The sequence below is a fragment of the Bradyrhizobium sp. UFLA03-84 genome (assembly GCF_002289535.1).
Classification (GTDB): domain Bacteria; phylum Pseudomonadota; class Alphaproteobacteria; order Rhizobiales; family Xanthobacteraceae; genus Bradyrhizobium; species Bradyrhizobium viridifuturi.
In genome coordinates this window covers 1144201-1198774 of sequence record NZ_NSJY01000014.1, presented here as the reverse complement: position 1 = coordinate 1198774, position 54574 = coordinate 1144201, and the positions used below count along the sequence as shown (strand labels likewise).

The following is a 54574-nucleotide window of genomic DNA, read 5'->3' as shown; positions in this document are numbered from 1 at the left end:
TCAGGACCTGCGCGACGCCCGGCAGCTGCGACAGCGCCTGCCCGATCGTGATGTCGCCGTATTCGTTGACCGCCGACAGCGGCAGCGTCGCCGACCCCAGCGAGACGAACAGCACCGGGAAATCCGCCGGGTTCACCTTCCGGAAGCTCGGCGGGATCGTCATCTCGATCGGCAGCCGGCGCTGCGCGATCGTTAGCGCCGTCTGCACGTCGAGCGCGGCGGCATCGATGTTGCGGTTGAGGTCGAACTGGATGGTGATGACGCTCGTTCCCTGCGAGGAGTTCGAGTTCATCGACGAGATGCCGGCTATGGTCGAGAGCTGGCGCTCGATGATCCCGGCGACCGAGGCCGCCATCGTGTCGGCGCTGGCGCCCGGCAGGGTCGCGGTGACCGCGATGGTCGGGAAGTCGACCTTGGGCAGCGCCGAGACCGGCAGCAGGCGGAAGCCGAACACGCCGAAGGCGATGATCGACGCCGTAATCAGCGTCGTCATGACCGGGCGGCGGATACAGAGCTCGGACAGCGTCATCGGTCAGGCTCCGGCCTTGCGTGCCCGCAGCTCGACCCGCGATCCCTCCGACAGCAACAGCTGGCCGTCAACGACGACGCTTTCATCGCCCGCCAGACCGTCCGAGATCACCGATGAGCCCTGGAAGGTGCGATCGACCTTGACCGGCTGGACCTTGGCGACGCCGTCCTTGACGACGAAAACGAAATTGCCGTTCTGGCTGCGCTGGACCGCGACCGTCGGCACCACCACGGCGTCCTCGCTGCGGATGATCAGCTTGGTCTGCACGATGGTGCCGGGCCACAGCGTCTCGCTCGCATTGTTCATGATGCCGCGCACGGTCACCATGCCGGTGGTCGCATCGACGGCATTCTCGACCATCGCGACCTTGCCGCTCTCGGAGCGCTGGTGGCCGGGAATGGTCGCGATCACCTTCGGATCGGCCTTCCCCATAGCGTCGCGCAGATCGACCAGCGCCCGCTGCGGAATTGCGAAAGTGACGTAGACCGGCGCCATCTGGTTGATGACGGCGAGCGGCTGGGTGTCGGCGGGGCGGACGAAGTTCCCGACCTTGACATTGGCTGCGCTAATCCGCCCGGCGAATGGTGCGCGGATCACGGTGTAGCTCTTCTGGACGCGGAGATTTTCCAGCGCGAACTGGTCGGCCTTGATGGTGCCGATCAGGACATCGGACTGGGTCTTGGCGTTGTCGAGGTTGACCTGGGTGGTCGCGCCCTTGCCGACCAGCTCGGTGTAGCGGCGGAGGTCGCGCTGCGCACCCTCGAGCTGGGCCTGGTCTCGCGCCAGCACGCCCTCAGCCTGCTCGATCTGGGCATCGATCTGCCGCGCGTCGAGCATGAACAGCAAGTCGCCCTCGTTGACCTTGGCGCCGTCCTCGAAATGGACCGAGACGATGGTGGTCTCCAGCCGCGACTTCAGCGCGACGCTCGAGATCGGCGTGACCTGTCCGATTGCATCGACGTCGACCGGAACCGATTTGCGTTCCGCCTTGGCGAGGTCCACCGAGATCACGCGAGGCCGCGGGGTCTGCACGGTGGCGGCACCGCCACCCATCCATGAAGCGCGGGTCATGTAAGCCGCCCCGGCCGCAATGCCGAGAACAGCGACAGTCAGAACCAAATTACGTTTTTTCATACGCTTTGCACGTGCGCCGCCCGCTTCCCTTGAAGGTCGGACGCTTCGCAACTCCCCCGTCGGCAATTGTTACGCCTTGTTTCTAGAGAGGGTTACCACAGCGGGGCTGCACATGGTATGCCACCACAGTGAAAAACTGCGCCTCGTCGGGCGCTACGATCGCCGCCTATGTCCACCTCCGTCCTTATCTGCAGCTGGGAAGACGCCCGCGAACGCGCCGGCGCCATCCGCTACAATGTCTTTGTCGAAGAACAGGGCGTGCCGGTCGAACAGGAATGGGACGACATGGACGCGCCGAGCTGGCACGCGCTGGCATTTGTCGAGGACGGCACCGCCGTGGCGACGGGCCGTTTGCTCCCCGACGGCCATATCGGCCGCATGGCCGTGCTCAAAATGGCACGCGGCACAGGCGTCGGTGCCCGAGTGCTGGACGCGCTGATGGCCAAGGCGGCCGAACTCGGCTATCCCGAACTGATCCTCAACGCGCAGACGCACGCGGAGCCGTTCTATGCGCGGGCCGGGTTCGAACGGTGCGGCGACGAGTTCGAGGAAGCCGGCATCCCACACATCGAGATGCGGAAACGCTTGGGCTGAGCCGGGCGCTTGCCAACGCGCCGCGTCAAATAGAGGACTTCCGATGACAGTTCGCATCGCCACCTGGAACGTCAACTCGGTCCGGCAACGGATCGAGCTTCTGGTCGCCTGGCTGAAGGAGTGCTCCCCCGACATCGTCTGCCTGCAGGAGATCAAATGCGTCGACGACGCATTCCCGCGGCTCGAGGTCGAGGCGCTCGGGTATAATGTCGTCACCCACGGGCAGAAGACCTTCAACGGCGTCGCGCTGCTCTCCAAGCTGCCGTTCGACGAGACCAAATCGGGCCTCGCCGGCGACGACGAGGACGCCCACGCCCGCTTCCTCGAAGGCGTCGTCACGCTGAAACAGGGCGTGGTACGGGTCGCGTGCCTCTATCTGCCCAACGGCAACCCCGCAAATACCGACAAATATCCCTACAAGCTCAAATGGATGTCGCGGCTTCTTGAATACGCGAAGGAACGGCTTAAGGCCGAGGAGCCGCTGATCCTCGCCGGCGACTACAATGTCATCCCGGCAGCCCGCGACGTCTACAATCCGGCCGCCTGGGCCGACGACGCCCTGTTCCGCCCGGCGACCCGGGAGGCCTTCCAGTCCCTGCTCGGCCTAGGCCTTACCGATGCACTGCGGGCGGTCAATGACGAGCCCGGCCAGTACACCTTCTGGGATTACCAGGCTGGCGCCTGGCAGAAGAACTGGGGTCTGCGGATCGACCATCTCCTGATGTCGCCGCAAGCGAGCGATCGGCTGATCGATGTCGGTATCGATAGCTATGTCCGCGCCTGGGAGAAACCGTCCGACCATGTCCCGGTCTGGGCCGATCTCGATTTTGAGACCGCCTGAGGCTTGAGTGCGCCCCAAGGGCCGCCTGGGATATCAGTCCCGGCGGCCTTGCACCCAGTGCTCGAGCATCTGTAGCGCCATCGCGCGGTCGTCTTCGGAAGCCTTGGCGATCGCCCGGTTGTAGCTTTCCTTGATCCAGGCCTCGTCGGGCGTGGCGCTGTCACGCGCCAGCGTTAGCCACATCAGGCCGCGTGCCCGCTGCGGCGGCAGCCGGTCGCCGTTGAACAGCATCTGGCCAAGCAGCGCCTGCGCCTGATGCTGGCCCTTCTGGGCGGCAAGGCCCAGCCAACGCGCGCCATAGCGGAAATCATCCCGCGAGGCGTCCGGCGTCTTCAAATACAGCCGGGCAAGGTCGTACTGGGCATCGGCGTTGCCGAAATAGGACGCCGCATAGGAGAACATCTCCCGCGCCCGCTCGGTGTCCGCCTTCACCTTGGAATTGGGAATGCCGCTCAGATAATAGCGGCCGAGCGCCACGAAGGCGTTGGCCACGATCGAGGCCTGCGGCGCCGACGGGGAATCCTCGGCATGCGCATTGGCGATCCGGCTGAAATACTCGAAGGCGCGCATGTCGTCCTGGATGACGCCATCGCCCTCGGCGTACATCTTGCCGAGCTTCCACTGCGCCACGGGGTGGCCGCCCTCGGCCTGGTACTGCAAGGTGCTGAAGGAGGAGGTCGGCGCGGTCGCTGTCGGGGCAACCGGCGTGGCGGCCCGCTTCAACGCAGCGGCTGAACCCGGCTGCGGCGCGACCACCGGAAGAACGGTATCCTGGGGGTTGACCGGCGCGCCGTCGAATCCGAATCCGGGGCCCGCCACCGGAATGGCCCCTAACGCAAACGCAAAAATCGTACGCCTAAACGTCCGCATAACACTGTTTCTCGTGCGCGCCACCCGGATGGGTGACTGCGCCATCCACCGCCGGCCCCACTTGCTCGGCGTACTTCCACAGCGCACCAGTTGTGTGGTTAGTCGCCCGAGGGGCCCATTTGGTCTTACGATTTGCGAGCTCGGCGTCGCTCAATTTTACGTTAAGAGTGCCGACGTCAGCATCGATCTCGATGATGTCGCCGTCCTGCAATAACCCGATCGGCCCGCCGACGGCCGCTTCAGGTCCAATATGTCCGATGCAGAAGCCACGGGTAGCGCCGGAGAACCGGCCATCGGTGATCAGGGCAACTTTGCCCCCCATCCCCTGCCCGGTCAGCGCCGCCGTGGTCGCCAGCATCTCCCGCATCCCGGGACCGCCCTTCGGTCCCTCGTAGCGGATCACGATGACCTCGCCTTCCTTGTAGGTGCGCTTCTGCACCGCCTCGAAGGCGTCTTCTTCGCGGTCGAAGCACCGGGCCGGACCGGTGAACTTCAGGTTAGACATTCCCGCGACCTTCACGATCGCACCCTCCGGAGCGAGATTACCCTTCAGCCCGACAACGCCACCTGTCACGGTGATCGGATTGTCGGCGGGCCGCACCACGTCCTGGTGCGGATTCCATTTCACGCTTTTGAGGTTTTCGGCGATCGTTCGGCCAGTGACGGTCAGGCAATTCCCGTGCAGGTGGCCATTGTCGAGCAGCGTCTTCATCAGCAGCGGAATGCCACCTACTTCAAACATGTCTTTGGCAACATAACGGCCGCCCGGCTTCAAATCCGCGACGTAAGGAGTCTTTTTGAAGATTTCGGCAACGTCGAACAAATTGAATTTAATGCCGCACTCGTGGGCGATCGCCGGCAGGTGCAGCGCAGCATTGGTCGAGCCGCCCGAGGCTGCGACCACAGCCGCAGCATTCTCAAGGGCTTCGCGGGTGACGATGTCGCGCGGCCGGATGTTTTTCTCGATCAGCTCCATCACCTTCTCGCCGGCGGCGGCGCAGAAGGAGTCACGGATCTCATAGGGTGCCGGGGCCCCGGCCGAATACGGTAGCGCGAGCCCAATCGCCTCGGAGACGGTCGCCATGGTGTTGGCGGTGAACTGGGCGCCGCAGGCGCCAGCCGACGGGCACGCCACGCGCTCGATCTCGTCGAGGTCCTCGTCCGACATGGCGCCGACCGAATGCTTACCAACCGCCTCGAACATGTCCTGCACGGTAACAGGCTGCCCGCGGAAGTTGCCTGGCAGGATCGAACCGCCATAGATGAAGATCGAGGGCACGTTGAGACGCACCATCGCCATCATCATGCCTGGCAGCGACTTGTCGCAGCCGGCGAGCCCGACCAGGGCGTCATAGGAGTGGCCGCGGACGGTCAGCTCGACCGAATCGGCGATGCATTCGCGCGACGGCAGCGACGAGCGCATGCCGTCATGGCCCATCGCGATACCGTCGGTGACGGTGATGGTGCAGAATTCGCGCGGCGTGCCGCCGGCCGAGGCTACGCCCTTCTTCACCGCCTGCGCCTGGCGCATCAGCGAAATGTTGCAGGGGGCAGCTTCATTCCAACATGAAGCAACGCCGACAAAGGGTTGATGAATCTGGGCTGTCGTCAGCCCCATCGCATAGAGGTAGGACCGATGCGGCGCGCGCTGGGGCCCCTCCGTCACATGACGGCTGGGCAGCCTGCTCTTGATGTTCGTCTTGGCGTCCATCGCGACCCTGTTCCGACGCTCTTTCCTCCATTAACGCCGGAACCCGCAAAAATGTCCCGTCGTCGGAGCGCTAGCTATTCAGCTACGTGAATATCCTTTCATGTCAGGGTGTGGCCAAAAAGCGGCGCGACTACGGATGGGCTGCTTTTAGGGTTAAATGTTCAGGTATCGTTGCAATAGCGCAACAATCGTGGCCTTCGCGCAACCATGTATTATCAGTCCTTATGGGAACCTGACAGGTGCCTAACGGAATAGACAAGAGATTGCTGTCTGGAGGTAAAGCTCGCCTGAGTTGTGAGTCTGAAGGACCGACGGAGGATGAGGCTTCGCAGCCTTCTCACCGCGTCATTCCGGGGCGCGCCTCTTGGCGCGAGCCCGGAATCCATTGGACCGCATGACCGATGGATCGATGAATTCCGGGCTCTCGCTTCGCGAGCCCCGGAATGACGAGTCTGTGAGATGAGCTGGGCGCTGCGCTACCCATCAGGGGCGGCGCTTCCATCCTCCAACTTACTCCGCTGCCAGCTTCGGTGGCGCCGGAGGCATCCAGCACAGCGTACGATTTCGGCCACTCTCCTTGGCCTGGTAGAGCGCTGTGTCGGCGGCCTTCATCAACGCTTCGATCCCGGGCATGCTTGTGAGGGCCTCGGCAACGCCGATGCTCACCGTGAGCGACACCGCGCGGTCATCCGCTCCCAAGCGCAACGCCTCCACTCGCTTGCGGATGCGCTCGGCAACCGTTCGGGCGCGCGACAATGTGGTTTCCGGCAACAGGACGGCGAACTCCTCGCCTCCGACGCGGCCGACGACGTCGGACTTGCGTTTGCCGCGCGTGCAGATTTCGGCGACGGCCCTGATGGCCTCGTCACCGACCGCGTGACCGAACCGGTCGTTGATGCTCTTGAAGTGATCGATATCGACCATCAGCACGGACACGGATCGATAGTAGCGCTGGAACCTACTCCACTCTGCATCCAACGTCGTCAGGAAGTGCCGGCGGTTGAACAGGCCAGTGAGCGGATCGGTGGTAGCCAGCACCTCAAGCTGTTGCGCGTTACGGACAAGGTCGGTGACGTCGACAAAGGTCAGCATCCGGCCCCCGTTTGCCATCGTCGAGCAATGGACCCTGATGTTGCGGCCGTCCGGCGTCTGCACGTCGCGCTTGTGATCTCCGGCCTTGATCTCCGCGATCCGCTTCGCCGGAAAGGCCTTGATCTGCTCCGCCGTCGCGCCGGCCGGGACCGCGCGGCGGTTGCGTGTGATCAGCGTGGCGTAGGGCGGATGCCGCGCGACCTCCTCCTCGCTCACCTCCCAGAATTCCCGCATTCTGCGATTGAGGAAAACCGCATTGAGATCGCGATCGAGCAGCACGACGCCGTCCTCGACATTCTCGAGCGCGCCGGTCAGCACCTTCAGCTTGTCCGATGCACGCACGATGTCGGTCACCGGCGTATAGCTCACCATCCGTCCGCCGTCGGGCAACGGCGTGCACTGACAGCGAACTACATCGCCGTTGCTGCGCCTGAGATCGATCGGGTTTGCATCCCCGACGCTGACGAGGCGGACGCGCTCGGCAACATAGGCTTGAAGCTGCTCAGCCGGCAGCTCATAGGCCATCGTCTTGCAGCCGTGATGCATCAGATCGGTGAAGCTGGGGTTGCGCTCGGCAACCGCATCCGGAAGCACCCACATGTTCCGGAACGCACGGTTGATGAACAGGGCTTTCAGCTCCGCGTCCAGCAGCAGAATTCCGACCGGGATCTGATCGAGCGCCGCGCGCAGCGCCAGCATGTGCCCGCGCAGGATATCGCCGCTGCGCCGCTCGGGAATGGCGGCAGGCGGGGGAGCGGAAGGAGCGGCGGGCGCCGCAGGCGCGGCGCTTGCCCGCTGCTCCTCAAAGGCAAGGCCGAGCTGCCGGTCCGATTGCCACAGCCGTTTGCATGGCCTCACCTGGTTGGTGCCGACAAGCAGCAGCTGGACTTGGTCGGGAATGCCGATCGTGGTTTCGAGTTCGACCGTCGCGCCGGCATCGGTGAGCTGCCGGACCGTGCAATCGAAGGCAGAGCGGCCGAAGTTGAAGACGATCTTTCCGGCCAGGAACGTTCGGCCGCGCGAAGCTGACACCTGTCCGGACATGGCGAGCCACCTGGAGCAATTGCGAGCCCCCTCACCTCAACACCTTTGAGTCACCAAGCCATGAACGGTTTTGCCGGATTTTGAATCGGGAACCGGGGACGATCGCTGTGTGCGCTGCACAAACAGGTCCATCCCGTGACCAGCACAGCCACACAGGGGAAACCTCGCTCCACGATCTCGCCGCCGCAGCGGAGCGCGGGATCACGACCGATCGGATCAGCCGCCTCCCCGGTCAGCGCAATCACGATCAATCGGTCAAGGTCGCTGTCGGGAAGAATTTGGTTCTAGCCGGTAATTGTGCTGGCGCTAGATGCAGTCGAAGGAGTAGCGTCCCAACGCCCTAAAGTAACAGTCAGGGAAACACCCGCCATGTCTGCTCTTCAAGCAAAGCTGGAACGATTTGAGATCCTCGCCAACGAATGCGCGCTGATCGCGAGCAGGACGCTGGATGGGACCAATCGCGAACTGTACGAGCGGCTGGGCGGGCACTATCGCGAACTGGCGACCGATATGAGGACCATGATCGCGACCATCGACGCGTCGACATCGTAAGAAAAAGGGCCGCTCGAAACAACAAGCGGCCCAAGTCTAGGGAGGAAACGCCCTCAAGAGGGCGGCGACAGCGCGAAGCGCTGCCGCACAAGACGGATATGGGTTGAGAATTCGGCTTCGGCAGCCCTGATTGCGCAAGCCAGGGGCGCGACTTGAGCGCCTTGAATCTACGCCTTGCAGCGCATAGCTCGAAGCGCGACCGCCACTTTGCCGCGGCCCATTCGCAGCGCTCACTCACCCACAACTACAAACCGCTGAGCCGCTTCCGCTTCGCGTTCAGCGCCGATGCGACGCGGCTCACCGGCGGACGGCCGAGCAGACCGGCAACCTCGTTCGTTGCGGCCAGCAGCTTCTCCATATCGACACCGGTATTCACGCCCATGCCTTCGAGCATGTAGACGACGTCCTCGGTCGCGACGTTGCCGGTGGCGCCGGGGGCGTAGGGACAGCCGCCGAGGCCGCCGGCGGCGGAATCGATGACACGGACGCCCTCCTCCATGCCTGCATAGAGATTGGCGAGCGCCTGGCCATAGGTGTCGTGGAAATGCATCGCAAGATTGGCCACCGGAAGCTCGGCGCCGACCGCGCGCAGCATCTCTCTGGCCTTGAGCGGCGTGCCGACGCCGATGGTGTCGCCGAGCGAGATTTCGTAGCAGCCGAGATCCCACAAGGTCACCGCGAGATCGGCGACCGCCTTGGGCTTGATCTCGCCGTCGAACGGGCAGCCGAGCACGCAGGAGATATAGCCGCGCACCTTGACGCCATCGGCCTTGGCGCGCGCCAGCACCGGCTTGAAACGCTCGATCGACTCCGCGATCGAGCAATTGATGTTGGCGCGCGAAAAACCTTCGGAGGCCGCTGCGAACACCGAGACGACCTGGGCGCCGGCCGCACGCGCGGCGTCATAGCCCTTCTCGTTCGGCACCAGCACGTGGAATTCGGCGTCCTTGATATGGCCGACGCCGCGCAGCACTGCGTCGGAGCTTGCCATCTGCGGGATCGCCTTCGGCGAGACGAAGGCGCCGACTTCGACAGTGTTGAGCCCTGCCGCAACCAGCGCCTCGACGAAGGCGATGCGCGCCTCGACGCTGACCGGCGTCTTCTCGTTCTGCAGGCCGTCGCGCGGCCCCATCTCGACGATATGGACCTGATTGCTCATGACGCAGCCTGCGGCTCCACCTCGGCAAGCTCGACGCCCTCGCCAACGATGTCGCCGACCTTGCATTTGAGCTTCTTCAGCACGCCGGCGTAGGGCGCGCGCAGGGTCTGCTCCATCTTCATCACTTCGAGCGTGAGGATCGGTGCGCCCTTCTCCAGCGTCGCGCCCTCCTCGGCCAGCAGCGCGACCACGGTGCCGGGCAAGGGAGCGACGATCTTGTCCTCGCCAACCAGCTCCTCGCTTTCACCGCCGAACGGATCGACCCAGTGCAGGTCGAAGCGGCCGTTGCGGGTGCGCAGGTAAAGCTCGTGGCCCTCGATGACCGACGCGACGCGCGACTTGAGGCCGTTGAGCGTCAGGTCGAAGCCATCCTCGCCGGCAGACGAGATCGCGAAGGCAAGCTCGCGCCCGCCGATCGACAGCGTCGACGGGCCGTTGCCATAGTGCAGCGTGATGGTTTGCGGCGGCTCGTGGCCCTGACGGAACGAGAACACCCGTTGGCGTCGGCCGACCGGCATCCAGCCGAACGCCTGCCACGGAGAGTTCGCCTCGCCTCGCGCCGCCTTCTGCTCATCATTGACGATCGCAGCCACCGCCGCGCACAGCTCGAACTCGCCTGCGGCACCGGTGCCGGCCGTCAGGTTCTTCAGCTCGCGCTCGATGAAGCCGGTGTCGATCGCATTGGCCCTCGTCGCCGGATGCGTCACCAGTGCCGACAGGAACGGGATGTTGGTGACGATGCCGCGGACGTCGGTCTGCTCCAGGCCGCGATTGAGCTTCTCGATCGCGGCCTCGCGGGTCGGCGCCCAGGCGATCACCTTGGCGAGCATCGCGTCATAGTATGGCGAGACGTTATCGCCGCTGCGATAGCCGGCATCGATCCGCAGGCCGTCGCCCTCTGGCGGCGTCCGCCAGGTCCTGATGCGGCCGACCGAAGGCATGAAGTTCTTCTGCGGATTCTCGGCGTAGACACGCGCTTCGATGGCGTGGCCGTTCAGCTTGATCTCGTTCTGCTTCAGCGGCAACGCTTCGCCGAACGCGACGCGCAGCTGCCATTCCACGAGATCGACACCGGTGATCAGCTCGGTGACGGGATGCTCGACCTGCAAGCGGGTGTTCATCTCGATGAAGAACACGTCCCTGCCGTCGGAGACGAACTCGATGGTGCCGGCGCCGACATAGTTGACTGCGCCGGCAGCCTTGCGGGCGGCCTCGCAGACGGTGTCTCGCTGCGCGGCGTCCAGGGTCGGCGACGGCGCCTCCTCGATCACCTTCTGGTGGCGGCGTTGCAGCGTGCATTCGCGCTCCCACAGCGAGAGCAGATTGCCATGGCTGTCGCCGATGATCTGCACTTCGATGTGGCGCGGGTTCTGCACGTATTTCTCGATCAGCATGCGGTCGTCGCCGAATGCCGCCTTGGCCTCGCGCTTGGCGCTGGTGATCGCGGCCGCGAGCTCAGCCGCTGAATTGACCACGCGCATGCCGCGGCCGCCGCCGCCGGCCGACGCTTTCACCAGCACCGGGAAGCCGATCCGGTTGGCGGCCTCCGCCAAAATCGCCTCGTCCTGGGCCTCACCGTGATAGCCGGGCACCAAGGGCACGCCGGCCTTCTCCATCAGCGCCTTGGAGCCGGACTTCGAGCCCATCGCCGTCATCATCTCGGCGGTCGGGCCGACGAACACCAAACCGGCGTCAAGGCAGGCCTGCGCGAATTCCGCGTTCTCAGACAGGAAGCCGTAGCCGGGATGCACAGCCTCCGCGCCGGTCTCCTTCGCCGCGGCGATCACGCGCTCGATGTTAAGATAACTGTCACGCGCCCGCGCCGGGCCGAGCAGCACGGCCTCGTCGGCGAGCGCGACATGCATGGCGTCGCGGTCGGCCTCGGAATAGACCGCGACGGTGCGCAGCCCCATGGCGCGCGCCGAGCGGATGACGCGGCAGGCGATCTCGCCGCGGTTGGCGATCAGCAGCGTGCGGAAACGCCGGTAGAGTCTTGAGCGGTCCATGATCAGATCCCTGGCTCACATCCTGAACAGGCCGAATTTGGTCGGCTCGATCGGCGCATTGGCGGCGGCCGACAGCCCGAGCCCGAGCACGAGGCGAGTGTCGGCGGGATCGATCACGCCATCGTCCCAGAGCCGCGCGGTGGCGTAATAGGGATTGCCCTGCTTCTCATATTGGGCGCGGATCGGCTCGCGGAACTTGTCTTCCTCTTCCGCCGACCAGCTTTCACCCTTGGCCTCGATGCCGTCGCGCCGAACCTGGCTCAGCACCATCGAGGCCTGCTCGCCGCCCATCACCGAGATGCGGGCGTTCGGCCACAGCCAGAGGAAGCGCGGGCTGTAGGCGCGGCCGCACATGCCGTAATTGCCGGCGCCGTAGGAGCCGCCGATCACGACGGTGAATTTCGGCACGCCTGCGGTCGCAACCGCCGTCACCAGCTTGGCGCCGTCGCGCGCGATGCCGCCGGCCTCGTATTTCTTGCCGACCATGAAGCCAGTGATGTTCTGCAGGAAAACCAGCGGGATGCCGCGCTGGCAGCACAGCTCGATGAAATGCGCGCCCTTCAGCGAACTCTCGCTGAACAGGATGCCGTTGTTGGCGATGATGCCGACCGGATAGCCCCAGATATGGGCGAAGCCGCAGATCAAGGTGGTGCCGTAGAGCTTCTTGAACTCGTCGAATTCGGAGCCGTCGACGATCCGCGCGATGATGTCGTGGACATCGAACGGCTTGCGGCCGTCAGCGGAGACCACGCCGTAGATCTCCTCGGCCGGAAACAGCGGCTCCTGGACGGCGCGCATGTTGAGCGGTGCCTTCGCCGGCTGCTTCAGCGTGCCGACGATACGCCGCGCGATCCCGATCGCATGCGCATCGTTCTGCGCGTAGTGATCGGTCACGCCGGACTGGCGGGAATGGACATCGGCGCCGCCGAGCTCTTCGGCGGTGACGACCTCGCCGGTCGCGGCCTTCACCAGCGGCGGGCCGCCGAGGAAGATGGTGCCTTGATTGCGCACGATGATGCTCTCGTCCGACATCGCCGGCACATAGGCGCCGCCCGCCGTGCAGGAGCCCATCACGATCGCGATCTGGGGAATGCCCTGCGACGACATCTGGGCCTGGTTGTAGAAGATCCGGCCGAAATGCCGCTCGTCGGGAAAGATCTCGTCCTGCAGCGGCAGGAAGGCGCCGCCGGAATCGACCATGTAGACGCAGGGCAGATTGTTCTGCCGCGCGATGTCCTGGGCACGCAGATGCTTCTTCACCGTCAACGGATAGTAGGTGCCGCCCTTGATGGTGGCATCATTGGCGACGATGATGCATTCGCGGCCCGCGATGCGTCCGACGCCGGTGATGACGCTGGCCGAATGCACGTCACCGCCATAGAGGCCGTTGGCGGCGAGCGGCGACAATTCGAGGAACGCGGTGCCCGGGTCGACCAGGAGATCGACGCGATCGCGCGCCAGCATCTTGCCGCGCGAGGTGTGGCGCTTGCGCGAGGTCTCACCACCGCCGCCTGCTACCTGCTTGAGTTTTTCGCGGAGCTCCGCGACCAGGCCCCGCATCACGTCGGCGTTGCGGGCGAATTCGGAGGATGTCGGGTCGATCGTCGAATGAAGCGGCATCGGTTGCACGTTTCGTTGGAGGAGCTGACAAGATCGGGGACGTCGGGCGATCGCGCCGAAGCTCAGGCTGTCTTGGCGAACAGCTCGCGGCCGATCAGCATGCGGCGGATCTCGCTGGTGCCGGCGCCGATCTCGTAGAGTTTTGCGTCGCGCAGCAGGCGGCCGGTCGGATACTCGTTGATGTAGCCGTTGCCGCCAAGCAGCTGGATCGCGTCCAGCGCGCATTGGGTGGCCTTCTCCGCGGCATAGAGGATGGCACCGGCGGCGTCCTCGCGCGTGGTCTCGCCGCGGTCGCAGGCCTTCGCCACCGCGTAGACATAGGCCCGCGAGGCGTTCATCGTGGTGTACATGTCGGCGATCTTGCCCTGCACCAGCTGGAACGAGCCGATCGGCTCGCCGAACTGCTTGCGCTCATGCACGTAAGGCAGCACGACATCCATGCAGGCCTGCATGATGCCGATCGGCCCGGCCGCGAGCACCGCGCGCTCATAGTCGAGACCAGACATCAGCACGTTAACGCCGCGGCCGACCTCGGAGAGCACGTTCTCCTCCGGCACCTCGCAATCCTCGAACACCAGTTCGCAGGTGTCGGAGCCGCGCATGCCGAGCTTGTCGAGCTTCTGCGCGGTGGAGAATCCCTTCATGCCCTTTTCGATGATGAAGGCGGTCATGCCGCGCGGGCCGGCGCTGGCGTCGGTCTTGGCGTAGACCACCAGCGTCTCGGCGTGCGGACCATTGGTGATCCACATCTTGTTGCCATTGAGGATGTAGCGGTCGCCCTTCTTGTCGGCGCGGGTCTTCATCGAGACCACATCCGATCCGGCGCCGGGCTCCGACATCGCCAGCGAGCCGACATGCTCGCCCGAGATCAGCTTCGGCAGATATTTGCGCTTCTGGGCCTCGTTGCCGTTGCGGCGGATCTGGTTGACGCAGAGATTGGAATGCGCGCCATAGGCCAGCCCGACCGAGGCCGACGCCCGCGAAATCTCCTCGACCGCGATGCAGTGCTCGAGATAGCCGAGGCCCGAGCCGCCATACTCCTCTTCGACCGTGATGCCGTGCAGGCCGAGCGCACCGATCTTGGGCCAGAGGTCGCGCGGGAAAGTGTTGGAGCGATCGATCTCGGCGGCGCGCGGCGCGATCTCGTTGGTCGAGAAATCATGCACCGTCTCGCGGATCGCATCCGCGGTCTCGCCAAGGTCGAAATTGAAGATTGCCGCCCGGTTCGAGGCCATGATCCCTCCCATGAGATTCATCTTGCAATTAAACGATCATACGTTTTTTTCTTGGCTTCGCAAGCGACTGTGCTATGGTTTGCGCATGAAATCGGCAGCTCATTGAATCTGCAGCGATTTCATGCGATATACATACGGTCGTTCGCTTGTTTCCTGCACTCCCTGGCAAGCCAACACCCCTCCGAGGCCCCGATGGCACGCACGATCGGCTCACATGGCCCCACGACGCTGGAGGCGATCCGCAAGGCCGGCGTGCGCCTGATCTTCGAGCACGGCTATGAAGCGATGAGCCTGCGCCAGCTCGCCGCGGAAGTCGGCATCCAGGCAGGCTCACTCTACAACCATATCTCAACCAAGCAGGACCTGCTGTTCGATCTGGTGCAGGACCATATCAACGATTTGCTGCGCGAGCTTGATCTGGCGCTGGAGGGCAAGGCCGATCCAGTCGAGCGGCTGCGCGCCTTCGTGGCCTTCCACGTCACCTATCACATGACCCGCAAGCGCGAGGTCTTCATCGCCAATTCCGAGCTGCGCAGCCTCGATGCGAAGAACTACGACGCCGTGGTGGCGCTGCGCGGCGCCTATGAGCAACGGCTGGCCGAGATCCTTGCCGATGGCGTGGCCGAGGGCGTGTTCGAGGTCGTCGACATCCAGGTCGCGACATTTGCGATCATCGCGCTCTTGACCGGGCTGTGCACCTGGTATCGCCCCGGCGGCCGGCTGACCCGCGACGCCATCATCGCGGCGCATGAGAAGCTGGTGCTGTCGGGGGTCGCGCCGCGGACCGCGATCGGAGAGCTCCGCAGCGGCGGCAATAGCCCGCGGACCGCAGTGGCCGGCTCGTGACTGTGACAGAACGCCCACAGCTCGATGACGTCGATCTGCGGATCCTGTCCGAGCTGCAGCGCGACGGCCGGATCCGGATCAACGAACTCGCCGAGCGGGTCGGCATCACGGCCCCACCCTGCTTGCGGAGGGTCCGCGCGCTACGCAGCCGCGGCGTGGTGCAGGCGATCCGCGCCACGCTCGACGAACGGCTGCTTGGCTATGAGGTGACGACCTTCGTGCTGATTCAGCTCGACAGCCAGAACCTGGTCGCGATCGAGGCGTTCGAGGCCGCCGTGGCGGCGGTGCCGCGCTTCCTGCAATGCTGGCGGATCTCGGGCGACGCCGATTTCATGCTGAGATGCGTTGCGCCTGATGTCAACGACATGCGCCAGCAGCTTTTGCAATTCGCCGGCCTGCCGAACGTCCGTAAAATTAGAAGCTTTCCGGTGCTCGGCGTCTCCAAGGATGCGCCGCTGCCGATTCCCGACGCGCTGCGGGCGCCAAGCCAGGCGCGCTGATCTGATCGCCGGCCCGGCTTGGTCCAACCAGTGGGTTCAGGCAGTCGGGACCGACTAGTGGGTCCACGGCTCCCAACGGCGGAACGCAAAATTGTCGGCGTAGGCGATCTGTCGGTGCGCTGAATCCTTCGGCTCGATCACCTGGTAAGCGATGCCCTTGCGCTCGCAATAGGCCACCGCCTCCTCCTTGGTCTCGAAGTGCAGCGTGAGCTGCTGCTTCATGTCGGACGACGAGGTCCAGCCCATCAGGGGCTCCACGGTGCGCGGCTGCTCCGGCTCGTAGTCGAGCTGCCACGCCTTGGTCTTGGCACGTCCCGATTGCATCGCGTTTTTGGCGGGCTTAAAAATGCGTGCGGTCATGGATGGTCGGCCCCGTGGGATGTGCAACATGGAAGCGATTTGAAGGAAACCGTCGGGATAGTATAGAGACACCGTTCAACGATCTGATCGGTGATTCCTCGATCTCGGAGGTCATCTTCGCCGGACCGGTATAGTCATTCTGCCGTGCTGTGACAATCTGGCCCGGGGGCCCAAGGGAGAGCCTCCGGAGAACCCCCGGGCCAGATTGTCACAGCGCGGTCTTCTCGACAGCATCACCTCGAGGAAGCGGCGCCCCCATGGAAATCCACGCTCATTTGCCCGAAAAAGGACGTGACCTCCGGCTCGACCTGTTCCGCGGGATCGCGAACTGGGCAATCTACCTCGATCACATCCCCGACAACATCGTGAACTGGATCACGACGCGCAATTACGGCTTCAGCGACGCCGCGGACCTGTTCGTCTTCATCTCCGGCTACACCGCGTCCTTCGTCTACGCCCGAATGATGCTGGAGCGGGGCTTCATCGTCGGCGCGACCCGGCTGACCAAGCGGGTCTGGCAGCTCTACGTCGCCCACATCATCCTGTTCGTGATCTACATCGCCTCGATCAGTTATCTCGCGCTGCGCTTCGGCGATTCCGAGATCATCAACGAGTTCAACGTCGCCGGTCTCGTCGACAACGCCACCGAGACGCTGCGCCAGGGGCTGTTCCTGAAATTCAAGCCGGTCAATCTCGACGTGCTGCCGCTCTACATCGTGCTGATGGGCCTGTTTCCGCCGGTGCTGTGGATCATGCTGCGGCAGCCGAACTGGACCATGCTGGCCTCGCTCGCGCTGTGGCTGGTCTCGCGCCATTTCGGCTGGAACCTGCCCGCCTACCCCGCCGGCACCTGGTACTTCAATCCGTTCGCCTGGCAGGTGCTGTTCGTGTTCGGCTCATGGTGCGCGATGGGCGGCGCGCGCGCCAACATGCACATCATCAATTCGCGCTACACGCTATGGTTCTGCGTCGCCTATCTGATCTTCGCGCTGATCATGACGATGGCCGGCCGCTTCCCGGATTTCGGCGCGATGTTCCCGCACTGGCTGTATTCGACCTTCAACCCGAACGACAAGACCAACCTCGCGCCCTACCGCTTCCTGCACTTCGTGGTGATCACGGTGCTGGTGATCCGCTTCGTTCCTAAGGACTGGTCGGCGCTGGAGTGGCGGGTGTTCGACCCGCTGATCGTCTGCGGCCAGCAGTCGCTCGCGGTGTTCTGCGTCGGCGTGTTCCTGTCCTTTGTCGGACATTTCGAGCTCTCGATGAGCTCGGGCTCGCTGTTCGCGCAGATCTTCGTCAGCATCTCCGGCATCGCGATCATGACGATCGTGGCCTATTACATCTCGTGGTCGAAGCGGCAGGACAAGCCGGTCAAGCCGCCGGCGCCGAAACCCGCGGCACCAGTGAAGGCTGCCTGACCCGAACGGTTAGAGCATGGCCTACCGGGCCATGCTCTAACCGCCGCCCCGGCTACCGTCCTGGGTGGTCGAGGAGACGATGGTGGCGACGTCGCCGAACGTCGTCATGACAGGCGTGACCACCTTGTGCATCGCGGTCTTCGACACCAGTGTGTCGTGCAGCACGAGGTGGTCGATGCCGGTGGTGAGGAAGCAGCTCACCGCATCCTGCGGCGTCTCGATGATCGGCTCGCCCTTGACGTTGAACGAGGTGTTGATCAGCACCGGCACGCCGGTCAGCGCCTCGAATTCCTTGAGCAGGCGATAGAGCATCGGGCTGGTTTCTTCCCGCACGCTTTGCACCCGCGCCGAACCGTCGACGTGCACGATCGCCGGAATCCTGTCGCGCCACTCCGGCCGCACCGGCTTTGCGATCAGCATATAGGGCGAGTCCTCCTCGCCCTCGAAGATCTCCTTCATGCGCTCGGCCAGCACGATCGGCGCGAACGGCCGGAACGCCTGGCGATGCTTGACGCGGCTGTTGAGGATGTCCTTCATCTCGGCCTTGCGCGGATCGGCGATCAGGCTGCGATTGCCGAGCGCGCGCGGACCGAATTCGGACGGTCCCTGAAACCAGCCGATCACCCGCTGGTCGGCAAGCAGCCTCGCGGTGTCGCGGCAGATATTGTCGCTGCGCTTCGCATCGATCTGGATGCGCACCAGGAAGCTTTGCAGCGCGGCCGCCACCTCCGCGTCGCTGTAGCGCCGGCCGACATAGGCGTGCTGCATCACGAACGAGCGACGTTGTTTCAGAATCTCCAGCCAGCCATAATAGGCGCAGCCGATGGCGATGCCGTCATCGCCGGCGGCGGGCTGGATCCAGATGTTCTCGAAGCCGGCCTCGCGCGCGATCCGCCCGTTGGCCACGCAGTTCAGCGCGACGCCGCCGGCGATGCAGAGGTTTTTGGCGCCGGTGCTCTCGCGCAGCCAGCGCGCCCGCTCAAGTAGCACGTTCTCGGTGTCGTCCTGCACCCGCCAAGCGATGTCCTCCCAATGCCGCATCGTCGGGCTCTTGTCCCAGTTGCCGCTGTCGAGCACGAAGGGCTGCTGGTTCTCGGCGCCCCAGAACGGCACGTGCAGCCTGCCGTCCTTCATCTCGAGCAGATGGCCGACCTGCTCGTGGCGGCCATAGGGCGCAAGCCCCATCAGCTCGCCGCACTTATTCCAGTCGCCGAAAACATAGGTCGAGACCCGGCTGTACAGCGCACCGAGACCGGGCATGTTGTAGAACTCGTCCGACAGCAGCCCGCGCGCCGGCTCCATGAAGACCTTCTTCAGGCATTCGAGCCTGGTGTCGTCGAACCTGTAATAGCTCTCGGACTCGCGGGCGAGCGGCGAGGCGCCATCCTTCGGATAGGACTCCATCGCATCGGCCTCGTAATTGCCGACGCCGTCGACGATCATCACGACGCCATCCTTGAACGGCGACACCGCGAACGCGCTGTAGGCATGCGCGAGGTGATGCGAGATCGACACCACCTTGTCGGATTTGGAGCGAAACAGCGGATGCTTGATTGCCTCGTTGCGCTCGGCGATCGGCAGGAAGCCCGGCATGTCCTGGTGGAGCATCCGCTCCTCCATCTCCGGCACCGGCAGGATGTAGCTGTTGCGCACCACGAGATCGACGTCGTCGAGCGTGATGCCTTCGGCCGACAGGCAGTAGTCGCTGACTTCCTTGTAGAAGCCGGAGGCGTGCTTCTCGCGGGTGATGCGCTCCTTGGAGATCGCGTAGGCGATCGCACCGTCACGCAGCAGGCAGGCGCTCACGTCATGGTCGTAGACGTTGAGACCAAGGACGTAGGTGTGTTGTTTCGGCATGGGCACTCTTCAGGGAGGATTCTCAACGCTCAGAGAACATGATCGTGTCGACTTCAAGTTCTCGACGGCATTTTCCGTGCATCGCAAATCTCTGCTTCTGCGATGCACAAATCAGATCGACGCCAAGTCGATGCAATGCAAGATGAACAGAATGAACGGCGGATGAACGACAAGATGAGCGCAGCAACCGCATCGTCCTATGCAGGCGGGGACTGTAACTTGACCTTACCTGTTGGTCTCAATAGAGTCGTTAAAGCTCGCAAGAACCTTAGTGAAAATATTGTCTTAGCATGCTCGAACCGGACGCCGGTCTCGCGCGTCTAAGCGAGACAGCCAGCATCAGTTCAGATGTTTGGAAGTGACTGGAGATCTTCGGAATGACTAAACGCTACAATATCCTGACTCGTTGCCTCGCAGCAGTCGCTTTGTTGTTCGTCTATGTCGCAAGCACCTCTGCCATCCTGGTCGGCGTCACCACAGCGCCTGCGCAAGCCTGGCGCGGACGTGGCGGTGGCTGGGGCTATCGCGGCGGCTGGGGCCGCGGCCGCGGTTGGGGCTATGGTCGTGGCTATGGCTACTATGGCGGTTATGTCGGTCCTCGTTGCTGGTGGACCCCGCGTGGTGTTCGCGTTTGCCGGTGGTAACAACCACCCGGCCGACACAAGCGATATTGAAGACATGAATCAGGTGCGTCGGTTTCGGCGCACCTGATTTTCTTTTGGGGCATTATTTTTTGGGATCAGGCTCGCCGGCGCGCGGCAACCTGTGGCGCGCAAGAAAGAGCCCCGGGAGACGCCGGGGCTCTAGTCACGGGAGAGAACGCTTCGGAAATCGGGACGCGAGGAGGAGCCGTCGGCCCGATCACCCAATGCATCTACTACGTGCATCAAAGCAGATTCGGCCCCCTCAGGCTGTAGCAGTGCCGCAACAATCTGGGGGAATGAACAGCCTGTCCACCGGTTCCCTCGCCCGACGAAAACCGCCTGAGCCCTGCTCTAACCGTCGAGGATGGCGACCGCCCTCGTCCATCCCGCCGACGCGCGCTCGATCTTCACCGGGAAGCACGACACCATGAACCCGGTCGAGGGCAGCAGCTCGAGATTGTGCAGCTTCTCGATGTGGCAGTAGCCGATGTGGCGACCGGCCTTGTGGCCTTCCCAGATCAGGCTGGCGTCTTTCGTCTCGGCATATTTCTTCGCGGTGAATACGAACGGCGCATCCCAGCTCCAGCCGTCGATGCCGGTCAGCCGCACGCCGCGCTCGAGCAGATACATCGTCGCCTCATAGCCCATGCCGCAGCCCGAATTGACGTAGTCGGGCTGGCCGTATTTCGCGCCGGCACTGGTGTTGACGACGACGATCTCGAGCGGCGACAGCGTATGCCCGATACGCTTCAGCTCGGCTTCGACATCGCCGGCGGTCGCGACATAGCCATCGGGCAGATGCCGGAAGTCGAGCTTCACACCCGGCTGCAAGCACCACTCCAGCGGCACCTCATCGATGGTCCATGATCGCTCACCGCGATTCATGGTCGGATGGAAATGCCAGGGCGCATCGAGATGCGTGCCGTTATGTGTCGAGAGCGACACCTGCTCGACGGCCCAGCCCTGCCCATCGGGCAGATCCGCGGCCTTCAAGCCATCGAAGAATTGCAGCATGCGCGGCAGCCCCTGCTGATGGTCGATGTACTGGATGGTCGGGTGGTTGCCGGGCGGATCGGCCGGAACATCGTTCTGCAGGGGAACGGAGATATCGATCAGTCTGCGCGCCATGGTGCCTCCTCGCGGATTGGTCTTGTCAGGCTGGACTACCCTGCCAGCCCGCGCGCGTGATCGGCAAGCCGCATCCGCTCGGGGCTGCTGACGTCAGGACTGGACTGCGACAAGGCGGCGCAAGGTTGAACCTATTTCCCGCCGGGGCGACCCATGGGCACTGGGGATTTCAGGGCCCAGTATTCGACGGCGCCGTCCGGACGAAGATATTCCGTTCGGGCGGCGTTGTTGCGCCAGGCAAGACAATCCCGATCGAAGTTTATTCGCACGAAGGCCCCCGCGACCAGGCCACGGCCTGCCCGATCAGCTCGTTCGATCAAGATTTGCGATGGGATGGTCGGGGCAGCTGGATTCGAACCAACGACCTGCAGTACCCAAAACTGCCGCGCTACCAGGCTGCGCTATACCCCGACATTTCCGAGAGGCCCCGTGGATACACGCTTCAGCCAGCGCCAGCAAGGCACCGGTGCGGGGCTTCCAGCGGCGAGATCGGCAGCGGTTTCAGTGCCGAAATCGCGTCAGAAACCTAGTGGCCGCCGAACAGCGGGTGGCCGACCCGGTCGCCGGGCTGGATGCCGTATTTCTGCGCCGTCCCGGCAATCACCTCGAGGACGCCCTTGGCGAGCCCCCGCGACGGAATGATCTTGGTCGACAACGGCTCGGTATTCTCGGCGATCCGCAGGATGCGCCCGTCGGCGCGGATGAAGATCATGTCGAGCGAGATGTAGGTGTTCTTCATCCACATCGACACTTCCTGTTCCGGCGTGAAGTCGAACAGCATGCCTTTGCCGTCCGCGAGCTCCTTCCGGTACATCAGGCCGGTCTCCTTCTCCTGCTCAGTGGTCGCCATTTCGACGGAGAAGACGTGCACGCCTGACTTGGTGACGATCTCGAGCGGCTGGACGCTGGCAGCCTGCGCGGCCGGCGCCAGCAGCGCGCCGAACATCATGACGAGGGAGGCCGCCAGCCAGGGGCGAAGCCGCCCAATCATGCGATCGAAATTCATCGACAAATACTCACACCGGGGAAGATTTTCCGGCGGACCCTAACCCGATGATTGCGGCAAATGCCAGAGCCCTGGAGGCTCGCCGGCGGCTCACGTTTCCGTCAGGGCAGGTAACCGGAGGGGTCTTGTTTGAGCATGATCTATCCGGAAAACCGCTTCGCAGTTTTCCGGATCATGCTTAGTGCGATGACAGCGCCGAGGGGCCGGTCTCCGGGTGGATCTCGGCGGCCATCATGCCCTTGGAGCCGGGCCCGAACCGCACCAGCACATACTGGCCGGGGCGCAACTCGGTCATACCGAAGCGGCGCAGTGTTTCCATGTGCACGAAGATATCGGGCGTGCCCTCGCCGCAGGTCACGAAGCCGAATCCGCGCAGCCGGTTGAACCACTTGACCTGCGCGCGCTCGAGTCCGCTGGTCGCGGTCACCGTGACGTGGGTGCGCGGCGGCAGCATCTGCGCCGGATGGATCGCGGTCGACTCATCCATCGAGACGATGCGGAAGGCCTGGTAGCCCTTGGCGCGCTGCACGCATTCGACGACGAGGCGTGCGCCTTCGTAAGCGGTCTGATAGCCATCACGCCGCAGCACGGTCACATGCAGCAGGATGTCGGGCCAGCCATTGTCGGGGACGATGAAGCCGTAGCCTTTCGAGGCATCGAACCATTTGATGACGCCGGAGACTTCGACGAGGTTGGCCGCGGCATCGCCGAGACCGGAGAAAGCATCCATCGCCGGATCGCGCGGCGCGCTGCCATACTCGCCCTGTGCAATCCTGCTTTGCCCAACTCCGCCGATCGGCGGTCCGCCGAGCTTCTTGGACTCAAATCCGTCCGACCCCATGACCCCGGACCCCACACATCAAATGCAGATCGCCGACATTGCGGCGCACCCTGTACACGCTGCTCTCCATCACCAACTCGTTTGGACGCTGCGCGAATCTCTCAACCAAAAGATAACACTCCCGCTTGCGGGGCATAGCTAAAAAACGATTCTATCGGGAACTATGAACAGTCTTGCACAGCCGCGAATCAATCAGGCATCAGTTGCCTACGAAAGGACCAAGCGTGTCGCCGATGTCGTGGCGGATCACCAGGTCGGCTATGCCGTCCTGATCGGTCGGCTCGTTGTTGATGATCACGAGCCGCGCGCCGCTTTCCTTGGCCATCATCGGAAAGCCTGCCGCGGGCCACACCACGAGCGATGACCCGATCGCCAGCAACAGGTCGCAGTCCCTGGCGAGTTCCGCCGCGCGACGCATCGCATCCTCGGGCATCGACTGCCCAAACGAGATCGTCGCGGTCTTCACCGGATCACCGCACTCGGCGCAGTCGGGCGCGCCACCGGTCTTGTCGAAGTGCTGCTTCACCCACGAGAGCTCGTAGGCCTTTCCGCAACCAATGCAGCGGGCGTAGGTGGTGTTGCCGTGCAGCTCGATCACGTCATCGCCCTTGAAGCCCGACGCCTGATGCAGATTGTCGATGTTCTGGGTGATGATGCCGGGAACCTTGCCTGCACGGTACAGCGACGCGAGCGCACGATGCCCGCGCCCGGGCTTCGCTGCCGCAAATGTCGGTTCCATCGCGAAGCGGCGGCGCCATGACTCGTCGCGCGCCTCCTGACTGGCAACGAACTCGTCGAACGGGATCGGCCGGTTGCGGGTCCACAGCCCGCCGGGTGAGCGGAAGTCGGGAATGCCGCATTCGGTGGAGATGCCGGCCCCGGTGAAGGGTACGATCGACGATGCCTCGGCAATCATGTTGCCGAGCCGCTCGACGCCGCTGCGCAAGTCTTTTGCAATCGAGTCTTTGGCGATCACTGGAAATTTTCCGGTTGGCGGCCGCGACTATAGCACGGCTTGACCGATTGCGAGCTCGGGGGCGACGGCATCGACCCGGTCGCCGCCGCCCCAGCATCATCACATTCCTGCACGGCCTGCTCCGCATTGACGCCCAATTCGCCGATGCCAATGCGCGCGGGGATAGGACCATTACGACGAGGATGGGCAGTGACCGATCGGGAAGACAGTGCCGCGCGTGAGCGCGAAGAGATCGTCGCACGCGTTGCCAGCTTCAGGGCCACGCAGCAGAAGTTCGAGCGCGATCGCCAGGAATTCTACGACAACACGCTTGGCAACGTCTGGGGTGGATTTCAGCGCAAGAGCGCGTAATGCCCCACGCCCTCACCCGGCAATCGCACAGCGAGCCACGGGCAAAGCCAGCGGACGCCAAGCGAACGGATCGGCGCGCGATCAGATCGTAACGCTCGATTGCGAAAGCCCGGAGCGATGTGCTCCGGGCTCGTCGCCGTTACCAATAATGGCGATAGTAGTGGTGCCGATAGTACGGGCCGCGATAATAGGCGTAGCCGGGGCCGCCGTAGTAGCCATAGCGCGGACCATAGTAGTAACCCGGATCGTAGCCGGGCCCGTAATAGCGTGGGCCGTAGTACGCACCGGCCGCGCCCGCGGCGAGTGCACCGGCCGCCAGACCGAAAGCCAGGCCGGGACCGATACCGCGCGCCTGCGCCGGCGCCGTGACCATCGTTGCACCAACCGTCGCGACGGTCGCCAAAACTGCCAATGTCCTTTTCATGCCAACCTCCTCACGTGGTGATGTGCACCAACGCGGGCGGATGGGGATGGTTGCTGCAAAAGCCTGTGCCGGTTCCCCAGCCATGCGATAGCGCAAAGCTACCATCGGTTAGCGATGGAACAAAAACACAACCTCAGTGATTAGGTGTGATGTGAGCGAGGTTGGCATCGATGCCGGCGTGGATGGAACTGCTGTTGAACGTGATGGGCTTTGCCGGCTTTATCGGCATCGCGATGTATCACAAGCATCCGAACGGAAAGCTGCCGGACTGAGCGCCAGCGTCGCCCGCAGCCTGCTCAATTTGCCTTGCGCGCCTCTCCTGCCGTCCGGACCAGCCGGTCCGCCTTCACGAGCACCTTGCCGCTCTCCGGCTGCGGCCGGAGCCAGAAGCTGATCACCACAAAGGCGAAACAGAACAGCAAGCCCACCACCATCACACGCCGGTGGGTCGGTCGGTCTGCGCTATGGAACGATGGCGTCATGGCTGTTACCTGCAGTCATCTCAACTGCAATCGCAGGTGGTGGCAACGCCATCCCACCCTTAACCTAACTCGGTAGGGTTAGCGGTGGTCCGGTACGGTGCGGGCGGGATGCCTTCAGCGCCGGCCTGCCGTTGAATCCACAGCATGTCCCGCGCTTGTCCGCAGCAAATCCACAGGGGTGGCAGCCCCATTTCCTCAACAGGCTTCAGCTCTTGCTGCGCACCCGTCCACAGCCTCGCCCGATCAGGCGTCCGCCAGGCGTTTCAGGGTTGCCTGGAAGCCCAGGCTGCGGGTTCCGACCAGCACGGTCCCGAACACCTCGGCCTGATCGCCGCTGAACGTGCCGGTGAAGCCGCTCGTCACCTCCTGCCCGGCGAACAGCGGCCGGGTGAACGGGTCGGAGAACGGGGAATGCTGGTTGGTCCTGAGGTGCCCCTTCCAGGTGCCCTCGCCGGCCGTGTAGGCGCCGATCGACCAGAAATATGGCCCGCCGCCGATCAGGAGACCGTCCCGCAGGATCAGGACACCGCTATCGCGGCCGCGCACGCCGTCGGTCATATGGATATGGATCGAATAGAGCCCGTTCCGCATCGATCACGCCGTCCGGTCCTGAAGGGCCGCAGTATGACGCCAAGCCGGGCGGCGCGCGAGCACGCCGATACCGTCCGGCCGCCGATTCGGGCCGAAGGCGCAGAACCGGACGCTAACAAGTCATTAAGAAAGCCCTGACAAGGTTCGACCGCCGGAGGGAGAGAGCCATGCTCATTTACCCCGTACCTGCCGAAGTGACGCAAGCCCGGGTGCAGCTCGTCGTCGATCAGACGGCGAAGGAGCAGCCACGCATCATCAGCGCAGATGTTCTTGACGTCTTCGCCGCCAAGAACAAGGCCGACCGTGATGCCGTCGAAACCATGCTCGACATCAAGGTGTGAGGTCGCAATCGGGCAAAGGCGCTTGCAGACGTCGCGGCGCGTGCCTTGCACAATCGCACGTGATCCGGGACGCGCCATCTGCAGGCCTCCGATGCCCGCACAAAATCCGCACGCCGGGTTTTTCCGTTGAACCTTTAGCACCGCGCGAAGACCTAAATGCGCTGGGGATTTCAGGGCCCAGCGTCTGGCGCAGCGCTGTGGGGCGAGCATATTCCGTCTACGCGGCGCTGTTGCATTTTATAAATTCAACCTTAAGTTTGATCCCAACAGTTGACGGCTCACGCCCTGAGAGATCCCCAGTCCGTCAGCTGGGAAAGCCCCGCATCCAGCCTGCGGGGCTTTCCATTTCTGCGCTGGTGGAACCTTCCGCCGCGAGCAGCGTTAGCTGTCCTGTTGCCGACACGATCTCCCCAAGGCCGGTCGGCATCAGACCTCGCGAGCCCGCTCGCGGGGTTTTTGCTTTTAGAGAATGTCCAAGCTCGCGCGTCCTTGATTGGCGGTCGCGGGCTTTCGATGGGATAGAGGCGAGTGCCTCCAAGGCTCGACCACGAAAGCCCCGTTCCGGAATTTTCCCGGGCGGGGCTTTCTCGCATCGCTTGCGGCACACGCTTGCGGCGATGCGGCCGCGCATAAAGCTTTAGGTACCGCGCCAATCGGGCGGCAATCCCTCGAGTGCTAGCAAGGCGCGGCATCAGGGGCAGCACATGTCAGAAGACCAGTCGTCAGCCGATCTCGCGCCGATCATGTGGAAATGGTTGGTGCGGCTGATCTGGTTCGGCAGCATCGGGTTCTTTCAGTTCGCCGAGATCGAGCGATGCCTGAGCAGCAACACCTACCGTCCTTTCTTCGGCCTGTACGCCGGCCTGGTGTTCGCTCTCGTCATCTGGTTCATCGCCTGCGCGATCCGGAACATCGCCCAGCGCGCCGAGGCCTGGCAAGGCCCATCGGGCTGACCCGTTGCTCAGGGATCAAGCCTTCACGCAATCGCGATCACGAATGGCGGGAAAGCGCGAATGTCAGCGTGGCAGATCCGCAGGTTTAGCGCTGCCCCTCGATGCGATTTGCTGCTATTTTCCCTTACGGACCATCCCGCCCAAACAAGCATCTCTGCAAGACTCTCTGAATCTGCCAGGAGGAAAACATGCGCTATCTGCACACCATGCTGCGCGTCCGCAATCTCGATGTCGCGATGAAATTCTATCAGGACGCGCTCGGGCTCAAGGAAGTGCGCCGCATCGACAACGACAAGGGCCGCTTCACGCTGGTGTTTCTCTGCGCGGAGGAAGACCTCCATCTGCTCAAGTCCCTGCCGCAAACCCGCGGCGCGCCGCTGGTCGAGCTGACCTACAATTGGGACGAGGAGAAATACGGCGAGGATCGCCATTTCGGCCATCTCGCCTACGAGGTCGACGACATCTACGCGACCTGCGAGAAGCTGATGAAGATGGGCGTCACCATCAATCGTCCGCCGCGCGACGGCAACATGGCGTTCGTCCGCTCGCCCGACCTGCACTCGATCGAGATCCTGCAGAAGGGCGATCCGAAAGCGCCGGCCGAACCGTGGGCCTCGATGCCCAATACCGGACACTGGTAAACGCCGCGCCCACGCACACGTTCCTATGCCCCATCCCGTAATGGTGCGCGGCGCGATCGTTAGGAACGTGACGCGGCCGTTGACGTTGCCTCCCCACACGAGGAATGCGAGGAGGCAACGGAGATGGGAAAGGGAATTTTGCTTTGGCTGTTGGGCGTGCCGATTCCGGTGATCATCGTGCTGTGGTTGTTGTTCGGTCACTGACGGCGCTTTAACGCGTGCATATCGACGAGGCTCTGCCGCAACGCGGCGGAGCCTTCTTTTTTGATCTCGATACAATTCATCCCGCGCTTTTTCCCGGCGCTTCGGCTAAGAACGCGCGCAAAGCAGCGGGAAGAATCGCGTGATGGACAGCAAGCCGCAACTGACGATCTGGGGCCGGGCCAATTCGGTCAACGTGCAGAAGGTGCTCTGGTGTCTCGCCGAGCTCGACCTGCCCTATCAGCGCATCGATGCCGGCATGCAATTCGGCAAGAACGATCAGCCCGACTATCTCAGGATGAATCCGAACGGCCGCGTCCCGACGCTGGTCGACGGCGACTATGTGCTGTGGGAATCCAATTCGGTGATGCGCTATCTCTGCATGGCCTACGGCCAGAGCTCGTCGATCTATCCGCAGGCGCCGAAGGCGCGCGCCGCGGTCGACCGCTGGCTCGACTGGACACTGTCGACATTGCAGCCGGTCGACCGCCCGGTGTTCTGGGCCTTGGTGCGCACGCCGCCGGAGCAGCGCGACATGGTCAAGATCCAAAAGGACGCCGATGCCGAGGCCGTGGTGTGGCGCGTCGTCGAGGCGCAGCTTGCGAACCGCCGGTACGTCGAGGGCGATCAATTCACCCTCGCCGACATCGCGCTCGGCGCCTTTGCGCGGCGCTGGTTCGGTGTCGAGGGCGTCACCAAGCCGAAGCTGCCCCATCTCGAACGCTGGTACGGCGAGATCGCGCAGCGGCCGGCCTTTGTGCGCGTCGTCGCGCCGCCGATGTCCTGAGCGGCCAGGCGGTTAAAGCATAATCTTTTCGGAAAACCGCTTCGCACTTCTCCGGATCATGCTTCAACGTCCGCTCGACATCCCCGCGCCGACACTGACGGCACCGCCGAGCTTCACGCAGGTGTCGGTGCCTTCGACCTTGACGAAGCCCGCTCCATACGACGCACAGGGATTGCCGCGCGTCGCGGATTTTGACGGCAAGGTCCTGCCGGCGTCCGGTGGCATCTGGAAATTGCGGCGATCGCCGGCTTGCGCGAACGCTACGGCGGGAAGCAGGAGGGCGATGACGGTGAAACAGGTCTTGCGCATCCATCCCTTTTATCGCGCGCGCCCGAATGAGGCTAGCGCACGAATTTGACGCCGAACGTCCTGCCCTCGCGCCAGACCACCTCGCAGGCGCGCCCGGTGCGGGCGTCGCGCGAAAACGCCAGCCGCAGCTTGGCCGGCAGCGTGTTGTTGTCCTGGACCGTGATTTTTGCGCCCGTCGTGGACATGTCCTCGACGACGCAGGGCCGCGCGGCGAATCCGCCGTCGAGCGTGATCCAGCCGGACTGACGCAGCGATTTGCGCGTTTCGCGCTTCTTGGACCCAAGAGCCATCTCATCATCCCCGCGATCACGCCTATCGCCGGTGGCTTACCAAAGGGTTGCCAAACCGCCTCGTATTGCAGCGATTGCGCGGGTTGTTCACACCCGCCGGAACGCCCGGCGAAAGCCGTCCGCCCGAGGACGATCATCAAGTTGGCCGGATTTTCGATTTTGCGCTGATGGCGCTCCCTAGCGGAATCGAACCGCTCTCTCCACCGTGAAAGGGTGGCGTCCTAACCGATAGACGAAGGGAGCAAAACTCCCGGCAAATCAATACGTTAGACGTGAGATGCGCCGGACTGGCCGCTACCGGCGAACGGCTGCGACGGGCGAACGTATAGTGGCGATTGGCCGGACGGGCAAGCGTTCAGAACGCTTTTCCCGGATCGCCGCCAGATTACCCGCGACGGTTCACCTGCAGGACAATCCGGCCTCGATCGAGGTCCAGAAGCCGCAATGCGACGGCACATGCGCATGGGCCCGCGAACCGCCCACATGAATCAGGATGGCGGCCGCAAGCGCGACGACGGCAACGGGAACAATCAATCCTCGGAGCGACATTTTTCGGAACGGCATGGGCCTGCGCATCGAACCATATCGTGGCCTAACTAAGGCCGGCAGATCGGACGGCAGCAACACGCTCCGCGCCAGCCGCTAGTGGTTGCTGGCGACGTCCTGACGATTGGTCGGCTGCGCCGCCGCTACCGCCGGCTTCTGCTTGATACAGGTGCTGCAGATCACGAGCTTGCGCGCCAGCCGGTCGTCGGCATCCTGTTCCGACAATTGCGTCTCGGCTGCCGCCGGCGACGCATTGCGCGCGTGGCGGCGCGGCTGCGGGGCATTGGGATCCTGGCCGGCACCGTCCCAAGCCAGCGGACCTGTTCCCGGCGGCGGGGCCGTCATGCTGTATTGCTGCGAATATTGCGCGCAGGCGCCGAGCGCGATCGGAAGAAACAGCACAGCGGCCTTGCGAGCCCAGTTCCGGAATGCAGACATGATCACACTCACACGCTATTCGTACCGCGACACCAGTACTGCGACCTAAGAGCAGAACCGCTAAGAAATCGTTCACCCTGATTGTTCAGTCGCATTCAACCACGACGGCATCAAGACGGGATTGCGGCGCGAAGCTGCAAAATCGAGCCGCAAATCAGAGACGCAAATTCGGAGTCCAACCATGCCAGGCATCAACGGTCGCTTCGACGGCAAGCGCGTGCTCGCCGATCTCAATGCGCTGCGCGCGATCGGCGCCTACAAGACCGGCGTGCACAAGCCGACCTTCTCGGAACCGCATCTGCGCTCGCTCGACTGGCTCGCGGCGCGGTTGCCCGATGCCGAGCTCACGGCAACGATCGACGGTATCGGCAACGTGTTCGGCACCAGCGCGAAAGCGGGGCCGAAGCTGCTCGCGGGCTCGCATCTCGAAAGCCAGAACCATGCAGGCTGGCTCGATGGCCCGCTCGGCGTGATCTACGCCCTGGAGGCCGCGCGCGTCATCAACGGCGACCCCGGCATCAACGGCGCGGTCGAAGTTGCCGCATGGTGCGACGAGGAAGGCCATTTCGGCAGCTTCCTCGGCAGCCGCTCGTTTGCCGGCGCGGTGACCGAAGCCGATATCGATGCGGCACGCGACCGCTCCAGCGATCGCACCATGCGACAGGCGTTGCAGGATGCAGGCTTTGCCGGTCGCCCGCGCCTCACCGCCGAAGCCGGCCGCCACATCGGCTATCTCGAAGCGCATATCGAGCAAGGCGACACGCTGGAAGCGAGCCGGCTCAAGATCGGCGTCGTCACCTCGATCGTCGGCATCTGGCAATATCGCATCAATTTCACCGGCGAGCAGAATCATGCCGGCACCACGCGGATGGCGGTGCGCCGCGATGCGGGCCTGGCCCTGGCGCGGTTCTGCGTCGCGATCGACGACAGCTTCCCTGCCCTGTGCGGACCGCGCACGGTGTGGACCACCGGCCGCATCACGCTCGACCCCGGCGCGCCGAGCATCATTCCCGGCGGCGCCGAGATGCTGTTTCAGATCCGCGACGATAATCCCGAGGTGATCGCGCGTCTCGAGGCGCACCTGCATCACCTGGCGGAACAAGCTACCGCGCAGGGCCGTTGCGGCGTCAAGGTCGAGCGCATCCGCACCGGGGTGCCCGCCATGATGACGCCTGCGTTCCAGGACGCGATCGAGGCCGCGAGCGCGGCCTGTGCCGGCGGCAAATCCATCCGCATGCCGAGCGGCGCCGGCCATGATGCCCAGGTCCTTGCGACCCTCATGCCGGCGGCAATGCTGTTCGTGCCGTCGATCGGCGGCATCAGTCATCATTGGAGCGAGAACACCGACGATGCCGACATCGTGACCGGCGCCGAGGTGTTCGTCGACACCTGCCGGCGGCTGCTGGCCGGCTAGCCGCTTCATGGCGACGCCGCCGCGATCAGGTCGGACCGCCCCGGTTGCTGGATCTCAGCGAGGCCAACGCGTGCGAACTCTGTACCGTCCCTCTCCTCGCCGTGAAGAAGACGTACAGCAAGCAGACGTCGATCAGGATCGTGGCAGCCATGACGCCGTAGGCCCACGGGCTTTCCATCAGCTTCACTTCGATCAACACGCGTGACAGGCCAAACCCCACGACCCACGCATCAAAGCTCATGCAGATCCGGCGAAACGTTTCGGCATCCAGCCGCCGGATCAGAAGGGCGCCGAGCGGTATGCCGACGACGACGCAAGGAACGAGCACGAACAGGATGCTCCGGCTCTCTTCGATGAACAGACCGAGCTTGTAGTACGCGATCGCGGTCAAGCCGGACTCCGTCACCCGGACCAGCGCGAGACCGGCCCGAAATTCATCTTTGACGAGGCCCTGATTGTTGAAGAGGATCGCCAGCGGCGGTCCCGAAATGGTCGTGACCGAGTACAGGACACCCAGCATCGTTCCAAAAGGCAAGCCGACCAGCCATTTCGACTGGATCGGCTTCCGCCAACCGGCCGCCTGCACCAGGATCAGCGGCAGAATAATCGAGTAGGTGGCGAATTTGGTCCATCCGGGCTGAAGCGACGTCAGCGCGAAGGCTCCGACTGCGATGCCGGGCAGCATGCCGACGAGGATCGGCAAGATGCGCCGCCACACGGCCGGGACACTGCCCAGGTTGATGCAAAGAACGTAGAGGTTGACGAAGACTTCGACGATGACGATCGCGGGATTGAGGACGCGGTTGGTGTAGAACACCAGCGCGACCGGCACGGTGAGCGACGAGAACCCGTACCCCAGCGCACCGTTTACAAAGGCCGCAAACAGAGCGCTCACGGCAAGAACGATCACAGCAGAATCAATCGAAGGCATCTTTGGCTTTTACCGGATCAGTCACTGCCCGCTGCATTATAACTCAACGAAGCGCACGCGGTGCCCGAAACTTGCGGTGGCCTTGCAAAGCCCTGAGCGCGCCGCGACAGCGCAGCACTTCGTTTGCGCGGCAAAGAGGCCGACGCCGCGCGCCGTGCAAATGCGCCGCAATCGGCGGATCGGTGGTGCCGTCGCAGCGCGGTGCCCGGCACCCTTCCGCCGTCAGGAACCTTCCGGCAGTTGCTCTCCCTTGCTCTGATCGAGGCGTTTCTGCCGCGCTTTCGCAGGCACCGTGGCATATTGGACACGAGATCGGCGCCGAACGAACCGATTCCGCCAATCGTCCATTTGCAATCCGCTGAACTTGCTGCCATTTCTTCGAAACGCACCGCTGTGGTGCCATTGAAGGGGCCCGTTCGGCTCATGTTGTTGCTTGAGTCGCTTCCGACTGTGATCGGCGCCGCCGCCATCGCACCCGCGCTGCTGGTGCTGTGGCTGGTGATAGCCGCCGACGAGCGCCCCGGACCGCCGGTGCAGGTATGGCTCGCCTTCGTGCTCGGCGCGGCCAGCATCTCGCTGCTGGGCCTGGCGCGCATTCCCTTCAATGCGCTGCTGGCCATTCCCGACAATCCCTGGGCGACGCAGGCGGTGCGGGCGCTGTTTGGCGTCGCGGCTCCGGAGGAGATCGTCAAGGTCCTCGTCATCGTCGCCATCTCGACGCGGCGCCGCGCCTTCGCCGATCCGATGGATACCGTGGTGTATGGCGCAGCTGCCGGCCTCGGCTTCGCCGCCTACGAGAACCTCGCCTATCTGGTCCAGCACAAGGATATGTGGCGCGCGCTCGCGGCGTTGCGCAGCGTGCTCACCGTGCCGTTCCACGGCGCGCTCGGCATCATCGCCGGCGCCTATCTCGCGATCGCGCGCTCGGGTGGCGCGCTCGGCGCCTACCGGGGTCATCGCGACTGGGCGCGTATCACGAACTGGGCGCTGGTGCTGGTCGCACCGGTCCTGCTGCACGCAGCGTTCGACTTCCCGCTGCTCGCGCTCCAGCGCATCCCCGATCTCAGCGGGACCGCGCACCTGCTGCTCGGTTCGGCCAGCGTGCTGATCGGCTTCTCCTCGATCGGGTTCGCGATCCGCCTGGTGCGCCGCCTCGGCAGGCATCATGCCCCGCGCACCGACGTCGCGCGCGAGCGGCTGAGCCAGCTGCGGCGGATGTGGGCGCTGCTGCTGATCGGCGGCGGCACCGGCTTCGCCGGCGTTTCATTCCTGCTGACCTCGCTGCACCACTGGTATGTCAATCCCGAGCGCAATGCGTCCTTCATCCTGATCCCGATCGGCTTCACCTCGATCCTGATCGGACTGGCGCTGCTGATCGCGACCACCGCCGTCTACTTCCTCGGCCGCAACCGGATGCGGACCGCCTCGGAGGGCTTTCCGTCCGCGCCGGGCCAGGGCTAGGATACGCACGCAGATCCGGAGAGCCGCGATGCCCCTGTCCAACGACCTCGACAAGCTGCGATCCGAGATGCAGGCCGCCGTCAAGGCGCACTGGAAGGCGTTCCTGTTCGAGGGCATCCTGCTCGTGGTGCTCGCCATCGCGGCGATGATCGTACCGGCCTTCGCGAGCCTCGCCGTCACCATTTTCCTCGGCTGGATGTTCCTGATCTCGGGCGTGGGCGGGCTGATCGCGACGTTCTGGGCGCGCAACATGCCGGGCTTCTGGTGGTCGCTGATCTCGGCCGCGCTCGCCGTGCTGGCCGGCATGCTGCTGCTCGCCCGTCCGATGCAGGGCGTGCTGACGCTGACCATCGTCGTCGGCGCCTATTTCATCGCCGAGGGCGTCGCCACCATCATGTATGCGCTGGAGCATCGCCGCGAATTGTCGGGACGCTGGTCGTGGCTCATGATCGCCGGCCTGATGGATATCGTGATCGCCTTCTTCATCATCGCCGGCCTGCCGGAGTCGGCGGGCTGGGCGATCGGCCTGCTGGTCGGCCTCAACCTGATGTTCGGCGGCGCGACGCTGATCGGGATGGCGTTGGCGGCGCGCAACACCTGACGGCGAACCGCGTCGGGCTTGCATTTGGGGGGTGACAGCACCAAATCCCTGGGCTATAGAGCCGCCCCATGATCACCACTGCCACCAGCTATTTTTGGTACTTTAGCTACGACAGCTCGCTGGCGGCAGGAGGATCGCGCTCAATCTGAAGAATTGCAGCAAACGTCCAAAACAAGCCGCCAGACCTGGCGGCTTTTTTGTTGCCGGCAGGTCCCGAAATCCAAAGGAGCCAGCCGTGTTGAGTACGACAGACGATCTTCGCATCAAGGAATTGAAAGAGCTGAGTACGCCCGAAGAGGTGATGCGGGAAGTCCCGCGCACCCTGACGGCGACGCGCGTCGTGATGGGCGCCCGCAACGCCATCCACGCGATCCTCAATGGCACCGATGACCGCCTGCTGGTCGTCGTCGGCCCCTGCTCCATCCACGATCCCGCGGCGGCCGTCGATTATGCCGAGCGCCTCGCCGGCCTGCGCGAACAGCTCGCCGACCGCCTCGAGATCGTGATGCGGGTCTATTTCGAGAAGCCGCGTACCACCGTCGGCTGGAAGGGGCTGATCAACGATCCCGATCTCGACGGCAGCTTCGACATCAACAAGGGCCTGCGGCTTGCCCGCAACGTGCTGTCGGCGGTGAACAATCTCGGCCTGCCGGCCGGCACCGAATTCCTCGACATGACGACGCCGCAATACATCGCCGATCTGGTCTCGTGGGCCGCGATCGGCGCACGCACCACCGAAAGCCAGATCCATCGCGAGCTGGCTTCCGGTCTGTCATGTCCGGTCGGCTTCAAGAACAGCACCGACGGTGGCGTGCGGATCGCGGCGGACGCGGTGAAGTCGGCGTCGCACCCGCATCATTTCATGGCGGTCACCAAGGGCGGCCGTTCGGCGATCGCTGCGACCAGCGGCAACGAGGACTGCCACGTCATCCTGCGCGGCGGCCGGGTGCCGAACTATGATGCAGCGAGTGTCGATGCCACCGCGGCCGAACTCGGCCGCGCCGGCGTCGTAGCGCGGCTGATGATCGACACCAGCCACGCCAACAGCAGCAAGAACCCGGAGAACCAGCCGCTGGTCGCCACCGACATCGCAAAGCAAGTCGCGAGCGGTGAACAGCGCATCATCGGCGTGATGATCGAGAGCAACCTGGTTGCTGGACGCCAGGACGTCGTGCCGGGCAAGCCGCTGACCTACGGCCAGAGCATCACGGACGGCTGCATCGACCTCGCGACGACGACTGACGTCTTGAAGCAGCTCGCCGATGCCGTCGACGCAAGGCGCAGCGTGCGGCGCGACGGCCTGCAGGAGCGTTCGGCGTGACGCGCCGGACGGATTGAGCGTTACCGGCGGGGCGCACATCGCGCTCCGCCGGTCACTTCCGTGACCTAGCAGCCGCGGCAGATGCTCTTGATCTTCTTGTCGAGCGCCGCGTCTTCCTTGTTGGCCTGGCTGTTCGGATCGCTGATGTTCTTCTCGTTGCCAATATCGCCGCGGCGCGGCTGACGATGTCCGATCGGCGCTTCCGGCACGCCCGTATTCTTCTGCATGGAGGACGATCCGCCCTGCTGCTGTGCCCAGGCATTGGAGGCCCCAAACTGGGGCGCACCGACCGCAACCACCATCAGAGCCATCAACAAAACTGTCTTCCGCATCTCGCGTCTCCGCTTCTCAACCCTATCGCGCCCGTTCCGGCACTTCGACGGTAGCACAGTTGCGACGCCCTTGCGCTGCGCAATCCTGTACCTTCCGTATATCGGCCATCGGACCAAGGAGCCAGATTCCCGCGGCGGCCAGCACCACAAAGAAGCCGAACATCACAGCATTTTCGATGCCGCGGTTACCCTCGTGCTCGGGCGGCTCCTGCCGTCCGTCCCCGACCCCGCCCACGGCCGGCTCAAGATTGCGGTGGGTAGAAATGAACGTCACCGCAATAATCGACGATACGGTATCGCCGTTCCATGGAATCTTCACGATCGCGCTGCGACAAATAGGTCGGGCCGATCGGCGCCTTGCCGTGACCGCCGGGAATGTCGAGTACATAATCCGGCTGACACAGCCCGGAGACGCGTCCGCGCAACGCCCGCATCAGCTCCTGCCCGGCTTCGATCGTGGTGCGCAAATGCGCGGTGCCGGGCGCAAGGTCGCCGTGATGCAGGTAATATGGCTTGATCCGGCACTCGACGAAGGCGCGCATCAGCGCCGTGAGCGTCGCGGCATCGTCGTTGACGCCGCGCAGCAGGACCGACTGGCTCACCAACGGAAGGCCGGCATCGACAAGGCGCGCGCACGCGGCACGGGCATTGGCGCCGAATTCGCGCGGATGATTGGCGTGGATGGCAATCCAGGTCGCAGCCCCCTCGACCCGCAGCGCCGCAATCATCTCCGGATTGATGCGACCGGGATCGGCGATCGGGACGCGGGTGTGAAGACGAATGATCTTCACATGATCGATGGCGGCGAGATCGGCCATGATCTCGGTCAACCTGCGCGGCGACAGCATTAACGGATCGCCGCCGGTCAGGATGACCTCCCAGATCTCCGGATGGCTGCGGATGTAGTCGAGCCCCGCGCGGTAGGCGTCGTCCGACAATGCCGAGGCCTTTCCCGGCCCGACCATTTCGCGCCGGAAACAGAACCGGCAATAGACCGCACAGACGTGGACCAGCTTGAACAGGACCCGGTCCGGATAACGATGCACGATCCCGGCGACCGGCGAATGCGCATCGTCGCCGATCGGATCGGCGTTCTCGCCGGGCTGCTCGACGAGCTCGTCGGCGCTCGGGATGAACTGCCGCGCGATCGGGTCGTTGGCGTCGGCCGGATCGATCAGCGCGACGAGCTCCGGCGTCACCGCGACCGCGTAGCGCGCCGCCACCTGCTCGAGCTCGGCAAGCGCATCGACCGGCGCGAGGCCGGCATCGATCAGCTCGCGCGGCTGGCGCAGCGTCGCCGCCAGTTTCGGATCGATCCTGTTCATGGCTCTCCTGCAGGCGGCGTCCAGACCACCTGATCAATTCGCGGCGCGCCGCTCGCCAGCATCACCAGCCGGTCGAAACCGAGCGCGACGCCGCTGGCTTCCGGCATCTGGCCGACCGCGGCGAGGAAATCGTCGTCGAGCGGATAGCGCTCGCCATACCGCCGGGCCTTCTCGTCCATTGCTGCGGTGAAACGATGGCGCTGCTCGGCCGCATCGGTCAACTCGCCAAAGCCGTTGGCGAGCTCGACCCCGCAGGCATAGACCTCGAAGCGCTCGGCGACGCGCGGCTCGCCGGCCTTGGTGCGCGCCAGCGCTGCCTCCGGCGACGGGTATTCGAACAGCACCGTCAAGCGGCCCTGACCGAGATTGGGCTCGACATGCTCGACCAGCACCTTGCTGAAGATGTCCGACCAGGTGTCGTCATCGGCGATCCGCACCCGCTCGCGCGCGGCTGACGCCAGCGCCTCGCGATCGCCCTCGCCGCCCGAGATCGTCGCCAGCAGGTCGATGCCGGCGAACCGCTCGAAGCCGGCGGCGACGGTCAGCAGCTCCGGCTCGGCAAAGGGATCGGCCGTCTTGCCGCGGAATGAAAACCGGCCGATCCCGGTCGCCTGCGCCGCATGGGCGATCACGACGATCGTATCGGCCATGATGGCGTCATAGCCGGCGTTGGCGCGGTACCATTCCAGCATGGTGAATTCAGGCAGATGCAGGTCGCCGCGCTCGCGATCGCGGAACACCCGTGCGAATTCGTAGATCTTCGGCTCGCCGGCCGCGAGCAGCTTCTTGCAGGCGAACTCCGGAGAGGTGCGCAGATAGCGCGTTGCCTGTGAGCCATCGGCCTGCCTGAGCTCGGTCCGCGGGGCGTGCAGATGCGTCTCATTGCCCGGCGATATCTGCAGGATGGCGGTCTCGACCTCGGCAAAGCCCTGCTCCTCGAACCATGCCCGGAGCGCCCGCGTGATCGCGGTCCGCGCCTGCAGGAACGGCCTGCGGTCAGCGTAGCGCTGCGGCGTCCACCACGGCGAGGGCTGGTCGTGAGCCGTCATGGCTGGATCACCCGCACGGATTCGACATCAACGAGCCGCCATCCATTCTCAAGAGTCGGATACAACCAACTGATATTAAACAGGTTCATTGCTCATCCAGCCCAAGCCTCCACGGAACGCGGCGAGGCCGATCCCTTCTTTGTCGAAAGATGCCGGCGTTGTCCATGCGCGGGCACGGCTGAACCTGAACGGGGACTCGCGCGTCCCATCCGCAGATTCGCTGAAACGGATGAACCCCATGGCCGGTTGGTTACGCGGAACAGCCCTGCTTGTGTATCTCGGTCTTGCCTTGGCCACGCCGGCCTTCGCCGCAGGCCCGGGAAAAGAGTTCAAGCGCGTCGCCGATGCCCCAACATTCACCTCACCGGACGGCAAGGTTCGGCTCGAGCAATATGCGCGCGACATGGGCGACGATGGCCTGCTGTTTCAGTTCTGGACCTTTGACCGGGCCCACAAACACGCCGCTCTCCTCAACACGGGCGAAACCACCGATCAGGCCGGATATCAGGCCGGCTTCCGCTTCAGCCCGGACAGCCAGTGGCTGGTCCGGATGCAGAAGATTGGCTCGGGGGTTCAGACGCTGTTTCTCTACAAGCGCGATGGCGACCGGTTCGCCCCGGCAACCGGAAAGCCGCTCGGCGATGCCGCCTGGGACTATTTCTTCACCCAGCCGGCCGCCACAGGCGTTCGGCACGATCCCAACGATCCTTATTCGCTCGACCATATGCGGGTCGGCCTGATCAAGGGACTCGAGGACAACTATGCCTGGCTCGACCAGCATTGGCCCGATAACCGTTACCTCGTGATCGGCCTGTCGTTCGACATTCAGGGCGAGGAAACGCCGTTTCCCTGGGTCGAGGACTGGCGCTGCCTCTACGACCTGACGACCGGCACGTTCTCGGTTCCGGAGAGCTTCGCCGAGCACAACCAGAGCGCACTGAAAATGCCCGATCCGGCCCGAAAATAGCGCCGATTGGCACCGGCGGAGCGGTTGGCAACCTGCCGAATTCGGCCGCAAAAGGCTGGCATCTCAGGGACAAATCAGTATGTTGCAGCCCGAAATCGCCGCCACGGCCGAGGGGCTGCCGGTCCGGTTTGCGCCCCTGTTCTCAAATTCAGGAAAACACCTTTGAAAGTCATCGCCAGTTCCATCCGCAAGGGCAACATCATCGAGCAGGACGGCAAGCTCTATGTGGTCCTCTCCGCCGAAAACATTCATCCCGGCAAGGGCACCCCGGTCAGCCAGATCGAAATGCGCCGCATCGGCGACGGCGTGAAGGTCTCGGAGCGCTACAAGACCACCGACCAGGTCGAGAAGGCCACCGTTGAGGACCACAACTACAACTACCTCTATGAAGACGGCGACGGCTTCCACTTCATGAACAACGACAACTACGACCAGGTCCAGGTCTCCAAGGAGATCATCGGTTCGTCTGCGCCGTATTTGCAGGAGAACATGACCGTGAAGCTGTCGATGCACGATGGCAATCCGGTCGCGATCCAGCTGCCGCAACGCGTGACGCTGGAAGTCGTGGAGACCGAGCCGGTGACCAAGGGTCAGACCGCCTCGTCGTCGTACAAGCCGGCTGTGCTGTCCAACGGCATCCGTACCGGCGTGCCGCCGCATGTTTCCACCGGCACCCGCATCGTGGTGATGACCGAGGACGGCTCCTACGTTGAACGCGCCAAGGATTAGGCGCTAGTCTCTTCTCTGGAGACTCGAACCGGGGGGTGCAGTGAACAGGAAGGTGGTCAGCTTCATCAGTTGCTGGCTGGCAGCCCTGGTCTCGCCTCCTCCCGGCGCTCATGCCGACGAATTCCGGACGCCTTCGATCTCGGCCATGCGGGTCGAATGGCGCTCGGTGCTGGACCAGCTCCGGCAGGAGATCGCCACCCGTCCGGCGATCGCCTCCAGCTTCAGCTTCGCGGCACAGCGCCGCGTCCCGGCCTCCGATCCTCGCACCATGCCCGCGCTGGTGCAGCTGAACGCGCTGACCTCGCCGCTATTCCCCGGCATTGCGCGCAGCCCGGTCCCGGTGCTGCTGCCGTTCGACCCCGCAAGCTATCTCGATGCACGGCAAGGCGGCGCGCCGGACAGCCTGCCGGTCGCGCGCTATCAAGCCGGCTTCCGCGCCGCCGACGTCTTCCACGCCGGCGCGTCCGGCTATGACGCGGTGTTCTCGCTCGACCCCGGCGCCGGCGACGACATGCCGCCGCGAACATTTGCCAAGCCGGTCGAGGTGCAGATCACGGGCTCGATCCTGGTCTACGACCTCGCCGACCGGCTCGGCGGCAAGGGCGAACCGGTCAAGGCACTGGCCACGCAGTTTCCGGACCTGCGCCGTTTCATCCGCGAAGGTTATCTCCGCTACGCGTTCACCCGCTTCGGAATACCCTATGTCGTCTCGATCCAGTGTCTCGACAGTGCGCCGCGGCCGAAGCGGCTGGCGTGCCGCGAGGCCTCCCCGGTGGCCGAACGGTTTCTGATGGCGCTCCACATCGCCGGTGGCCAGCCGTCACGGCCGCGCAGCGACACCGCCGCCGACATCTCCGGGAGGCCGATGGCGCAGTCGGCCGATTTCACCTACCGGCCGAGCGGCGACATCGTCGCAGGCAGCGGCGGCCGCAGGCAGCAAGGCGGCCACGCCGACTTCACCGTCTACTCGCAGATCCGCTTTCCGCTCGCAAAGGCACCGGCCTTCGCGCATTCGCAGTCCTTTCCGAAGCGCGGCCGGGTCGACGAATATCCCTGGCAGGACAATTTCTGCGAGGCGCGCAGTTTCGAGGTCGGCCAATGCGCCAGCGGCTTCGGCCATCAGGGCCAGGATCTCAGGCCCGGCGCGTGTCCGGCCGACAGCAAGGACGGCTGCGACCCCAGGCAGCAGGCGGTCGTCGCGGTGCGCGACAGCATCGTGATCCGCTCGGCGCAGCAGCAGGCGGCGACATTGCAGGTCAACACCCGGACCGAGCACGTCCGCTTCCGCTACATGCACATGAACCCGTCCGCGATGGATGCCGACGGCCTGCTCAACGGACGTCGCCTCAGCGAGGGCGAGAAGATCGGCGTGGTGTCGAACTATCTCGACTATCCCAACGGCACCTCACGGCATCTGCATTTCGACGTACAGGTGTTCACGCGCGACGGCTGGCTCTGGGTCAATCCCTACACCACGCTGGTCTCGGCCTATGAGCGGCTGATCCGCGGCCGCGGCCACGAGATCGGACCGGAGCCCGGACCTGCGGCCGCCGTGGCCCACGCCCTGCCCGACGACGTCGTGCGCCGCATCGACACCCAGGAAGGCGGCGGCAATTAGCCAGGCCGCGCCTGCGATTGTTTCCGGCACGTATGCTTGATACGCGGCTTATGTCAGCTCGCCGGTGATGAACTGCGCGCGCCCCATGCCGAACGACCAGTCCTCATCGTCGTTGATCACGAAGTTGATGACGAGGTCGCTCGGCGCGATCGCGCAGGCCGACGACAGCCGCTCGGCGAGCACGCGATAGAAATCCAGCTTCAATGCCTTGTCGCGCGGACGGCTGGTCAGCTGCAGCATCACCAGTTTGTCGGTCCGGCCGATGCCCAATCCGGTGTCGAGCGCGACGACGCGGGATCGCGGATGAACGTGCACGACCTGATAGCGGTCGCGTTGCGGCACGTGGAGGGTTTCAACCAGCACGTCGTGGGTGACATCGAGCAGCCGCTGGATCTCTGCATCGCTTCGTCCCTCGATCAAATCAAATCGCAGAAACGGCATGTTGATGGCTCCTTGCTCGATCTGCCGACGACTGGGACTTCGGAGCAACTGCCAGCGATCAGTTGCCAACGGATAGCGGACTGGCCGAAGTGGGAACCGATCCAATCCGCGTCAGTTTCGATGTTCCGAAATGTCACACGCGATCGCAGCCCTCGGTTCCACCCATAGGCAAACCGAGCTGCTCTCGTCCGACTTGCTGCACTAAAGCACGCAGCCGGGCAGAGGAATAATGATTATCCGAGATGGTTGCGATCTGAATCCCAGATCAGGTCTCGTCGCGGCGCCGTAGCAGCAAGCCGATGGCCGGCGCGTATGCTTACTTCTTCCAGGGCGCGTCGCCGCGCGCCGCGGCCGCCGCGAAGACGCCCTGCTCGTAATCGATGAAGGCGCGGATCATGGCGCGGTAGGCGGCTTCCGCAACCTTGGGCGACAGCCCGTCCGCCTCCGCAAGCGCCATCGCCTTCTTCACGACGGCTTCGGCGCGCTCGGGCGCCTCGACCTGCGCGGGGTTGGCCTTGAAGCGGGCGGCCTCATGGACGTAGCGGCCGCGCTCGGCCATCAGGCGCACGATCTCGCGGTCTAGCCGGTCGATATTGCTGCGCACCTCGCCAAGCGTCTTGCAGCAGGCGCCATTGTCGACGGTGGGGCTGCCCCACAGTGCCGGCGCATTGGTTGCGGGCTCCTCGGCCCACGCCGCGGCGGGAATCAGAATCGTCAACACAACCACCGGCAATCGCATCGAACGCCTCCCAGTCAGCGCACACGCCCCGGCCGATTGTTATGCCGATTTTGTGCGCCGATGGAAGCCACGATGGCCGGATCAATCTCGGCGGCTTTGGAGCGATCAACCGATGTCCATTGCGGCCAACACCTCACCCACCCTCTTCTGGGCGTCCGGAGGCAGCGGCAAGATCGGACGCGGTGGCTCGGCCGCGCAGATCCCCCTGAGATTGGCGATCGCGTAGACGACCCGCAGGCTCGAGAATGTCTTGAGCAACTGCCAGACCGGCTGCAGGCGCGCATCGAGCTGCCGCGCCCTGGCGGCATCTCCGCTTGCCACGGCGCGGACGATCTCAAGACAGACCTTGGGGAAGATCCCTGCGAGAACGCTGTACCAGGTCTCTCCGCCCGCCAGCAGCGCCTCGGTGCAATTCCAGTCGGCGCTGTAACCCAGCGAGAAGCCGTTCGGCACCACGGCCCGCAATTCAGCGACATGGCCCGCCAACGCAGACGTGTCCAGCGCAGGACTCTTCACGGCAATAATCCCCTCCACGCGGCTCAAACGGCCGATCAAGGCCGGTGTGAAGCGGAAATGCGTGGTTCCCGGATTGTCGTAGATGCAGATCGGCAATTTGCTTTCGCGCGCTACCGTTCGAAAATGCTCGAAGACCTCGTCATCCGTCAGCGGCGTGTAGGAAACCGGCGCCAAAAGGCCTGCCGCCGCGCCGGCGTCGCGTGCATCTTGCGCCAGCTTCACCGCATCGTCGGTGCGCAGCGCGCCGACGCCGACCAGGATCGGCGTCCTGCCATCTGCGAGGGCTGTCGCCGCCTGCACCGCGCGGCGCCGCTCATCGCGGCTGAAATACGGATATGAGCCGGTGCTTCCGAGCAACCCGATCGAATCCACTTTCGCCGCGATCAACGGCTCCAGCAAGGCACGAAGCGCGCCCGCATCGACCTGTCCATCTCGAGACGAGGGCGTGATCGGGAAGGCGGAAAGCCCCCTGAGATTGACCATCGGTTGCTCCTGTTCGGTGACCGCTGCACGCGGAACGGCGACATTGTGCTCCGGACGTCATCGCCGCGCCCAGCGCGGCTTGCAAGGTCCAGTTTGCTGCGGACTTCACGGCAAACTGGTCCAGTGCTCAACGCCACGTACGGAACTGCACGGCTTCGATTTGGACGCTGCCGACGGCTATTCCAGCATCGTGGTCAGCTGCGCGCCTTCATCCGCAACGAACACTGCGATCAGTTCCGCCGGCTCCGTGGTGCTCGCATTGGCCGACACCATGTGGGTCGAGCCCGGCGGCTCGAAGAAGGACTGGCCGACCTTGAAGGTCTCGACCGGCCCGCCGCCGAGTTGGGAACGGATCTCGCCCTTGGTGATGTAGGCCGTCACCGAACCGGAGTGACGATGCGGCGGCGTGAAGCCGCCGGGACCGTAGAACACGCGCACCACGGTGACGCGCTTGCCCGGCACGTTCGGCAACGCGTGCGAGGTGATGACCTCGACCTTGTCGAGCGGCGACGCCGCATTCGCACTGGCGCATAGCGGCGCGATCACCGAGGAAATCGCATCCATCGGGGTCGGCAGCGACTTGCCGATCACGAAGGCCGAAGCAAGTCCCGCAATCGCGGCCAGCAAGACCGGCCGCGGCGGCCGCACGAATGAAACGGATGGTGTCATCGCTATCGAGGTCATCGGTCGTTCTCCCCTGTCGATTGCTCCTGAAATCCTCTCACGACGCCGCAGCGGCGGCGACCCGTTGCCGGCGCGGCGGCGGGGTCCAGCGGTAGGCCGCGCCGAACCGGTTCCAGACATTGATCGAAGCGATCGCCGAGGTCAGGTAGGTCAGCTCCTTTTCAGAGAACTCGGCGGTGACCTCGGCATAAACCTCGTCGCTGACGCCGTTCGGCAGGGTCGTCAGCGCCTCGGTCCAGGCCAGCGCCGCGCGCTCGCGCGCCGAGAACTGCGATACCTCGCGCCACACCACGACGAGGTTCAGCTTGTCGACGGGCACGCCGAGGCTCTCGCTCTGCAGGATGTGATACTGCACGCAGAAGGCGCAGCCATTGATCTGCGAGGCCCGCAGCTTGACCAGTTCCAGCAGCTGCTTGTCGAGACCGGCCTTCGCCGCGAACTGGCCGAGCTCACGCACGACGGCGAAGACATCGGGGGCGAGCTTCTCGAAGTCGGCGTATTCCTTGCGGGCATGTGACATTGGCTTGGCCTCATGTTATCAGTGTACTGACATATTATCAGAGCTCTGATATAGAGCAAGGCGCGGACATTCGCGAAGGCATCATGGCGGCAATGCAGAAACGAGGGAAATCCGGTACGGCCGAGCGGCGCCCGGCAGAAAGAGCGGCGGGCAAGGTTGCGACGGCGGCCGGACCGGCCGCGGACGCCCTGCCCGCCTCCGCCGTGCCGCCGCCCGGCGAAGGCAAGCGCGGCGAACAGGGCTATCTCGCATATCTGCTGCGGCAGGCGCATGCCGCCTCACGGCTGTCGATGGAGCGCCAGCTGGGGAGCCTCAACGTCACCTCGCCGCAGTTCGTGGTACTGACCATGCTGAAGGCCTATCCGGGGCTCTCAGGCGCCGATCTGGCCCGGGTGGCGCTGCTGACGCCGCAGACCGTCAGCGTGATCATCCGCAACCTCGAGCGCGATGGCGCGATCCGCAAGTCGCCGCATCCCGTCCATGGCCGGGTGCTGCAATGGACCCTGACCAGTCATGGAACCACGCTGCTGGAGAAATGCCGGCATATCGCCCAGGCCCAGGAGCGGCGGCTCGCCGCCGGCCTCGATGCCAAATCGGAACAGGTGGTTCGGCAATGGCTGTCAAAAATTGCCACAGATTTGCAGGATAGCTAGAGCATGCCCCGGAAAAGTGGGAGCCGGTTTTCCGACAAGGTCATGCTCAAATCATACTTCCTGCGGCGGCGTGGCTTTTGGCTCACCCGATCGGCGCCGCTAGACTGGCCCGATGAAACAGCCTGATTCTCCGAATTCCCCTGCACGCCGCACCTTCCTGAAGGGCGGGCTCGCCGCAGGTGTGACGCTTGCCAATCCGTTCGGCGCGCTGGCCGCCGCTCCTCCGGGCTTCGATCAATGGCGCGACAATTTCCGCGCCCGCGCGCTCGCCAAGGGCATCTCGGAGGCGACCTGGAATCGCTGCATGGGGCGGGTCGAGCCCGACATGAGCGTGTTCAAGCAGATGCGCAACCAGCCGGAATTCCACGAGCAGATCTGGCAGTACATCAACCGCCGCGTCTCCGACTGGCGCATCATCCACGGCCGCGAGGCGCTGAAGAAGAACGAGGCGCTGTTCGCCAGGATCGAGCGCGACTTCGGCGTCGAGCGCGGCACGCTGCTCGCGCTGTGGGGCGTTGAATCAGCCTATGGCGATCCGCTGGTGCAGCAGAACCACATGACGCCGGTGTTTCCCTCGCTCGCGGCGCTCGCCTGGAACGAGCCGCGCCGCAAGGCCTATTGGGAGACGGAGCTGATCAACGCGATGAAGATCGTGCAGCGCGGCTGGAGCACGCCCGAGGAGATGAACGGCTCCTGGGCCGGAGCGATGGGCCATTCGCAATGGATGCCGGAAGTCTGGCTCAATGTCGGCTTCGACTATGACGGCGACGGCAAGGTCTCGCCGTTCGGCCGGCCCGACGATGCGTTGGGCTCGACCGCAAAATACCTCGTCAATCGCGGCAAGTGGCACCGCGGTGAGCACTGGGGCTACGAGGTCCACGCGGCGAGCGGCGGCGCCAACGGCAGCCGCACCTATGCGGCCTGGGCGAGCGCCGGCGTCGTCAGAGCCGACGGCCAACCATTCCCGCAGCCGAACGCGTCGGCGCAGCTCTGGATCCCCGTCGCCGGCGGCCCCGCTTTCCTGCTGGGCCCGAACTTCAACTCGGTGAAGAGCTACAATCCCTCGATGAACTACGCGCTCGCGATCTGCCATCTCGGCGACCGCTGTCTCGGCGGGCCGCCCTTCATCCAGCCCTTCCCGGGCTCCGAGCGCGCGCTGACGCTGGCCGAGGTGCAGGAGATGCAGACGCGGCTGACCAAGGCCGGCTTCGACACCGGCGGCACCGACGGCCGCGTCGGCAACGACACGATGAAGGCGATCAAGGATTTTCAGATCAAGGCCGGCTTGCTGCCTGCCGATGGTTACGGCGGACTCAAGGTGCTGGCGCGGCTGCGGCAGGGAAGTTAGCTCTCGTCATCGCGAGAAGCGCGCGACAAAACTGCAAAGCAATTTGCGCTGAAGCGACCGAAGCAATCCATGTTCTCCGCAGTGAGCGGGATTGCTTCGCGGGGCCCGTCATCGGGCGCGCCGTCATGCGTTCTGGGCCGACGAGGGCTACGCGCTGACCTGCCTCCCTGGCATCCACACGGGCACCAGCGCCACGACGGACGTCTTCCGTACCTGCCCTTAGGGAATCGACCTGAATTTCCTCCTGACATCTCCAATGCTACCCAACCACCGTGAGGTTCCTGCCTGAAGGAGACGGACAATGGGTCAGCTCTATTTCCACTGCTCCCACCCGAAGGGGACATTGATCGACCGATGCGGCGCCGCCATAGCCGATCTGAACGAGGCCCACGATCATGCCACCGGCGTCGTGCGCTCTTTCCTCATGAAGCTTAGTCCTGAGGACTGGCGCAGCTGGGTACTGCATGTCTGCGATGATCGGGGCGACGACGTGTTCTTGATGCCCTTCTCCTTCGTGCTCGGCAAGCCACACTGAGAGGCCGCCATGTCCATCACACAGTCACTCCTGGTCCTTGAACAGCCACTGAAGACCTCCATCGCGAAGTGGTGGGAGCTGCTCGACAAAGCCCGCGATCCCTACCGGCCGGAGCGCTACTACATGCGTGGCCCGGGCCCGAAATGGCGCGCCAAGCATGGCAACGACGCCTTGTAGATCGGAGCCTTGTCCGGCTTTCCCCCGGAGCAGCATCCAGGTTTGCGCGGCACGATCAATGTTGACGATGTTCGCGATTACGGGTGCGACACGACAATCCAGCGGCAAATCAGTGCTTCCGTCGTCGAGCCAGTTGCCGTGGGAATGCGAACTTACATCCTCGTTGCTGTTTGACGACTGAATCCGAAAGCCAGCCTCGTCATTGCGAGAAGTTGCGCGACGAAGCGATCCATCGCTCCGCGGATGCGGAACCGTGGAGCGCTTCGCCTCGCTCGCAATGACGCGTCAGACGCGCCGCCGTCGTCCACGCAGCGTGGACGATGCTTGCTCCGCTCAGGGCTGCCGCACCACGCCGCCGGCGTTCATGCCGCCGTCGATCACAAGCTCGCTGCCGGTGACGTAGCGCGAGGCATCCGAGGCGAGATAGAGCACGCCCTGCGCGATCTCGATCGCCTGGCCGGCGCGGCCGAGCGGCGTCGCGAACCTTGCGCGCTCCTCCGGATCGATCGGTGCGTTCTGGCCGGCGCCCGTCGCGCCGGTCGGAATCTTACCCCAGATCGGCGTGTCGATGATGCCGGGATGCACGGAGTTGACGCGGATGCCATCGCCGACCTGCGCGCATTCCATTGCGATCGACTTGGCGAACAGCCGCACCGCGCCCTTGGTCGCGCTGTAGCCGGAGAGCGACGCCGCACCGCGCAGGCCGGCCAGCGACGACATCATGATGATCGAACCGCCGCCATGCTTGCGCATCAGCGGCAGCGAATGCTTCACCGACAGAAACACGCCATCGATGTTGATGGCAGTCTGCCGGCGCCAATCCGCGAGCGACATCTCGACGATCGAGGGCGCGCCGATGCCGATGCCGGCGTTGGAGACCATGATGTCCAAGCGGCCATGGCGCTTGCCGATCTCAGCGACGACCTCGATCCAGCGCTCCTCGCTGGTGACGTCCTGCGGCAGGAAGCTCACCTTGCGTCCGGCCTTGGTGAGCCGCGCGGCAAGCTCGGGCCCCCTCAACTCGTCGATATCGGTCGCAATGACGGTCGCGCCTTCCTGCGCCAGCAATTCGACGATCGCCTCGCCGATCCCAGATGCGCCGCCGGTCACCAGCGCGACCTTGCCTTCAACCTGTCCAGACATGTCCTCTCCAACGTTTCTTATCGGATCACCGTCGGGCCCTGATCCGGCGCCGCGACGTCGAGGACACGGAATTGCACACGTTCGGTGCCTTGCCAACGGTCGACTGCAAGAGAGCCCGCCACGTGCAATTGCTGACCGCGATTTTGCGTCAAGGCGCTGCCGAGCTTCTGTCCGATGGAGCGGAATGCGATACCGTTGACGATGGAACCGTCGCCGGACTTGAAGCGCAGCCGCAAATGCGCCTGCCCGACTTCGTCGGCATAGACCAGCTGGTGCGACGGCAGCGCGATCACCGGCTCCGGATTGGCGCTGCCGAACGGTCCTGCGCGATTGAGCGTCGCGGCAAATTCCGGCGTCACTGCGCGTGCGGTGACGGCGCCATCGATGAACAGCTCGTTCTCGTGGCGCGAGTTGGCGACGTCGGCCGCCAGCGCGCTTTCCATGTAGGCACGAAATTCAGCGAGCTTCTCCTTGCGCAGCGTGACGCCCGCCGCCATTGCATGCCCGCCGCCCTTCATTAGCAGGCCGTCATGCACCGCCTGCCGCACCGCCTTGCCGAGATCGACGCCGCCGATCGAGCGGCCCGATCCGGTGCCGATGCCGCCCGGCTCGAGCGCGATCGCAAATGCGGGACGCGCGAACTTCTCTTTCAGCCGCGCCGCAACCAACCCGACCACGCCGGGATGCCAGCCTTCCGCCGCGGTGACGATGACAGCGCCCTTGTCCTCGAGCCCGAGCGAAGCCAGTGCCTCCGCTTCGGCCTGGGCTTCAGCCGCCTGCTCGATCACGCGCCGTTCAGTGTTGAGGCGGTCGAGCTCGGCCGCGATCCGCGCCGCCTCCGAGACATCGCCTTCGAGCAACAGCCGCACGCCGAGATCGGCGCGTCCGATGCGGCCGCCGGCATTGATCCGCGGCCCCAGCATGAAGCCGAGATGCCAGGCCTCCGGCGGCCCATTGAGCCGCGCCACATCCATCAGCGCGGTGTGGCCGACATGATCGCGGCGGCGCATCGCGATCAGGCCTTTTGCAACGAAGGCGCGGTTGAGCCCGATCAGCGGCGCGACGTCGGCGACAGTGCCGAGTGCGACGTGGTGCAGCACGCTGAGCAGGTCCGGCTCCGGCATCTCGCGGCTCCAGAAGCCACGCTGGCGCAGCTCGCGATTGACGGCGACCAGGGTAACGAACACCAGGCCGACAGCGGCGAGATGACCGAGCCCGGAGAGATCGTCGGGCCGGTTCGGATTCACCAGCGCGTCGACCTCGGGCAATTCATCGCCGGTCTGGTGATGATCGATCACGACGACCGACATGCCGAGCTTCCTGGCTCCAGCCAGCGGCTCGATGCTGGTGGTGCCGCAATCGACGGTGACAAGCAGTGTCGCGCCCTTGGCCGCCAGCGCGCGGACGGCGTCGACGTTCGGCCCATAGCCTTCGAAGATGCGGTCGGGAATGTGGATCAGCGGGTCGAGCCCACAATGACGCAGATGCCAGGTCAGCAGCGCCGCAGAGGTGGCGCCGTCGACGTCATAGTCGCCGAAGATCGCGACTTTCTCGCCGCGCACCGCGGCATCCGCGATGCGCTTGGCCGCGTGCTCCATCTCGGTGATCGTGTGCGGATCCGGCATCAGCTTGCGGATGGTCGGGTCGAGGAAGTCGGCAACCTCGTCGATCGCGACGTCGCGCCCCGCCAGCACGCGCGCCAGCATTTCCGGCAGGCTGTAACGCTGCACGATCGCGAGCGCCCGCGCCGCCCCGCGCGCATCCAGCCGGTCGCGCCAGAGCTTTCCGGTCAGCGACCGCGTCACGCCGAGGAACGCCGGCGGCGCCTCGATCGGCAGTGCGGATGCGTGGAGCGTCATGATTCCTTGTCCATTCAGCAGGAATCGTAGCGCTTCAGTGAATCCCAGGCCAGTTCTAGCAGCCCATCCGGCTGGCGATTTCCCCGAAATCCTTGGCCACGATGTCCCAGCTGCCGGTGGCCTCGAAATCGACCCTCTGCAACGGACCGTACTCGGTCGGCCGCGCCACGAAGGCGGTCTTCAGGCCGTGCTTCTGCGCGTGCTTGAGGTCGTAGTTGTGGGCGGCGACCATCATCACCTGCTCCGGTGGCAGGCACAGCAGCTTCGCGGCGCCGAGATAGGTTTCCGGATCGGGCTTGTAATGCTCGAACAGTTCGGCCGACATCACGAGGTCCCAGGGCAGCCCTGCGAACTTCGCCATGTTGGTGAGCAGCGCGACATTGCCGTTGGAGAGCGGCGAGATGATGTACTTCGTCTTCAGCCGGGTCAGGCCAGCGACGCTGTCGGGCCACCCATGCAGGCGATGCCAGCCCAGCGTCAGATGATGCAGGTCGGCTTCGATCAGCCCTTTGATGCCGAGCTGCGCGACCAGCTTCTCCAGCGAGCGGCGGTGCAAGACGTCGAGGATGACATAGCCGTTCTGCGGGTTCTTGCGCACCTCGTCCATCGAAGCCGTATAGACCGCGCGCCAGCCGTCGACCAGCGCGGTCCAGTCGGCATTGATGCCCCGCTTCTCGCCCCATTTGGTGAAGTCGTTGATCAGGCTGGTGCGCCAGTCGACCACCGTGCCGAACACGTCGAACACCAGCGCCTTGACCCCGGACAGATCGGACATGCGCGTCTCCCTTTGTTGTTCTTGTTGGTTCGTCATTCCGGGCCGAAGCGAAGCGTCGAGCCCGGAATGACGGAGATCGTAGTCCGCCTTTGGTTAGTCGAGGTGGAACTTCTCGAGCTGGCGGTGCTCGGCCTTGATGTAGCGCACGGTGCCGGTGACCGAGCGCATCACGACCGTCTCCGTCTCGATCACGTCCTTCTTGAACTTCACGCCGGTCAGCAGCGAGCCGGTGGTGACGCCGGTGGCGGCGAACAGGCAATCGCCCTTTGCCATGTCCTCGATGCCGTAGATCATCTTCGGATCGATGACCCCCATCTTGTGCGCGCGCTCGCGCTTCTCCTCGGTGTCGAGGATCAGGCGGCACTGCATCTGGCCGCCGATGCAGCGCAGCGCGACCGCCGCGAGCACGCCCTCCGGCGCGCCGCCGGTGCCGATATACATGTCGACGCCGGTCTCGTCCGGCTTGGCACAGTGGATGACGCCGGCGACGTCACCATCGGTGATCAGCTGCACGGCGGCGCCGGTCGAGCGCACGCTGTTGATGATGTCGGCATGGCGCGGACGGTCGAGCACCAGCACGTTGATGGCGGTCGGGTCGACGCCCTTGGCCTTGGCGAGCCGGCGGACGTTGTCGGCCGGCGGCGCATCGAGCTCGATCACGTTCTTGGCGTAGCCCGGGCCGATCGCGATCTTCTGCATGTAGACGTCGGGTGCGTGCAGCAGCGTGCCGCCGTCGGCCATCGCCATGGTGGCGATCGAGCCCGGCATGTTCTTGGCGCACAGCGTGGTGCCTTCGAGCGGGTCGACGGCGATATCGACCTTGGGACCGGCGTTGAGGCCGACCTTCTCGCCGATGAACAGCATCGGCGCCTCGTCGCGCTCGCCCTCGCCGATCACGACCGTCCCCTCGATCGGCAGCTTGTTGAGCTCGCGCCGCATCGCGTCGACCGCAGCCTTGTCGGCGGCCTTCTCCTGGCCGTGGCCGCGCAGCCGCGCGGCCGACACCGCCGCGCGCTCCGTCACGCGCACGATTTCGAGCGTCAGGATGCGCTCGAGCAGCATCTGCGGCGGAACGGAAATATGGGTCGACATCGGCGTACTCCTTAAGCCTCGGGGACAGGCCAGCCTGCCCGCATCAATCGTCTCACGCCCGACCCGTTCAGGCCATGCGTTAGTTTTTCTCGATCCGGATCACCTGCGGCCGGCCGCTGATGACCTTATCGCGCTGCACTGCGGCCAGCGCCCGATGCACGGCATCCTCGCTGGTCGCATAGGTAATCAGAATGACCGGAACCGGTGAAGGTTTTTTGGCCGCTCCATTCACATCGACGCCATCCGGATGGCGCTGCACGATGGATTCCAGAGATATCTTCTGTTCCGCAAGCCGGGTGGCGATTGTTGCGGCAGTGCCTGCAAGATCGCGCGCCATCAGGCGGATATAGTAGCCACCTTCATGGCGTTCCATCGGCGCCTTGGTGGTGTCGCGCAACCGCTCGACCGGACGTCCGAACGGCTTGGCGCGGATGCCGCGGGCGACGTCGGCGATGTCGGCGACCACGGCCGAAGCGGTCGCGGCGCCGCCGGCGCCCGGGCCGACCAGCGTAATCGGCGGAATACCCTCGCCGTCGATCGCGACCGCATTGGTGACGCCCATCACCTGCGCGATCGAGGATGATTTCGGCACCATGGTCGGGTGCACGCGCTGCTCAATGCCCTTTGCCGTGCGGACGGCAACGCCGAGCAGCTTGACGCGGTAGCCGAGTTCCGAGGCCGCCTTGAGGTCTTCCGGCGTGATCGAGGAGATGCCTTCGACATAGACCGCGCTTTCCGCAACCTTGGTTCCGAAGGCGAGGCTCGCCAGGATCGCAAGCTTCTGTGCGGTGTCGTGACCATCGACGTCGAATGACGGATTGGCTTCGGCATAGCCGAGACGCTGGGCGTCCTTCAGGCATTCCTCGAACGACAAACCCTCCTGCTCCATCCGGGTCAGGATGTAGTTGCAGGTGCCGTTGAGGATGCCGTAGACGCGGTTGACGCTGGTGCCGGCAAGGCCTTCGCGCAGCGTCTTTACCACCGGGATCGCCGCACCGACGGCGGCCTCGAAGTTCAGCGCACCGCCATGCTTCTCGGCGGCCGCGGCGAGACGCAGCCCATGCTTGGCGATCAGCGCCTTGTTGGCGGTCACGACCGACTTGCCCGTCTTCAGCGCGGTCTCGATCGCGGAAAGCGCGGGATCGCCGGCGCCCCCCATCAATTCCACGAAGCAATCGATATTGGGATCCTCAGCCAGCGCTTGCGGGCTCTTCGCCCAGGCGATGCCGCGCAGGTCGAGGCCGCGCTTCTTGGCTTTCGAGCGCGCCGTGACGGCGACGACGCGAATGGGCCGGCCGCTGCGCTCGGCCAGCGCCCGTCCTTGCGTTTCGATGAGGCGGACGACATCGGCACCGACGGTGCCGAGCCCCGCTATGCCCACGTTCAGGGGTGCGACCATGGATTTAAGGGACCTGGAGATTAAGCAACCTGGAAGGATTAGCGTCGGTTGGCGAGAGGAACGACGTTGTGCAACGTTTCGATGCCGCTTTCAAGGAAGCGGCGCACGCCGCGCGCGGCCTGCCGGATGCGCTGCTCGTTCT

Annotated in this window: 59 protein-coding genes and 2 tRNA genes (2 of these 61 running past the window's edge); 23 read left to right on the top strand and 38 right to left on the bottom strand. The window is 64.5% G+C overall.

Annotated elements, in window-relative coordinates; translation table 11 throughout:
• A protein-coding gene (locus tag CK489_RS27200) for an efflux RND transporter permease subunit (protein WP_095734437.1) crosses the window boundary here: on the bottom strand, positions 1-529 show its beginning. Its footprint begins 2594 nt before the window's first position; 529 of the gene's 3123 nt are visible here — the first part of the coding sequence; it begins with the start codon at positions 527-529; its stop codon lies beyond the left edge, outside the window.
• 3 nt (positions 530-532) lie between these two features.
• Positions 533-1663 carry an efflux RND transporter periplasmic adaptor subunit gene (locus tag CK489_RS27195; RefSeq protein WP_095734436.1) on the bottom strand — a complete coding sequence of 377 codons (1131 nt, stop codon included), beginning with the start codon at positions 1661-1663 and terminating at the stop codon, positions 533-535.
• A gap of 168 nt (positions 1664-1831) precedes the next feature.
• Here CK489_RS27195 and CK489_RS27190 point away from each other — a divergent pair, with 168 nt between their 5' ends.
• On the top strand, positions 1832-2257 hold the full coding sequence (locus tag CK489_RS27190; RefSeq protein ID WP_095734435.1) for a GNAT family N-acetyltransferase: 426 nt from the start codon (positions 1832-1834) through the stop codon (positions 2255-2257).
• A 43-nt stretch (positions 2258-2300) separates the two neighbouring features.
• Entirely contained in the window at positions 2301-3098 is a 798-nt protein-coding gene (gene xth, locus CK489_RS27185) for an exodeoxyribonuclease III (RefSeq protein WP_095734434.1), read from the top strand.
• Between the two features lie 33 nt (positions 3099-3131).
• Here the strand turns inward: xth and CK489_RS27180 are convergent, their stop codons facing one another.
• The 3 genes from CK489_RS27180 to CK489_RS27170 all read right to left on the bottom strand — a co-directional run bounded on the left by CK489_RS27180 (position 3132) and on the right by CK489_RS27170 (position 7815).
• Entirely contained in the window at positions 3132-3968 is an 837-nt protein-coding gene (locus CK489_RS27180) for a tetratricopeptide repeat protein (protein ID WP_050630530.1), read from the bottom strand.
• Positions 3955-5679, bottom strand: coding sequence for a dihydroxy-acid dehydratase (gene ilvD / locus CK489_RS27175; RefSeq protein ID WP_095734433.1), 1725 nt, complete (start codon positions 5677-5679; stop codon positions 3955-3957). Before ilvD ends, CK489_RS27180 begins: the two co-directional genes overlap by 14 nt.
• 510 nt (positions 5680-6189) lie before the next feature.
• On the bottom strand, positions 6190-7815 hold the full coding sequence (locus CK489_RS27170) for a sensor domain-containing diguanylate cyclase (protein ID WP_095734432.1): 1626 nt from the start codon (positions 7813-7815) through the stop codon (positions 6190-6192).
• Positions 7816-8184: 369 nt separating this feature from the next.
• Here CK489_RS27170 and CK489_RS27165 point away from each other — a divergent pair, with 369 nt between their 5' ends.
• Complete coding sequence (locus CK489_RS27165) at positions 8185-8367, top strand: hypothetical protein (RefSeq protein WP_050630528.1); 183 nt, start codon at positions 8185-8187, stop codon at positions 8365-8367.
• A 244-nt stretch (positions 8368-8611) separates the two neighbouring features.
• On the opposite strand, the gene CK489_RS27160 is transcribed toward CK489_RS27165, so the two are convergent.
• From CK489_RS27160 to CK489_RS27145, 4 genes are all read right to left on the bottom strand, one after another.
• Positions 8612-9526: a hydroxymethylglutaryl-CoA lyase gene (locus CK489_RS27160; RefSeq protein WP_095734431.1), complete on the bottom strand. Its 915-nt coding sequence runs from the start codon at positions 9524-9526 to the stop codon at positions 8612-8614.
• Complete coding sequence (locus CK489_RS27155) at positions 9523-11532, bottom strand: acetyl/propionyl/methylcrotonyl-CoA carboxylase subunit alpha (RefSeq protein WP_095734430.1); 2010 nt, start codon at positions 11530-11532, stop codon at positions 9523-9525. The genes CK489_RS27160 and CK489_RS27155 overlap by 4 nt, the downstream gene beginning before the upstream one ends.
• Positions 11533-11547: 15 nt before the next feature.
• On the bottom strand, positions 11548-13152 hold the full coding sequence (locus CK489_RS27150) for a carboxyl transferase domain-containing protein (protein WP_050630525.1): 1605 nt from the start codon (positions 13150-13152) through the stop codon (positions 11548-11550).
• 62 nt (positions 13153-13214) lie between these two features.
• Positions 13215-14387 carry an isovaleryl-CoA dehydrogenase gene (locus CK489_RS27145; RefSeq protein WP_095734429.1) on the bottom strand — a complete coding sequence of 391 codons (1173 nt, stop codon included), beginning with the start codon at positions 14385-14387 and terminating at the stop codon, positions 13215-13217.
• Positions 14388-14579: 192 nt separating this feature from the next.
• Between CK489_RS27145 and CK489_RS27140 the strand changes: the two genes are divergently transcribed.
• Both CK489_RS27140 and CK489_RS27135 read left to right on the top strand, forming a co-directional pair.
• On the top strand, positions 14580-15233 hold the full coding sequence (locus tag CK489_RS27140) for a TetR/AcrR family transcriptional regulator (RefSeq protein WP_050630523.1): 654 nt from the start codon (positions 14580-14582) through the stop codon (positions 15231-15233).
• Between the two features lie 2 nt (positions 15234-15235).
• Positions 15236-15733, top strand: a complete 498-nt coding sequence (locus tag CK489_RS27135; RefSeq protein WP_198961055.1) for an Lrp/AsnC family transcriptional regulator — start codon at positions 15236-15238, stop codon at positions 15731-15733.
• Positions 15734-15787: 54 nt separating this feature from the next.
• Here the strand turns inward: CK489_RS27135 and CK489_RS27130 are convergent, their stop codons facing one another.
• On the bottom strand, positions 15788-16093 hold the full coding sequence (locus CK489_RS27130) for an ETC complex I subunit (protein WP_021081192.1): 306 nt from the start codon (positions 16091-16093) through the stop codon (positions 15788-15790).
• A gap of 257 nt (positions 16094-16350) precedes the next feature.
• Between CK489_RS27130 and CK489_RS27125 the strand changes: the two genes are divergently transcribed.
• The gene (locus tag CK489_RS27125) at positions 16351-17514 is read left to right on the top strand and encodes an OpgC domain-containing protein (RefSeq protein ID WP_095734427.1); all 1164 of its coding nucleotides are present in this window, start codon (positions 16351-16353) and stop codon (positions 17512-17514) included.
• Between the two features lie 36 nt (positions 17515-17550).
• Here CK489_RS27125 and CK489_RS27120 read toward each other — a convergent pair whose 3' ends face one another.
• Complete coding sequence (locus CK489_RS27120; RefSeq protein WP_095734426.1) at positions 17551-19371, bottom strand: carbamoyltransferase family protein; 1821 nt, start codon at positions 19369-19371, stop codon at positions 17551-17553.
• Between the two features lie 377 nt (positions 19372-19748).
• Here CK489_RS27120 and CK489_RS27115 point away from each other — a divergent pair, with 377 nt between their 5' ends.
• On the top strand, positions 19749-20015 hold the full coding sequence (locus tag CK489_RS27115; protein ID WP_094194207.1) for a hypothetical protein: 267 nt from the start codon (positions 19749-19751) through the stop codon (positions 20013-20015).
• 351 nt (positions 20016-20366) lie between these two features.
• Here the strand turns inward: CK489_RS27115 and CK489_RS27110 are convergent, their stop codons facing one another.
• From CK489_RS27110 to CK489_RS27090, 5 genes are all read right to left on the bottom strand, one after another.
• Positions 20367-21143, bottom strand: coding sequence for a cyclase family protein (locus CK489_RS27110; RefSeq protein WP_050630519.1), 777 nt, complete (start codon positions 21141-21143; stop codon positions 20367-20369).
• Positions 21144-21477: 334 nt separating this feature from the next.
• Positions 21478-21554 (bottom strand) — tRNA-Pro (locus tag CK489_RS27105).
• 115 nt (positions 21555-21669) lie between these two features.
• Positions 21670-22149, bottom strand: a complete 480-nt coding sequence (locus CK489_RS27100; RefSeq protein WP_050630518.1) for a DUF192 domain-containing protein — start codon at positions 22147-22149, stop codon at positions 21670-21672.
• Positions 22150-22327: 178 nt separating this feature from the next.
• Positions 22328-22990: a cold-shock protein gene (locus CK489_RS27095; protein ID WP_095734425.1), complete on the bottom strand. Its 663-nt coding sequence runs from the start codon at positions 22988-22990 to the stop codon at positions 22328-22330.
• Between the two features lie 199 nt (positions 22991-23189).
• Positions 23190-23906 (bottom strand): SIR2 family NAD-dependent protein deacylase, encoded by a 717-nt coding sequence (locus CK489_RS27090; protein WP_095734674.1) that lies wholly within the window; start codon positions 23904-23906, stop codon positions 23190-23192.
• A 249-nt stretch (positions 23907-24155) separates the two neighbouring features.
• Between CK489_RS27090 and CK489_RS41870 the strand changes: the two genes are divergently transcribed.
• On the top strand, positions 24156-24317 hold the full coding sequence (locus CK489_RS41870) for a hypothetical protein (protein ID WP_198961034.1): 162 nt from the start codon (positions 24156-24158) through the stop codon (positions 24315-24317).
• 139 nt (positions 24318-24456) lie between these two features.
• Here the strand turns inward: CK489_RS41870 and CK489_RS27085 are convergent, their stop codons facing one another.
• From CK489_RS27085 to CK489_RS27080, 3 genes are all read right to left on the bottom strand, one after another.
• The gene (locus CK489_RS27085) at positions 24457-24741 is read right to left on the bottom strand and encodes a hypothetical protein (protein ID WP_095734424.1); all 285 of its coding nucleotides are present in this window, start codon (positions 24739-24741) and stop codon (positions 24457-24459) included.
• A 296-nt stretch (positions 24742-25037) separates the two neighbouring features.
• On the bottom strand, positions 25038-25223 hold the full coding sequence (locus tag CK489_RS40975; RefSeq protein WP_143278228.1) for a hypothetical protein: 186 nt from the start codon (positions 25221-25223) through the stop codon (positions 25038-25040).
• A gap of 243 nt (positions 25224-25466) precedes the next feature.
• Complete coding sequence (locus tag CK489_RS27080) at positions 25467-25814, bottom strand: GrlR family regulatory protein (protein ID WP_050630515.1); 348 nt, start codon at positions 25812-25814, stop codon at positions 25467-25469.
• A gap of 167 nt (positions 25815-25981) precedes the next feature.
• Between CK489_RS27080 and CK489_RS41470 the strand changes: the two genes are divergently transcribed.
• The 4 genes from CK489_RS41470 (at position 25982) to CK489_RS27065 (ending at position 28737) form a co-directional block, all read left to right on the top strand.
• On the top strand, positions 25982-26155 hold the full coding sequence (locus CK489_RS41470; RefSeq protein WP_157860955.1) for a hypothetical protein: 174 nt from the start codon (positions 25982-25984) through the stop codon (positions 26153-26155).
• Between the two features lie 704 nt (positions 26156-26859).
• Positions 26860-27108, top strand: a complete 249-nt coding sequence (locus CK489_RS27075; protein ID WP_050630514.1) for a hypothetical protein — start codon at positions 26860-26862, stop codon at positions 27106-27108.
• Positions 27109-27296: 188 nt separating this feature from the next.
• Positions 27297-27749 carry a VOC family protein gene (locus CK489_RS27070; RefSeq protein ID WP_050420326.1) on the top strand — a complete coding sequence of 151 codons (453 nt, stop codon included), beginning with the start codon at positions 27297-27299 and terminating at the stop codon, positions 27747-27749.
• 346 nt (positions 27750-28095) lie between these two features.
• Positions 28096-28737, top strand: coding sequence for a glutathione S-transferase family protein (locus tag CK489_RS27065; RefSeq protein WP_050630512.1), 642 nt, complete (start codon positions 28096-28098; stop codon positions 28735-28737).
• Positions 28738-28800: 63 nt separating this feature from the next.
• Here the strand turns inward: CK489_RS27065 and CK489_RS27060 are convergent, their stop codons facing one another.
• The 4 genes from CK489_RS27060 to CK489_RS27045 form a co-directional block, all read right to left on the bottom strand.
• Complete coding sequence (locus tag CK489_RS27060; RefSeq protein WP_095734423.1) at positions 28801-29046, bottom strand: porin; 246 nt, start codon at positions 29044-29046, stop codon at positions 28801-28803.
• Positions 29047-29078: 32 nt separating this feature from the next.
• Positions 29079-29336 carry a PilZ domain-containing protein gene (locus CK489_RS27055; protein ID WP_095734422.1) on the bottom strand — a complete coding sequence of 86 codons (258 nt, stop codon included), beginning with the start codon at positions 29334-29336 and terminating at the stop codon, positions 29079-29081.
• A 168-nt stretch (positions 29337-29504) separates the two neighbouring features.
• Positions 29505-29579: transfer RNA gene (locus CK489_RS27050), tRNA-Glu, on the bottom strand.
• 399 nt (positions 29580-29978) lie between these two features.
• Entirely contained in the window at positions 29979-30320 is a 342-nt protein-coding gene (locus CK489_RS27045; RefSeq protein ID WP_143278227.1) for a hypothetical protein, read from the bottom strand.
• 181 nt (positions 30321-30501) lie between these two features.
• Between CK489_RS27045 and CK489_RS27040 the strand changes: the two genes are divergently transcribed.
• Entirely contained in the window at positions 30502-31734 is a 1233-nt protein-coding gene (locus CK489_RS27040; RefSeq protein WP_095734420.1) for a Zn-dependent hydrolase, read from the top strand.
• A gap of 25 nt (positions 31735-31759) precedes the next feature.
• On the opposite strand, the gene CK489_RS27035 is transcribed toward CK489_RS27040, so the two are convergent.
• Entirely contained in the window at positions 31760-32665 is a 906-nt protein-coding gene (locus tag CK489_RS27035; RefSeq protein ID WP_095734419.1) for a sulfite exporter TauE/SafE family protein, read from the bottom strand.
• A gap of 423 nt (positions 32666-33088) precedes the next feature.
• Here CK489_RS27035 and CK489_RS27030 point away from each other — a divergent pair, with 423 nt between their 5' ends.
• The 3 genes from CK489_RS27030 to CK489_RS27020 all read left to right on the top strand — a co-directional run bounded on the left by CK489_RS27030 (position 33089) and on the right by CK489_RS27020 (position 36048).
• Positions 33089-34126: a PrsW family glutamic-type intramembrane protease gene (locus tag CK489_RS27030; protein ID WP_095734418.1), complete on the top strand. Its 1038-nt coding sequence runs from the start codon at positions 33089-33091 to the stop codon at positions 34124-34126.
• Between the two features lie 28 nt (positions 34127-34154).
• Positions 34155-34727: an HdeD family acid-resistance protein gene (locus CK489_RS27025; RefSeq protein ID WP_095734417.1), complete on the top strand. Its 573-nt coding sequence runs from the start codon at positions 34155-34157 to the stop codon at positions 34725-34727.
• A gap of 235 nt (positions 34728-34962) precedes the next feature.
• Entirely contained in the window at positions 34963-36048 is a 1086-nt protein-coding gene (locus tag CK489_RS27020; RefSeq protein WP_095734416.1) for a 3-deoxy-7-phosphoheptulonate synthase, read from the top strand.
• A 65-nt stretch (positions 36049-36113) separates the two neighbouring features.
• Here CK489_RS27020 and CK489_RS27015 read toward each other — a convergent pair whose 3' ends face one another.
• The 3 genes from CK489_RS27015 to epmA form a co-directional block, all read right to left on the bottom strand.
• Positions 36114-36380: a hypothetical protein gene (locus CK489_RS27015; protein ID WP_063781868.1), complete on the bottom strand. Its 267-nt coding sequence runs from the start codon at positions 36378-36380 to the stop codon at positions 36114-36116.
• Between the two features lie 242 nt (positions 36381-36622).
• Positions 36623-37705, bottom strand: coding sequence for a lysine-2,3-aminomutase-like protein (locus CK489_RS27005; RefSeq protein WP_050629373.1), 1083 nt, complete (start codon positions 37703-37705; stop codon positions 36623-36625).
• Positions 37702-38754 carry an EF-P lysine aminoacylase EpmA gene (gene epmA, locus CK489_RS27000; RefSeq protein WP_050629374.1) on the bottom strand — a complete coding sequence of 351 codons (1053 nt, stop codon included), beginning with the start codon at positions 38752-38754 and terminating at the stop codon, positions 37702-37704. The genes CK489_RS27005 and epmA overlap by 4 nt, the downstream gene beginning before the upstream one ends.
• A 139-nt stretch (positions 38755-38893) precedes the next feature.
• Between epmA and CK489_RS26995 the strand changes: the two genes are divergently transcribed.
• The 3 genes from CK489_RS26995 to CK489_RS26985 all read left to right on the top strand — a co-directional run bounded on the left by CK489_RS26995 (position 38894) and on the right by CK489_RS26985 (position 42068).
• Positions 38894-39721, top strand: coding sequence for a hypothetical protein (locus tag CK489_RS26995; protein WP_143278226.1), 828 nt, complete (start codon positions 38894-38896; stop codon positions 39719-39721).
• Between the two features lie 162 nt (positions 39722-39883).
• A complete protein-coding gene (gene efp, locus CK489_RS26990; RefSeq protein WP_095734413.1) occupies positions 39884-40450 on the top strand; it encodes an elongation factor P in 567 nt (188 codons plus the stop codon).
• A 40-nt stretch (positions 40451-40490) separates the two neighbouring features.
• On the top strand, positions 40491-42068 hold the full coding sequence (locus CK489_RS26985; protein ID WP_095734412.1) for a peptidase M23: 1578 nt from the start codon (positions 40491-40493) through the stop codon (positions 42066-42068).
• Positions 42069-42116: 48 nt separating this feature from the next.
• On the opposite strand, the gene CK489_RS26980 is transcribed toward CK489_RS26985, so the two are convergent.
• The 5 genes from CK489_RS26980 to CK489_RS26960 form a co-directional block, all read right to left on the bottom strand.
• Positions 42117-42509 carry a tautomerase family protein gene (locus CK489_RS26980; RefSeq protein WP_095734411.1) on the bottom strand — a complete coding sequence of 131 codons (393 nt, stop codon included), beginning with the start codon at positions 42507-42509 and terminating at the stop codon, positions 42117-42119.
• A 316-nt stretch (positions 42510-42825) separates the two neighbouring features.
• Positions 42826-43227 carry a chorismate mutase gene (locus CK489_RS26975; RefSeq protein ID WP_198961033.1) on the bottom strand — a complete coding sequence of 134 codons (402 nt, stop codon included), beginning with the start codon at positions 43225-43227 and terminating at the stop codon, positions 42826-42828.
• Positions 43228-43353: 126 nt separating this feature from the next.
• On the bottom strand, positions 43354-44247 hold the full coding sequence (locus CK489_RS26970; RefSeq protein ID WP_095734409.1) for a dihydrodipicolinate synthase family protein: 894 nt from the start codon (positions 44245-44247) through the stop codon (positions 43354-43356).
• A gap of 177 nt (positions 44248-44424) precedes the next feature.
• Positions 44425-44931, bottom strand: a complete 507-nt coding sequence (locus CK489_RS26965) for a cupin domain-containing protein (protein ID WP_050629379.1) — start codon at positions 44929-44931, stop codon at positions 44425-44427.
• Between the two features lie 37 nt (positions 44932-44968).
• Positions 44969-45451, bottom strand: coding sequence for a carboxymuconolactone decarboxylase family protein (locus CK489_RS26960; RefSeq protein ID WP_095734408.1), 483 nt, complete (start codon positions 45449-45451; stop codon positions 44969-44971).
• Positions 45452-45534: 83 nt separating this feature from the next.
• Here CK489_RS26960 and CK489_RS26955 point away from each other — a divergent pair, with 83 nt between their 5' ends.
• The 4 genes from CK489_RS26955 (at position 45535) to CK489_RS41865 (ending at position 48164) form a co-directional block, all read left to right on the top strand.
• Entirely contained in the window at positions 45535-46104 is a 570-nt protein-coding gene (locus CK489_RS26955; protein ID WP_094194062.1) for a MarR family winged helix-turn-helix transcriptional regulator, read from the top strand.
• A 112-nt stretch (positions 46105-46216) separates the two neighbouring features.
• On the top strand, positions 46217-47452 hold the full coding sequence (locus CK489_RS26950) for a lytic murein transglycosylase (protein ID WP_095734407.1): 1236 nt from the start codon (positions 46217-46219) through the stop codon (positions 47450-47452).
• 301 nt (positions 47453-47753) lie between these two features.
• Positions 47754-47987, top strand: a complete 234-nt coding sequence (locus CK489_RS26945; protein ID WP_050629382.1) for a DUF6894 family protein — start codon at positions 47754-47756, stop codon at positions 47985-47987.
• A 9-nt stretch (positions 47988-47996) separates the two neighbouring features.
• Complete coding sequence (locus tag CK489_RS41865) at positions 47997-48164, top strand: hypothetical protein (protein WP_167350163.1); 168 nt, start codon at positions 47997-47999, stop codon at positions 48162-48164.
• 333 nt (positions 48165-48497) lie between these two features.
• Here CK489_RS41865 and CK489_RS26940 read toward each other — a convergent pair whose 3' ends face one another.
• From CK489_RS26940 to CK489_RS26915, 6 genes are all read right to left on the bottom strand, one after another.
• Entirely contained in the window at positions 48498-49307 is an 810-nt protein-coding gene (locus CK489_RS26940; protein ID WP_050629384.1) for an SDR family NAD(P)-dependent oxidoreductase, read from the bottom strand.
• Positions 49308-49324: 17 nt separating this feature from the next.
• Positions 49325-51166, bottom strand: coding sequence for a single-stranded-DNA-specific exonuclease RecJ (recJ, locus tag CK489_RS26935; protein ID WP_095734406.1), 1842 nt, complete (start codon positions 51164-51166; stop codon positions 49325-49327).
• Between the two features lie 55 nt (positions 51167-51221).
• Positions 51222-51941: a haloacid dehalogenase type II gene (locus tag CK489_RS26930; protein WP_095734405.1), complete on the bottom strand. Its 720-nt coding sequence runs from the start codon at positions 51939-51941 to the stop codon at positions 51222-51224.
• Between the two features lie 93 nt (positions 51942-52034).
• A complete protein-coding gene (gene glpX, locus CK489_RS26925) occupies positions 52035-53033 on the bottom strand; it encodes a class II fructose-bisphosphatase (RefSeq protein WP_029083354.1) in 999 nt (332 codons plus the stop codon).
• Positions 53034-53112: 79 nt separating this feature from the next.
• Complete coding sequence (locus tag CK489_RS26920; protein ID WP_095734404.1) at positions 53113-54432, bottom strand: homoserine dehydrogenase; 1320 nt, start codon at positions 54430-54432, stop codon at positions 53113-53115.
• A 38-nt stretch (positions 54433-54470) separates the two neighbouring features.
• On the bottom strand, positions 54471-54574 hold the end of the coding sequence (locus CK489_RS26915; RefSeq protein WP_050629387.1) for an LL-diaminopimelate aminotransferase. It continues 1117 nt past the right edge of the window; only the last 104 of its 1221 coding nucleotides appear in the window; the start codon falls outside the window, past its right edge; the stop codon is at positions 54471-54473.

Bases quoted from the DNA above. Each gene is read 5' to 3' on its own strand.
- CK489_RS27195 (WP_095734436.1), bottom strand. From the start codon at position 1,663: ATGAAAAAACGTAATTTGGTTCTGACTGTCGCTGTTCTCGGCATTGCG.
- CK489_RS27190 (WP_095734435.1), top strand. From the start codon at position 1,832: ATGTCCACCTCCGTCCTTATCTGCAGCTGGGAAGACGCCCGCGAACGC.
- xth (WP_095734434.1), top strand. From the start codon at position 2,301: ATGACAGTTCGCATCGCCACCTGGAACGTCAACTCGGTCCGGCAACGG.
- CK489_RS27180 (WP_050630530.1), bottom strand. From the start codon at position 3,968: ATGCGGACGTTTAGGCGTACGATTTTTGCGTTTGCGTTAGGGGCCATT.
- ilvD (WP_095734433.1), bottom strand. From the start codon at position 5,679: ATGGACGCCAAGACGAACATCAAGAGCAGGCTGCCCAGCCGTCATGTG.
- CK489_RS27170 (WP_095734432.1), bottom strand. From the start codon at position 7,815: ATGTCCGGACAGGTGTCAGCTTCGCGCGGCCGAACGTTCCTGGCCGGA.
- CK489_RS27165 (WP_050630528.1), top strand. From the start codon at position 8,185: ATGTCTGCTCTTCAAGCAAAGCTGGAACGATTTGAGATCCTCGCCAAC.
- CK489_RS27160 (WP_095734431.1), bottom strand. From the start codon at position 9,526: ATGAGCAATCAGGTCCATATCGTCGAGATGGGGCCGCGCGACGGCCTG.
- CK489_RS27155 (WP_095734430.1), bottom strand. From the start codon at position 11,532: ATGGACCGCTCAAGACTCTACCGGCGTTTCCGCACGCTGCTGATCGCC.
- CK489_RS27150 (WP_050630525.1), bottom strand. From the start codon at position 13,152: ATGCCGCTTCATTCGACGATCGACCCGACATCCTCCGAATTCGCCCGC.
- CK489_RS27145 (WP_095734429.1), bottom strand. From the start codon at position 14,387: ATGGCCTCGAACCGGGCGGCAATCTTCAATTTCGACCTTGGCGAGACC.
- CK489_RS27140 (WP_050630523.1), top strand. From the start codon at position 14,580: ATGGCACGCACGATCGGCTCACATGGCCCCACGACGCTGGAGGCGATC.
- CK489_RS27130 (WP_021081192.1), bottom strand. From the start codon at position 16,093: ATGACCGCACGCATTTTTAAGCCCGCCAAAAACGCGATGCAATCGGGA.
- CK489_RS27125 (WP_095734427.1), top strand. From the start codon at position 16,351: ATGGAAATCCACGCTCATTTGCCCGAAAAAGGACGTGACCTCCGGCTC.
- CK489_RS27120 (WP_095734426.1), bottom strand. From the start codon at position 19,371: ATGCCGAAACAACACACCTACGTCCTTGGTCTCAACGTCTACGACCAT.
- CK489_RS27115 (WP_094194207.1), top strand. From the start codon at position 19,749: ATGACTAAACGCTACAATATCCTGACTCGTTGCCTCGCAGCAGTCGCT.
- CK489_RS27110 (WP_050630519.1), bottom strand. From the start codon at position 21,143: ATGGCGCGCAGACTGATCGATATCTCCGTTCCCCTGCAGAACGATGTT.
- CK489_RS27100 (WP_050630518.1), bottom strand. From the start codon at position 22,149: ATGAATTTCGATCGCATGATTGGGCGGCTTCGCCCCTGGCTGGCGGCC.
- CK489_RS27095 (WP_095734425.1), bottom strand. From the start codon at position 22,990: ATGGGGTCGGACGGATTTGAGTCCAAGAAGCTCGGCGGACCGCCGATC.
- CK489_RS27090 (WP_095734674.1), bottom strand. From the start codon at position 23,906: ATGATTGCCGAGGCATCGTCGATCGTACCCTTCACCGGGGCCGGCATC.
- CK489_RS27085 (WP_095734424.1), bottom strand. From the start codon at position 24,741: ATGAAAAGGACATTGGCAGTTTTGGCGACCGTCGCGACGGTTGGTGCA.
- CK489_RS40975 (WP_143278228.1), bottom strand. From the start codon at position 25,223: ATGACGCCATCGTTCCATAGCGCAGACCGACCGACCCACCGGCGTGTG.
- CK489_RS27080 (WP_050630515.1), bottom strand. From the start codon at position 25,814: ATGCGGAACGGGCTCTATTCGATCCATATCCATATGACCGACGGCGTG.
- CK489_RS41470 (WP_157860955.1), top strand. From the start codon at position 25,982: ATGCTCATTTACCCCGTACCTGCCGAAGTGACGCAAGCCCGGGTGCAG.
- CK489_RS27075 (WP_050630514.1), top strand. From the start codon at position 26,860: ATGTCAGAAGACCAGTCGTCAGCCGATCTCGCGCCGATCATGTGGAAA.
- CK489_RS27070 (WP_050420326.1), top strand. From the start codon at position 27,297: ATGCGCTATCTGCACACCATGCTGCGCGTCCGCAATCTCGATGTCGCG.
- CK489_RS27065 (WP_050630512.1), top strand. From the start codon at position 28,096: ATGGACAGCAAGCCGCAACTGACGATCTGGGGCCGGGCCAATTCGGTC.
- CK489_RS27060 (WP_095734423.1), bottom strand. From the start codon at position 29,046: ATGCGCAAGACCTGTTTCACCGTCATCGCCCTCCTGCTTCCCGCCGTA.
- CK489_RS27055 (WP_095734422.1), bottom strand. From the start codon at position 29,336: ATGGCTCTTGGGTCCAAGAAGCGCGAAACGCGCAAATCGCTGCGTCAG.
- CK489_RS27045 (WP_143278227.1), bottom strand. From the start codon at position 30,320: ATGTCTGCATTCCGGAACTGGGCTCGCAAGGCCGCTGTGCTGTTTCTT.
- CK489_RS27040 (WP_095734420.1), top strand. From the start codon at position 30,502: ATGCCAGGCATCAACGGTCGCTTCGACGGCAAGCGCGTGCTCGCCGAT.
- CK489_RS27035 (WP_095734419.1), bottom strand. From the start codon at position 32,665: ATGCCTTCGATTGATTCTGCTGTGATCGTTCTTGCCGTGAGCGCTCTG.
- CK489_RS27030 (WP_095734418.1), top strand. From the start codon at position 33,089: ATGTTGTTGCTTGAGTCGCTTCCGACTGTGATCGGCGCCGCCGCCATC.
- CK489_RS27025 (WP_095734417.1), top strand. From the start codon at position 34,155: ATGCCCCTGTCCAACGACCTCGACAAGCTGCGATCCGAGATGCAGGCC.
- CK489_RS27015 (WP_063781868.1), bottom strand. From the start codon at position 36,380: ATGCGGAAGACAGTTTTGTTGATGGCTCTGATGGTGGTTGCGGTCGGT.
- CK489_RS27005 (WP_050629373.1), bottom strand. From the start codon at position 37,705: ATGAACAGGATCGATCCGAAACTGGCGGCGACGCTGCGCCAGCCGCGC.
- epmA (WP_050629374.1), bottom strand. From the start codon at position 38,754: ATGACGGCTCACGACCAGCCCTCGCCGTGGTGGACGCCGCAGCGCTAC.
- CK489_RS26980 (WP_095734411.1), bottom strand. From the start codon at position 42,509: ATGCCGTTTCTGCGATTTGATTTGATCGAGGGACGAAGCGATGCAGAG.
- CK489_RS26970 (WP_095734409.1), bottom strand. From the start codon at position 44,247: ATGGTCAATCTCAGGGGGCTTTCCGCCTTCCCGATCACGCCCTCGTCT.
- CK489_RS26965 (WP_050629379.1), bottom strand. From the start codon at position 44,931: ATGACCTCGATAGCGATGACACCATCCGTTTCATTCGTGCGGCCGCCG.
- CK489_RS26960 (WP_095734408.1), bottom strand. From the start codon at position 45,451: ATGTCACATGCCCGCAAGGAATACGCCGACTTCGAGAAGCTCGCCCCC.
- CK489_RS26955 (WP_094194062.1), top strand. From the start codon at position 45,535: ATGGCGGCAATGCAGAAACGAGGGAAATCCGGTACGGCCGAGCGGCGC.
- CK489_RS26950 (WP_095734407.1), top strand. From the start codon at position 46,217: ATGAAACAGCCTGATTCTCCGAATTCCCCTGCACGCCGCACCTTCCTG.
- CK489_RS26945 (WP_050629382.1), top strand. From the start codon at position 47,754: ATGGGTCAGCTCTATTTCCACTGCTCCCACCCGAAGGGGACATTGATC.
- CK489_RS41865 (WP_167350163.1), top strand. From the start codon at position 47,997: ATGTCCATCACACAGTCACTCCTGGTCCTTGAACAGCCACTGAAGACC.
- CK489_RS26940 (WP_050629384.1), bottom strand. From the start codon at position 49,307: ATGTCTGGACAGGTTGAAGGCAAGGTCGCGCTGGTGACCGGCGGCGCA.
- recJ (WP_095734406.1), bottom strand. From the start codon at position 51,166: ATGACGCTCCACGCATCCGCACTGCCGATCGAGGCGCCGCCGGCGTTC.
- CK489_RS26930 (WP_095734405.1), bottom strand. From the start codon at position 51,941: ATGTCCGATCTGTCCGGGGTCAAGGCGCTGGTGTTCGACGTGTTCGGC.
- glpX (WP_029083354.1), bottom strand. From the start codon at position 53,033: ATGTCGACCCATATTTCCGTTCCGCCGCAGATGCTGCTCGAGCGCATC.
- CK489_RS26920 (WP_095734404.1), bottom strand. From the start codon at position 54,432: ATGGTCGCACCCCTGAACGTGGGCATAGCGGGGCTCGGCACCGTCGGT.